Origin of the sequence: Micromonospora gifhornensis (assembly GCF_016863515.1) — a bacterium.
GTDB lineage: Bacteria > Actinomycetota > Actinomycetes > Mycobacteriales > Micromonosporaceae > Micromonospora > Micromonospora gifhornensis.
This window is the reverse complement of sequence record NZ_BOPA01000003.1, coordinates 172,451-220,024: the sequence shown is the minus strand read 5'-3', so window position 1 is coordinate 220,024 and position 47,574 is coordinate 172,451. Positions and strand designations below refer to the sequence as shown.

41 protein-coding genes, 1 tRNA gene and 2 pseudogenes (1 of these 44 running past the window's edge) are annotated in these 47,574 nt (G+C 69.5%); 13 read left to right on the top strand and 31 right to left on the bottom strand.

The window, feature by feature from the left end:
• Nucleotides 1–135 precede the first annotated feature (135 nt).
• From polA to Vgi01_RS02360, 11 genes are all read right to left on the bottom strand, one after another.
• Nucleotides 136–2,835: a DNA polymerase I gene (polA, locus tag Vgi01_RS02410; RefSeq protein ID WP_204290007.1), complete on the bottom strand. Its 2,700-nt coding sequence runs from the start codon at nucleotides 2,833–2,835 to the stop codon at nucleotides 136–138.
• Nucleotides 2,836–2,956: 121 nt separating this feature from the next.
• Nucleotides 2,957–3,769, bottom strand: coding sequence for an amino acid ABC transporter ATP-binding protein (locus Vgi01_RS02405; RefSeq protein ID WP_275409851.1), 813 nt, complete (start codon nucleotides 3,767–3,769; stop codon nucleotides 2,957–2,959).
• Nucleotides 3,766–4,746, bottom strand: a complete 981-nt coding sequence (locus Vgi01_RS02400) for an amino acid ABC transporter permease (protein WP_204290006.1) — start codon at nucleotides 4,744–4,746, stop codon at nucleotides 3,766–3,768. Before Vgi01_RS02400 ends, Vgi01_RS02405 begins: the two co-directional genes overlap by 4 nt.
• A gap of 1 nt (nucleotide 4,747) precedes the next feature.
• On the bottom strand, nucleotides 4,748–5,659 hold the full coding sequence (locus tag Vgi01_RS02395) for an ABC transporter substrate-binding protein (RefSeq protein ID WP_204290005.1): 912 nt from the start codon (nucleotides 5,657–5,659) through the stop codon (nucleotides 4,748–4,750).
• Nucleotides 5,660–5,692: 33 nt separating this feature from the next.
• Entirely contained in the window at nucleotides 5,693–6,409 is a 717-nt protein-coding gene (locus Vgi01_RS02390; protein WP_204290004.1) for an ABC transporter ATP-binding protein, read from the bottom strand.
• Nucleotides 6,393–7,241, bottom strand: coding sequence for an ABC transporter ATP-binding protein (locus tag Vgi01_RS02385; RefSeq protein ID WP_373306833.1), 849 nt, complete (start codon nucleotides 7,239–7,241; stop codon nucleotides 6,393–6,395). Before Vgi01_RS02385 ends, Vgi01_RS02390 begins: the two co-directional genes overlap by 17 nt.
• Nucleotides 7,234–8,343 carry a branched-chain amino acid ABC transporter permease gene (locus Vgi01_RS02380; RefSeq protein ID WP_102660257.1) on the bottom strand — a complete coding sequence of 370 codons (1,110 nt, stop codon included), beginning with the start codon at nucleotides 8,341–8,343 and terminating at the stop codon, nucleotides 7,234–7,236. Before Vgi01_RS02380 ends, Vgi01_RS02385 begins: the two co-directional genes overlap by 8 nt.
• Entirely contained in the window at nucleotides 8,340–9,293 is a 954-nt protein-coding gene (locus Vgi01_RS02375) for a branched-chain amino acid ABC transporter permease (RefSeq protein ID WP_204290003.1), read from the bottom strand. Before Vgi01_RS02375 ends, Vgi01_RS02380 begins: the two co-directional genes overlap by 4 nt.
• Nucleotides 9,294–9,395: 102 nt before the next feature.
• Nucleotides 9,396–10,562, bottom strand: coding sequence for a branched-chain amino acid ABC transporter substrate-binding protein (locus tag Vgi01_RS02370; RefSeq protein ID WP_204290002.1), 1,167 nt, complete (start codon nucleotides 10,560–10,562; stop codon nucleotides 9,396–9,398).
• 273 nt (nucleotides 10,563–10,835) lie between these two features.
• Entirely contained in the window at nucleotides 10,836–11,987 is a 1,152-nt protein-coding gene (locus tag Vgi01_RS02365) for a hypothetical protein (protein WP_204290001.1), read from the bottom strand.
• A 51-nt stretch (nucleotides 11,988–12,038) separates the two neighbouring features.
• The gene (locus Vgi01_RS02360; RefSeq protein ID WP_013735005.1) at nucleotides 12,039–12,659 is read right to left on the bottom strand and encodes an ANTAR domain-containing response regulator; all 621 of its coding nucleotides are present in this window, start codon (nucleotides 12,657–12,659) and stop codon (nucleotides 12,039–12,041) included.
• 82 nt (nucleotides 12,660–12,741) lie between these two features.
• Between Vgi01_RS02360 and Vgi01_RS02355 the strand changes: the two genes are divergently transcribed.
• Together Vgi01_RS02355 and Vgi01_RS02350 are read left to right on the top strand one after the other, a co-directional pair.
• Nucleotides 12,742–12,824: transfer RNA gene (locus tag Vgi01_RS02355), tRNA-Leu, on the top strand.
• A 31-nt stretch (nucleotides 12,825–12,855) separates the two neighbouring features.
• Nucleotides 12,856–13,605 carry a transcriptional regulator gene (locus Vgi01_RS02350; RefSeq protein ID WP_204290000.1) on the top strand — a complete coding sequence of 250 codons (750 nt, stop codon included), beginning with the start codon at nucleotides 12,856–12,858 and terminating at the stop codon, nucleotides 13,603–13,605.
• A 34-nt stretch (nucleotides 13,606–13,639) separates the two neighbouring features.
• Here Vgi01_RS02350 and Vgi01_RS02345 read toward each other — a convergent pair whose 3' ends face one another.
• On the bottom strand, nucleotides 13,640–14,797 hold the full coding sequence (locus Vgi01_RS02345; protein WP_204289999.1) for a trans-sulfuration enzyme family protein: 1,158 nt from the start codon (nucleotides 14,795–14,797) through the stop codon (nucleotides 13,640–13,642).
• 101 nt (nucleotides 14,798–14,898) lie between these two features.
• Here Vgi01_RS02345 and Vgi01_RS02340 point away from each other — a divergent pair, with 101 nt between their 5' ends.
• Together Vgi01_RS02340 and Vgi01_RS02335 are read left to right on the top strand one after the other, a co-directional pair.
• Nucleotides 14,899–15,378 (top strand): Lrp/AsnC family transcriptional regulator, encoded by a 480-nt coding sequence (locus tag Vgi01_RS02340; RefSeq protein WP_102660251.1) that lies wholly within the window; start codon nucleotides 14,899–14,901, stop codon nucleotides 15,376–15,378.
• Between the two features lie 56 nt (nucleotides 15,379–15,434).
• On the top strand, nucleotides 15,435–16,439 hold the full coding sequence (locus tag Vgi01_RS02335; protein WP_199180326.1) for an LLM class flavin-dependent oxidoreductase: 1,005 nt from the start codon (nucleotides 15,435–15,437) through the stop codon (nucleotides 16,437–16,439).
• Between the two features lie 276 nt (nucleotides 16,440–16,715).
• Here the strand turns inward: Vgi01_RS02335 and Vgi01_RS02330 are convergent, their stop codons facing one another.
• Complete coding sequence (locus Vgi01_RS02330; protein WP_204289998.1) at nucleotides 16,716–19,025, bottom strand: rhamnogalacturonan lyase family protein; 2,310 nt, start codon at nucleotides 19,023–19,025, stop codon at nucleotides 16,716–16,718.
• A gap of 212 nt (nucleotides 19,026–19,237) precedes the next feature.
• Between Vgi01_RS02330 and Vgi01_RS02325 the strand changes: the two genes are divergently transcribed.
• A complete protein-coding gene (locus Vgi01_RS02325) occupies nucleotides 19,238–20,665 on the top strand; it encodes a pyridoxal-dependent decarboxylase (protein ID WP_239088764.1) in 1,428 nt (475 codons plus the stop codon).
• A 10-nt stretch (nucleotides 20,666–20,675) separates the two neighbouring features.
• On the opposite strand, the gene Vgi01_RS02320 is transcribed toward Vgi01_RS02325, so the two are convergent.
• From Vgi01_RS02320 to Vgi01_RS02300, 5 genes are all read right to left on the bottom strand, one after another.
• The gene (locus Vgi01_RS02320) at nucleotides 20,676–21,719 is read right to left on the bottom strand and encodes a sulfite exporter TauE/SafE family protein (RefSeq protein WP_204289997.1); all 1,044 of its coding nucleotides are present in this window, start codon (nucleotides 21,717–21,719) and stop codon (nucleotides 20,676–20,678) included.
• Nucleotides 21,720–22,145: 426 nt separating this feature from the next.
• Complete coding sequence (locus Vgi01_RS02315) at nucleotides 22,146–22,607, bottom strand: RrF2 family transcriptional regulator (protein ID WP_102660246.1); 462 nt, start codon at nucleotides 22,605–22,607, stop codon at nucleotides 22,146–22,148.
• 84 nt (nucleotides 22,608–22,691) lie between these two features.
• Nucleotides 22,692–23,576, bottom strand: a complete 885-nt coding sequence (locus Vgi01_RS02310) for an acyl-CoA thioesterase (protein WP_102660245.1) — start codon at nucleotides 23,574–23,576, stop codon at nucleotides 22,692–22,694.
• Entirely contained in the window at nucleotides 23,573–25,021 is a 1,449-nt protein-coding gene (gene pyk, locus Vgi01_RS02305) for a pyruvate kinase (protein ID WP_102660244.1), read from the bottom strand. The genes Vgi01_RS02310 and pyk overlap by 4 nt, the downstream gene beginning before the upstream one ends.
• 242 nt (nucleotides 25,022–25,263) lie before the next feature.
• Complete coding sequence (locus tag Vgi01_RS02300; RefSeq protein WP_102660243.1) at nucleotides 25,264–25,632, bottom strand: YciI family protein; 369 nt, start codon at nucleotides 25,630–25,632, stop codon at nucleotides 25,264–25,266.
• Nucleotides 25,633–25,841: 209 nt separating this feature from the next.
• Here Vgi01_RS02300 and Vgi01_RS02295 point away from each other — a divergent pair, with 209 nt between their 5' ends.
• Nucleotides 25,842–26,714, top strand: coding sequence for an aldo/keto reductase (locus Vgi01_RS02295; protein WP_204289996.1), 873 nt, complete (start codon nucleotides 25,842–25,844; stop codon nucleotides 26,712–26,714).
• Between the two features lie 237 nt (nucleotides 26,715–26,951).
• On the opposite strand, the gene Vgi01_RS02290 is transcribed toward Vgi01_RS02295, so the two are convergent.
• Both Vgi01_RS02290 and Vgi01_RS02285 read right to left on the bottom strand, forming a co-directional pair.
• Nucleotides 26,952–27,890 (bottom strand): esterase/lipase family protein, encoded by a 939-nt coding sequence (locus tag Vgi01_RS02290; protein ID WP_204289995.1) that lies wholly within the window; start codon nucleotides 27,888–27,890, stop codon nucleotides 26,952–26,954.
• Between the two features lie 225 nt (nucleotides 27,891–28,115).
• Nucleotides 28,116–28,922, bottom strand: a complete 807-nt coding sequence (locus Vgi01_RS02285) for a TerC family protein (RefSeq protein ID WP_204289994.1) — start codon at nucleotides 28,920–28,922, stop codon at nucleotides 28,116–28,118.
• A 603-nt stretch (nucleotides 28,923–29,525) separates the two neighbouring features.
• Between Vgi01_RS02285 and Vgi01_RS02280 the strand changes: the two genes are divergently transcribed.
• Entirely contained in the window at nucleotides 29,526–30,635 is a 1,110-nt protein-coding gene (locus tag Vgi01_RS02280) for a M14 family zinc carboxypeptidase (RefSeq protein WP_204289993.1), read from the top strand.
• Nucleotides 30,636–30,787: 152 nt separating this feature from the next.
• Here Vgi01_RS02280 and Vgi01_RS02275 read toward each other — a convergent pair whose 3' ends face one another.
• Nucleotides 30,788–30,982, bottom strand: a complete 195-nt coding sequence (locus Vgi01_RS02275; protein WP_204289992.1) for a DUF397 domain-containing protein — start codon at nucleotides 30,980–30,982, stop codon at nucleotides 30,788–30,790.
• A 300-nt stretch (nucleotides 30,983–31,282) separates the two neighbouring features.
• On the opposite strand from Vgi01_RS02275, the gene Vgi01_RS02270 reads away from it, so the two are divergent.
• Nucleotides 31,283–32,065 carry a transposase family protein gene (locus Vgi01_RS02270; RefSeq protein ID WP_204289991.1) on the top strand — a complete coding sequence of 261 codons (783 nt, stop codon included), beginning with the start codon at nucleotides 31,283–31,285 and terminating at the stop codon, nucleotides 32,063–32,065.
• Nucleotides 32,066–32,074: 9 nt separating this feature from the next.
• Here Vgi01_RS02270 and Vgi01_RS31345 read toward each other — a convergent pair.
• Together Vgi01_RS31345 and Vgi01_RS02265 are read right to left on the bottom strand one after the other, a co-directional pair.
• A pseudogene (locus tag Vgi01_RS31345) lies at nucleotides 32,075–32,245 on the bottom strand (Scr1 family TA system antitoxin-like transcriptional regulator); the annotation flags it as partial.
• Nucleotides 32,240–32,532 (bottom strand): annotated as a pseudogene (locus Vgi01_RS02265) (transposase family protein); the annotation flags it as partial. The pseudogenes Vgi01_RS31345 and Vgi01_RS02265, both read right to left, overlap by 6 nt.
• Nucleotides 32,533–33,022: 490 nt before the next feature.
• On the opposite strand from Vgi01_RS02265, the gene Vgi01_RS02260 reads away from it, so the two are divergent.
• Together Vgi01_RS02260 and Vgi01_RS02255 are read left to right on the top strand one after the other, a co-directional pair.
• Nucleotides 33,023–33,403, top strand: coding sequence for a hypothetical protein (locus Vgi01_RS02260; protein ID WP_204289990.1), 381 nt, complete (start codon nucleotides 33,023–33,025; stop codon nucleotides 33,401–33,403).
• Nucleotides 33,404–34,200: 797 nt separating this feature from the next.
• On the top strand, nucleotides 34,201–34,860 hold the full coding sequence (locus Vgi01_RS02255) for a transposase (RefSeq protein WP_239088763.1): 660 nt from the start codon (nucleotides 34,201–34,203) through the stop codon (nucleotides 34,858–34,860).
• Here Vgi01_RS02255 and Vgi01_RS02250 read toward each other — a convergent pair.
• Nucleotides 34,838–35,260 carry a GNAT family N-acetyltransferase gene (locus Vgi01_RS02250; RefSeq protein ID WP_239088762.1) on the bottom strand — a complete coding sequence of 141 codons (423 nt, stop codon included), beginning with the start codon at nucleotides 35,258–35,260 and terminating at the stop codon, nucleotides 34,838–34,840. The two genes, Vgi01_RS02255 and Vgi01_RS02250, sit on opposite strands and share 23 nt — an antisense overlap.
• Before the next feature lie 280 nt (nucleotides 35,261–35,540).
• Between Vgi01_RS02250 and Vgi01_RS02245 the strand changes: the two genes are divergently transcribed.
• Complete coding sequence (locus tag Vgi01_RS02245; RefSeq protein ID WP_239088761.1) at nucleotides 35,541–35,849, top strand: flavin reductase; 309 nt, start codon at nucleotides 35,541–35,543, stop codon at nucleotides 35,847–35,849.
• Here Vgi01_RS02245 and Vgi01_RS02240 read toward each other — a convergent pair.
• Nucleotides 35,846–39,601, bottom strand: coding sequence for an NACHT domain-containing protein (locus Vgi01_RS02240; protein WP_239088760.1), 3,756 nt, complete (start codon nucleotides 39,599–39,601; stop codon nucleotides 35,846–35,848). The two genes, Vgi01_RS02245 and Vgi01_RS02240, sit on opposite strands and share 4 nt — an antisense overlap.
• Before the next feature lie 159 nt (nucleotides 39,602–39,760).
• Between Vgi01_RS02240 and Vgi01_RS02235 the strand changes: the two genes are divergently transcribed.
• A complete protein-coding gene (locus Vgi01_RS02235; protein ID WP_204289989.1) occupies nucleotides 39,761–40,246 on the top strand; it encodes a hypothetical protein in 486 nt (161 codons plus the stop codon).
• A 252-nt stretch (nucleotides 40,247–40,498) separates the two neighbouring features.
• Nucleotides 40,499–41,758, top strand: coding sequence for a S8 family peptidase (locus tag Vgi01_RS02230; RefSeq protein WP_239088759.1), 1,260 nt, complete (start codon nucleotides 40,499–40,501; stop codon nucleotides 41,756–41,758).
• 47 nt (nucleotides 41,759–41,805) lie between these two features.
• On the opposite strand, the gene Vgi01_RS02225 is transcribed toward Vgi01_RS02230, so the two are convergent.
• From Vgi01_RS02225 to Vgi01_RS02200, 6 genes are all read right to left on the bottom strand, one after another.
• Nucleotides 41,806–42,231 carry a hypothetical protein gene (locus tag Vgi01_RS02225; RefSeq protein WP_204289988.1) on the bottom strand — a complete coding sequence of 142 codons (426 nt, stop codon included), beginning with the start codon at nucleotides 42,229–42,231 and terminating at the stop codon, nucleotides 41,806–41,808.
• Nucleotides 42,232–42,265: 34 nt separating this feature from the next.
• Nucleotides 42,266–42,529, bottom strand: a complete 264-nt coding sequence (locus Vgi01_RS02220; protein WP_204289987.1) for a DUF6244 family protein — start codon at nucleotides 42,527–42,529, stop codon at nucleotides 42,266–42,268.
• Nucleotides 42,530–42,684: 155 nt separating this feature from the next.
• Nucleotides 42,685–43,749, bottom strand: a complete 1,065-nt coding sequence (locus Vgi01_RS30400) for a hypothetical protein (protein WP_239088758.1) — start codon at nucleotides 43,747–43,749, stop codon at nucleotides 42,685–42,687.
• Between the two features lie 2 nt (nucleotides 43,750–43,751).
• Entirely contained in the window at nucleotides 43,752–46,286 is a 2,535-nt protein-coding gene (locus Vgi01_RS02210) for an FtsK/SpoIIIE domain-containing protein (RefSeq protein ID WP_204289986.1), read from the bottom strand.
• A 156-nt stretch (nucleotides 46,287–46,442) separates the two neighbouring features.
• Nucleotides 46,443–47,246 carry an SGNH/GDSL hydrolase family protein gene (locus tag Vgi01_RS02205; protein ID WP_102660591.1) on the bottom strand — a complete coding sequence of 268 codons (804 nt, stop codon included), beginning with the start codon at nucleotides 47,244–47,246 and terminating at the stop codon, nucleotides 46,443–46,445.
• 202 nt (nucleotides 47,247–47,448) lie between these two features.
• A protein-coding gene (locus Vgi01_RS02200; RefSeq protein ID WP_204289985.1) for a glutamate synthase subunit beta crosses the window boundary here: on the bottom strand, nucleotides 47,449–47,574 show its 3' portion. 1,383 nt of this gene lie beyond the right edge of the window; only the last 126 of its 1,509 coding nucleotides appear in the window; its start codon lies off the right edge, out of view — the gene reads right to left on this strand; its stop codon occupies nucleotides 47,449–47,451.

Below are 47,574 nucleotides of genomic sequence, written 5' to 3'. Positions count from 1 at the left end.
GGGAGCCCGGCCCGCGCAGGGATCAAGCCTGACCGCCCGGAGCGGGCCGGGCTCCCCCGAACCCCCACCCCGCTAAAGCCAGCAACCGAGCCGAGGGCCAGGGGAGAGGCCGCAAGGGCCACGGGCCCCGGCGGGTCAGTGGTCGGCGCTGTTCCAGTCGCGGCCCTCGCCGACCGACACCTCCAGCGGCACCGACAGCGGGTACGCCCCACCCATCTCGCGCCGCACCAACTCCTCCAGCGTGGTCCGCTCCCCCGGGGCGACCTCGAAGACGAGTTCGTCGTGCACCTGAAGCAGCATCCGGGAGCGCAGCCCGGCGTCGCGTAGCGCGGTGTCGACGTGCAGCATGGCGACCTTGATGATGTCGGCGGCGGAACCCTGGATGGGGGCGTTGAGGGCCATCCGCTCGGCCATCTCGCGGCGCTGCCGGTTGTCGCTGACCAGGTCGGGCAGGTAGCGGCGGCGGCCGAGGATGGTGGAGGTGTAGCCGTCCTGGCGGGCTCGCGCCACCACCTCGTGCAGGTAGTCACGGACCCCACCGAAGCCGGCGAAGTAGTTCTCCATCAGCCCGCGCGCCTCTTCGGCGGTGATGCCGAGCTGCTGGGACAGGCCGAAGGCGCTCAGCCCGTACGCCAGGCCGTAGTTCATTGCTTTGATCTTGCGCCGCTGGTCCGGACTGACCTCGGTCACCGGCACGGCGAAGACGGAGGAGGCGGTGGCGGCGTGGAAGTCGGCACCGGAGTTGAACGCCTCGATGAGCGCCTCGTCGCCGGACAGGTGCGCCATGATCCGCATCTCGATCTGGCTGTAGTCGGCGGTGAGCAGACATTCGTAGCCCTCCCCCACCACGAACGCCCGGCGGATGCGCCGCCCCTCCTCGGTGCGGATGGGGATGTTCTGCAGGTTCGGTTCGGTGGAGGAGAGCCGGCCGGTGGCGGCGACCGTCTGGTTGAACGTGGTGTGGATGCGCCCGTCGTCGGAGACCGACTTGAGCAGCCCGTCCACTGTCGACTTGAGCTTGGCGACGTCCCGGTGGCGCAGCAGGTGGTGCAGCAGCGGGTGCTCGGTCTGCGCGTAGAGCCACTGCAGGGCGTCGGCGTCGGTGGTGTACCCGGTCTTGATCTTCTTCGTCTTCGGCAGGGCGAGCTCTCCGAAGAGGATCTCCTGGAGCTGCTTCGGGGAGCCGAGGTTGAACTCCCGGCCGATCACCGCGTACGCCCCCTGCGCGGCGGCCTTCACCTCGGCGGCGAAGTGCGCCTCCAGCTCGGAGAGGTAGTCGGTGTCGGCGGCGATGCCGGTGCGCTCCATGTTCGCCAGGACCCGCATCAGCGGCAGCTCCACTCCGGCCATCAGCCGGGCGGACTGCTCCCCGTCGCGGGACAGTTCGGCGTCGATCGCCTCGGCCAGGTCGAGGGTGGCCCGGGCGTGCAGCATGAGGTTCTGCTCGGCCTCGCCGTCGCCGCCGAGCCCGTCGAGGGTGAGTTGGCCGTTGTCGGGAGCGTCGACCCGCAGCTCGCGGTGCAGGTAACGCAGGGCCAGGTCGGTCAGATCGTAGGAGCGCTGGTCGGGGCGGGCCAGGTAGGCCGCGATCTGGGTGTCCCGGGTGATGCCGGCCAGCGTCCAGCCGTGTGCGGCGAAGGCGAGCACGGCAGGCTTGCTGTCGTGCAGCACCTTGGGGCGGGTCTCGTCGGCCAGCCAGCCGGCCAGCGCCGCCTCGTCGCGCTCGTCGAGCGTGCTCGGGTCGAACCAGGCCGCCGCGCCGTCGGCGGTGGCCAGGGCCAGGCCGGTGACGGTGGCGGTGTGCCGCCGGTTGGGGCCGGTGTCCAGCTTGACCGCCACCCCGACCGGGGTGCCCGGCGACGCGTGCGTCTCCAGCCAGCCGGTCAGCGCACCGGGCGCGGCGAGCACCTCGCCGCTCAGGTCGAAGCCCGCCTCGGCCTCCGGCTCGACCGCGTCGAGGTACTGGTAGAGGCGGTCGCGCAGGATGCGGAACTGGAGGGTGTCGAAGACCTGGTGCACCGCTTCCCGGTCCCACCCCTGCCAGCGGGCGTCCTCGGGGCGGATCGGCAGGTCCAGGTCGGCGATCAGGCGGTTGATCTCGTAGTTGCGGATCACGTCGGCGAGTCGTTCCCGCAGACTGTCGCCGGCCTTGCCCTTGATCTCGTCGGCGCGGGCGATGATGCCGTCCACCCCGCCGTACGTGTTGATCCACTTGGCGGCGGTCTTCGGGCCGACGCCGGGCACTCCGGGCAGGTTGTCGCTGGTCTCGCCGACCAGCGCGGCCAGATCCCGGTAGCGGTCGGGGCCGACGCCGTACTTCGCCTCGACCGCGGCCGGATCCATCCGGGCCAGGTCGGAGACGCCCTTACGCGGATAGAGCACGGTGATCTGCTCGTCGACGAGCTGGAAGGCGTCCCGGTCACCGGTGGAGATCAGCACCGGCATCCCCTGGTCGCGGGCCTGGCAGGCCAGGGTGGCGATGATGTCGTCGGCCTCGTAGCCCTCCTTCTCGACCACCGGCACCCGCAACGCCGCGAGGACCTCCTTGACCAGGCTGACCTGGCCCTTGAAGTCCGCCGGGGTCTCGCTGCGGCCGGCCTTGTACTCCGCGTACTTCTCGGTGCGGAAGGAGCGGCGGGACACGTCGAAGGCGACGACGATGTGGGTCGGCCGCTCGTCGCGCAACACGTTGATCAGCATCGAGGTGAAGCCGTAGACCGCGTTTGTCGGCTGCCCCGTCGTGGTGGAGAAGTTCTCCACAGGCAGGGCGAAGAATGCCCGGTATGCCAGGGAGTGTCCGTCGACGAGGAGCAGGCGCGGCGTCGTAGCTGTCACGGTGGCGACTCTAGCCCGTCCCGCCGACAACTCCCGCCGCCGCCTCGCGGCACCCTCATCCGCTGATCCTGGGGTCGGCGGCAATGAACTGCCGCCAACCCCACGATCGACGCAGGGCAGGTCAGAGCACCTTGGCCAGGAATGCCTTGGTGCGGTCGTGTTGCGGGTTGGCGATCACCTCGCGGGGGTTGCCGTGCTCGACCACCACGCCGCCGTCGATGAAGACCAGGGAGTCGCCGACCTCGCGGGCGAAGCCGATCTCGTGGGTGACCACGATCATCGTCATGCCGTCGCGGGCCAGGTCCTTCATCACGTCGAGGACCTCACCGACCAGCTCCGGGTCCAGCGCGCTGGTCGGCTCGTCGAAGAGCATCAGCTTGGGCTGCATGGCCAGGGCTCGGGCGATGGCCACCCGCTGCTGCTGACCACCGGAGAGCTGGCTCGGGTAGTTGCTCATCTTGTCACCCAGACCGACCCGTTCCAGCAGCGCCACCGCCCGGTCGCGGACCTCGGCCCGCTTCTCCCTGCGCACCAGCAGGGGTGCCTCGGTGACGTTCTCCAGGGCGGTCTTGTGCGGGAAGAGGTTGAACCGCTGGAACACCATGCCGATGGCCTGGCGCTGGGCGGCGACCTCCTTCTCCCGCATCTCGTGCAGCTTGCCGCCGCGCTCCCGGTAGCCGATCAGGTCGCCGTCCACCCAGATCCGCCCGGCGTTGATCTTCTCCAGGTGGTTGATGCAGCGCAGGAAGGTCGACTTGCCCGAGCCGGAGGGCCCGAGCAGGCAGCACACCTCCCCGGCGCGTACCTCGAGGTCGATGCCCTTGAGCACCTCGATCGAGCCGAACGACTTGTGCACCTGTTCGGCTCGTACCATCGGCCCGGCCCCGGCCTGAGCCGGGACACCGGCCTGGGCCGGCACGCTCGCCTGCGTCATACGCCCCCTGCCCCTCCGGCGGCGCCGCCGCCACCGACCGCCATGCCGCGCAGCCGGGCCCTGGCCTGACCGGCACGACCGCTGCCTCTGGCGAAGTGCCGCTCCAGGTAGTACTGCCCGACGAGCAGCACACTGCTCAACAGCAGATACCAGATGGTCGCCGCGACAAGCATCGGGAAGACCTGGAAGGTCCGGCTACCGACGGCTCTGATCTGGAAGAACAGTTCGGTGGAGACCGGCACGAAGGCCACCAGCGAGGTGTCCTTGAGCATCGCGATGGTCTCGTTGCCGGTCGGCGGGACGATCACCCGCATGGCCTGCGGCAGCACGATCCGGCGCAGGATCTGCCCCTGGGTCATGCCCAGCGCCTGGGCCGCTTCGGTCTGTCCCTCGTCGACCGACTGGATGCCGGCCCGGACGATCTCCGCCATGTACGCGGCCTCGGACAGGCCGAGCGCCAGCATGCCGGCGACGAAGCCGGTGAGCAGGTCCGTCGCCGAGAAGCCGAACAGCCGCGCCTCGAAGTCCTGCACCCCGAACAGCGCGCCGATCTGCCGATCGAAGGGCAATCCGAACTCGATCCGGGACCACAGCATGCCCAGGTTGCCGAAGAGGATCGCCAGCACCAGCCGGGGCACCGCGCGGAAGAACCAGGTGTACGCCCACGCGACGCCGCGCAGGATCGGGTTTCCCGACAGTCGCATGATCGCGAGGAGGATGCCCAGCACGATGCCGATCAGCATGGACGTCACCAGCAGCGCGATGCTGCCGCGGACACCAGCCATGATCGGCGGCCGGAACATGTTGTCGACCATGAACGACCAGTTGAACGCCTCGTTCGTCACCAGCAGGTGCACGAACATGGCCACCAGCACCCCGATCACGGCGACGGCTACCCACCGCCCGGGATGCCGCACGGGCACGGCCTGGATGGGTTCCGGCCGTGCCCGTTCGGGTGAATCGGTGTCGAGTGACATGTCAGCTGGCGGGGTTCAGTTCCGACGTGGTGATGGCCCCACCCTCGACGCCCCACTTCTCCAGCGCCGCCTTGTAGCTGCCGTCGGCGATGACCGCCTGCACGGCCTCCTTCAGCACCTCGGCGAACGCGGTCTGGTCCTTGGGGACCGCGTAGCCGTACGGCGCCGACTCGTAGATGTCGCCGAGCACCTCCAGCTGGCCGTTGCTCTGCTTCACCGCGTACGCGCCGACCGGGGAGTCGGCCAGCATGGCGTCGTTCTTGCCGCTGACCACGGCGGCCGTCGCGTCGCTCTGCGCCTGGTACTGATCGATGGTGATCTCCGGCTTGCCGGCGTCGGTGCACGCCTTCGACCGGGCGGTGATGTCGTCGAGCTGCACGGTGCCGACCTGCACGGCGATCTTCTTGCCGCAGGCGTTGTCCGGGTCCACCTGGGCCGGGTTACCGGTCTTGGTGGCCCACTGGGTGCCGGCGGAGAAGTAGCTCACCATGTTCACCGACTGCAACCGCTCGGCGTTGATGGTGAACGAGGAGACACCGATCTCGTACTTGCCGGACTGCACAGCCGGCAGGATCGCGTCGAACGGCGCCGACTCGTACTCCGCCTTCAGGCCGAGCTTCTGCGCCACCGCGTTGAACAGCTCCACGTCGAAGCCGATCACGGTGCTGCCGTCGGTGTCCAGGAACTCCGCCGGGGCGTACGTCGCGTCGGTGCCGACCTTGATCACGCCGTCGGCCTTGATCGCGTCGGGCACCTTGGCGGCGAGATCGTTGTCCGGCGCCGCGCTCACCGACGGACCGGCACCGGGCTCGTCAGCGCTCTCCTGCTCGCCGCAGGCCGCCATCGAGAGGGTGAGCAGCGCCGCACCGGCGACACCGATGACGGCCCGGCGACGACCCTTGAGGTTGAACATGTCGTACTCCTTGCGAAGAGGGGTGACGCCCGTTCAGGCCACGCCGAGGTAGGCCTCTTTGACGGCCGGGTCGTGCAGCAGGTCGGCGCCACTGCCTTCCTTGACGATCCGGCCGGTCTCCAGCACGTACGCGCGGTGCGCCCGGGCCAGAGCCTGCTGTGCGTTCTGCTCCACCAGCAGGATCGTGGTGCCCTGCTGGTTGATCTCCGTGATGATGCTGAAGATCTGCTGGATCAGCATCGGCGCCAGACCCATCGACGGCTCGTCGAGCAGCAGCAGCTTGGGCCGGCTCATCAACGCCCGACCCACCGCCAGCATCTGCTGCTCACCGCCGGAGAGCGTGCCACCGACCTGCTTGCGCCGCTCGGCCAGCCGGGGGAACAGCTCCAGCACCTTCGCCAGGTCCTTGGCCACCTCGGCGCGGTCCCGCCGGGTGTAGGCACCCATGTCCAGGTTCTCCATCACCGTCATGCCGGGGAAGATGCCCCGACCCTCGGGCGCCTGGCACAGCCCACGCCGTACCCGCAGGTCGGCCCGGAGCTTGCTGATGTCCTCACCGTTGAACACGATCCGCCCGGAGGCGATCGGCCGGATGCCGGAGATGGCCCGCATCGTGGTGGACTTGCCGGCGCCGTTGGCGCCGATCAGGGCCACGATCTCACCCTCGTTGACGGTCAGGCTGATGCCGTGCAGCGCCTTGATCCGCCCGTAGAGCAGACTGACGTCCTCGATCTCAAGCAGCGTCGTCATCCGGCACCCCCAGGTAAGCCGCGATCACCCGGTGATCCTCACGCACCTCGGCGGGGAGCCCATCTGCGATCTTCTTTCCGAACTCCAGCACCACGATCCGGTCGGTCACACCCATGACCAGACGCATGTCGTGCTCGATGAGCAGCACGGTGATGCCCTGGTCCCGGATCTTGCGGATGAGCTGGAGCAGCTCCTCCTTCTCGGCCGGGTTGAAGCCGGCAGCCGGCTCGTCCAGGCAGAGCAGTACCGGGTCGGTGGCCAGCGCCCGGGCGATCTCCAGCCGGCGCTGCTCGCCGTACGACAGGTTGCGGGCGGCGTCGTGCATCCGGTGCGGGATGCCGACGAACTCCAGCAGCCGCTCGGCCTTCTCCAGCCCGTCGCGCTCCTCCCGGCGGTGCCGGGGCAGCCGGAACAGCGCGGACAGCACGCTGGTCTTGTGGTGCGCGTCCGCGCCGACCTGGATGTTCTCCAGCGCGGTCATCTCCGGGAACAGGCGGATGTTCTGGAACGTCCGCGCCATGCCCATCTTGGTGATGTGGTGCTTCTTCTTGCCGGTGATCCGCTCACCACGGAACCGGATCTCACCCTCGGAGGGCTGATAGATACCGGTCATCGCGTTGAAGCAGGTGGTCTTGCCGGCACCGTTGGGGCCGATCAGACCGAGAATCTCACCCTTGTAGAGGGTGAAGTTCACGTCGTTGAGGGCCACCACGCCACCGAAGCGCAGCGTGACGTGGTCAACCTCCAGCAGCGGCTCCCGTTTGGCGGTGGACTCCACCGCCGGGGCGCCGGCCTGCTCAGGAACGGTCGGCTTCTGCACGGTCTCACCCACCGACGATCACCTCCTTGCGACGGTCCTTGAACTCCGCCGCCCTTCGTCGGTTCGGAATCAAGCCCTGCGGCCGGAAGATCATCATGACCACCAGCACCAGGCCGAAGAACATGAATCGGTACTCGTACAGCTCGACGCCGAAGAACTCGATGCCACGGAACCGCTCGATCATGTACGCCACCAGGCCGCCACCGACGATCGCGCCGACGATGTTGCCCGAGCCGCCGAGGATGACCGCGGCCAGGATGATGATCGAGTTGAGCAGTTCCAGGTTCTGCGAGCTGACGAAGTTCTGCTTGCCGGCGAAGAGCGCCCCCGCCAGACCACCGATGAACGCACCCGAGGCGAACGCCCAGAGCTTGAACTTGAACGTCGGCACGCCCATCAGCTGCGCCGCGTCCTCGTCCTCACGGATCGAGATCCAGGCCCGGCCGACCCGGCTGCGGTTGAGGTTCCGCACCCCGATGACCACCAGGATGATCAGCGTGAGCACCAGCCAGTAGTACGGCCGCGGGTCCAGCACGCCGAAGATCGGCTTGCCGTCGGAGTAGCTGCCCGGCGGGTGCGGGATCTGGTTGAAGCCCCGCTGTCCCTTGAGGAACTCGGAGCTGGTCGCCGCCACCCGGATCATCTCGGCGAAGCCGAGGGTCACGATGGCCAGGTAGTCGCCCCGCAGCCGCAGCGTCGGGGTACCCAGCATCACGCCGGAGATCATGGTGAGCACGAGCGCCACCGGCAGGGCCAACAGCCACGGCCAGAGCGTCTTGAGATCACTGCTCGGCGACGTCAACACCGCCACCGTGTACGCGCCGACGGCGAAGAAGCCGAAGTAGCCGAGGTCGAGCAGGCCGGCGAAACCGACCACGATGTTCAGACCGACGGCCAGCAGCACGTAGATGGAGATGGTGAACAGCACCTGCCCGAAGTTCGACCCGGTGGTCGGGATCGGCCCGAGCCACTGGTAGAACTCCCGGTTCGGCAGTGCGTAGAAGAACACGATCACTGCCGCGATGACGGCCCAGCGCATCCACCGGGGTGCGTTGTGCCAGCGCTCACCCACCGCGTGGCGACCTGAGTAGATCCATTCCCTCACGCTTGTCATGCGCGGGCCCTCCCCAACGACTCGCCCAGCAGACCGGTCGGCCGGAACATCAGCAGCACGACCAGGACGACGAAGGCGACCAGGTCCTTCCAGTTCGCGCCGAACAGGGCCGACGCGTAGTTCTCGACCAGGCCGAGCAGCAGTCCGCCGACCAGCGCACCGCGCAGGTTGCCGATGCCGCCCAGAACCGCCGCGGTGAACGCCTTCAACCCGAGCAGGAAGCCCACGCTGTAGGTCAGAGTGCCGATCCGGATGTCGTAGAGCATCCCGGCGACACCGGCCATCACACCACCGATGATGAAGACCACCAGGATGATCCGGTCCTTGTTGATGCCCATCAGCGCCGCGGTGTTCTGGTCCTGCGCGACCGCGCGGATGCCCCGACCGATACGACTGCGGTTGATGAACAGGTCCAGCGCCACCATCATCGCCAACGCTGAGACGATGACCAGCACCTGCACCATGGTCACTTCGGTACCGGCGACCTCGAACAGCACGAGGTCCGGCTTGACGATCGTGGGCGCACCGACCGGGAGCCGCCGGGTGTAGATACCGAACGCCTCGGCGATCGCGATCGAGGCGCCGATCGCGGTGATCAGGAAGGCCAGCGGTGGGGCGTTGCGCTTACGCAACGGCCGGTACGCCACCCGTTCGACCACTGTCGCGGTGCCCGCGGACGCCACCGCGGCTATCAGCGCACCGACCAGAAGATAAAGCATGATCGAGCCGAAGCCGCTGGCTACCGAGTCACGATCCAGACCGAGTGCGGCCCAACCCCAGATCGCGGCGAAAGCGCCGGCGATGAAGACCTCGGAGTGGGCGAAGTTGATGAGTCTCAGCACGCCGTAGACCAGCGTGTAACCCAGCGCGACGAGGGCATAGATGGCGCCCACCGTCAGCCCGGTTATCGTATATCCCCCGAAATCGGAGAATAGGGCGTTGAAGTTCAAGGAAGGGCACTCCGTACAGGAAGGGGAGACAGTGAAGGTGCGGCCGGGAAAGGTGCTCCCCGGCCGCACCCCACGATCACAGCGGAACCGTTACGGGACCGGTCAGGACCTCGGGACCTCCTGGTCCGGAACAACCTTGCCGCCCTCGACCTTGTACGCCCAGACCTTGACCTGAGCCGGGTCGAGCTCACCGGTCTCGGTGAACTTGTAGCTCGCCGCGACACCCTCGCCGCTGTAGCCCTTCACGAACTCCAGCATCTTGGTGCGGGTGGTGTTGCCAGCCTTGATACCGGCGAGCAGGATGTTCGCCGCGTCGAAGGCGGTGTCGCTGTAGGTGCCCGGCTCCGAGCCGTTGAGGGCCTTGAAGTCGTCGACGAAGCTGCCGCGCGCCTCGGTGGCCGGCTGGCAGGGGCAGGTGAGGATGGTGCCCTCAGCCGCCGCCGCACCGGCGCCCTCGATGTAGGCGGCGTCGTTGACGCCGTCACCGGCGACCAGGGTGGCGGTGACGCCAGCAGCGGTGAGCTGCTTGCGGATCAGGCCAGCCTCCTGGTAGTAGCCACCGTAGAAGATCGCGGTCGCGCCCGAGGACTTGACCTTGGTGACGGTCGCCGAGAAGTCGTTCTGCTTGCCGTCGCCCTGGACCTTGTCGCTGCTGACAACGGCCGCGCCGAGGACCTTCTTGACCTCGTCGGCCAGACCGGCGCCGTACGCCGACTGGTCGTCGATGACGAAGACCTTCTCGGCCTTCAGCACGTCCTTGATGTACCGACCGGCGGCCGGGCCCTGGCTGAAGTCGCTACCGACCGCCCGGAAGAAGGTCTTCCAGCCCTGGTCGGCCAGGCTCGGCCGGGTCGCCGACGGGGTGATGTGCACCAGCTCGGCCTCGGAGAACAGCGGGTTGGCCGCCTCCGACTCACCCGAGAACGCCGGACCGACGATGCCGAGGATCTTGGTGTCGTCGATCGCCTGCTGGGCCAGACCCGGCGCCTGCTCCGGGTTACCCTGGGAGTCCAGCGGCACCAGGGTCACCTGGCAGTCCGCGTTCTCCTTGTTGTACTTGTCGACGGCGAGCTTGACGCCGCCGTTCATGTTGATGCCCAGGGCCGCGTTCGGGCCGGTCAGCGCGCCGAAGAAGGCGATCTTGCTGCCGCAGCCGTCACCGCCGCTGGCCTCGTCGGTTCCACTGTCAGACTTGCAGGCGGCCGTACCGCCAAGGGCGAGCGCGGCGATCGCCACCCCACCGACCAAACGTGCGAGCTTCTGCCTCAAGGCCCGAACCCTCCTCAGTCCCATGGCCCGAACCACCCGCTACCAATTGGCCATTGCGGGGGCGGACGAACCAGACCGTCGTCGCCGGTCTGGGGCCGGACGTTATCCCACGGTGCAGGCACGACGTAAGCCCCGGAAGGGGCCGTTGACCGAACCGTTACACGCCGTGGTGGATAGGGTGCGATCGCTGTAAGAGGGAACCGTTGATTGATCGGCTACGAGGCCGATTCACCTTCGTTTTATCGGCGCCGGCCACTACTGAGTGATCTTCCTTCAGCCGCCCACCTGTAGGTGCGCCCACCAGGCACGAGACCCATCTCCCGCGTCTGCAAACACCATAAGCCGACCTTCTTCGAGCGCCACCACCAGCCCCGTATCCCCCGACGGCACCACCACCGGCAGGGCCACCGGACGCCACGACTCACCACGACTGTCCGAGCACCACAGACGGTAACCATCACCGTCGATGATCACCGCCACGACCAGGTTTGCCGAAGCCACCAGAGCACGCACCGACACCGCACCCCGACCACCACCGAACCCGCCGACCCACCGCCAACCCGGCTCCACCAACCGCCACACCCCGAAGCCCGTACGCACCGGACCGACCGCCAACACCGCGCCGTCGGCGGCCACCACCCGCTGCGCCTGACCCGGACCGTCCACTCCCGGCAGCAACGCCCGCCGCCACACCCGCGCATCCGACGACGTCCACGCCACCGGCACGGCACCCGGCGTCAACACCGCACCCACCAACACCCAGCCCGAGGGCACCGCCACCGCGTCGTACGCCACCGTCCGGCCCCGATCATCGCTGGCCAGCTCCGGCAACGCCTCGTGCACCGCGAAGCGCTCGCCATCCGGGGAACTCCACACCGCCGCCCCGGCCACCCGAGCACCCACCAGCAGCCACTCCCGCGGTCCGGCCGCCACCCGGGAGACACTCACCGCCCGCGGCCCGCCGAACAGCTCGAACCCGGCTGCCACCTCACGTAACGCACCGTCGGGGTGCAGCATCCAGGTGGCGGTACGCGGATTGCCGTGCGCGCCCCCACTCGCCGCGCCCAACGCCACCAACCGGGCATCCCGGCAGGCCACCGCGTAGAGCACGTGCCGGGCACCGTACACACTCGACGGGACCAGCCGGATCGGCGACCAGACCAGACCATCCACCGTGGACCAGGCAGCCGGGGCGTTCCGCCCCGCCGAATCGGCGACCGCACCGACGGCGTACCAGCGCCCGCCGCAGACGGTCGCGTCCCGTACCAGGAGCCGGGCGGCGGCCCCGGACGTCGCCGGCAGCACCATCGACTGCCAGGCCGGGCGCACCGGCGTCGGCGCCGCGGACTCGACGGCCGGCCGGGAACAGCCGGCCGACGTCACCGCCACCGCGACGACGACCGCGACCCACCGCCGGATCACCACGGATCGATGCTATCGACCCCGGCCTGACACCGCGGCCGTCGCAAAGCCGACTCAGGGAGCCGGCTGCGTCACCTCACCGCCGGCGGTCTCGGCGAGAATCCGCTCGGAGACCTCCTTCATGGTCATCCGGTGATCCATCGCCGTACGCTGGATCCACTTGAAGGCCTGCGGCTCGGTCATGTTGTAGGTGGTCATCAGCGCGCCCTTGGCCCGCTCGACGGTCTTACGGACCTCCAACCGGTCGGTCAGCCCGGCGACCTCGGCCTCCAACGCGGCGATCTCGGAGTACCGGGACAGCGCGATCTCCACCGCCGGCACCAGATCGCTCTTCTGGAACGGCTTGACCAGGTACGCCATCGCACCAGCCGCCCGCGCCCGCTCGACCAGGTCACGCTGGCTGAAGGCGGTCAGAATGATCACCGGAGCGATCCGGGACCCGGCAATCCGCTCAGCGGCGGCCAGCCCGTCCATGATCGGCATCTTGATGTCGAGGATCACCAGATCGGGCTTGAGCTCCTCGGCCAGCCGGACGGCGGTCTCGCCGTCGCCGGCCTCCCCGACCACCTCGTAGCCCTCCTCGGCCAGCATCTCGGCCAGGTCCAGCCGGATCAGCGCCTCGTCCTCGGCGATCAGTACCCGCCTGCGCGCGGCATCCGTCTGCGTCTCGGCCACGAGCCACTCCCACCATCGTTTCCTGCACGGCTACCCACCCATGCTCTCGCACGAGAGTAGTCGGGTACAGTAAGCCTCACTCGCCGGGATGGTGGAACGGCATACACGGAAGTCTCAAACACTTCTGCCCGAAAGGGCTTGCGGGTTCGAATCCCGCTCCCGGCACTTTGTCATACAGGCGTTCGAGGATGTCGATGTGCATCCACCGGAAATCCGGGCACGGGTTCGTGCACTCCGCGCCCGAGGCCACAACATCCGCTCGGTAGCCCGCAGCCTGGCCCTGCCCTACACCACGGTGTGGCACTGGTGCGTCGACAGGCCCGAGCCGACCCAGGTCAACAGCGCCGTCCGCTGTTTCCGCTGCCGGCCGGAGTTGACGGGCCCCGCCGATCCCACCGCGTACGCCTACCTGCTCGGCCTCTACCTCGGCGACGGGCATCTCGTCACGAGTGACCGGGTGCCGGTGCTGCGCATCTATTGCACCGACACCTGGCCGAACCTGATCGAGGCATGCGATGCCGCGATGAGAGCCGTACTCGCGAACCGGGTCCAACGGATTCAGAAGCAGGGCTGTGTGGCGGTGCAGAGCACCGGCAAGCACTGGCCGTGCCTCATCCCGCAACACGGGCCGGGCAAGAAGCACCAGCGACCCATCGTCCTTACCGCCTGGCAGCGCGACATCCTGACCAGCCACGCAGGCCACTTCGTACGTGGGCTCTTCCACTCCGACGGTTGTCGGGTGTCGAACCGGGTCACCGTCAGGGGCCGGAAGTACGCCTATCCCCGCTACATGTTCGTCAACGAGTCCTCCGACATCATGGGCCTGTGCCAGTGGGCGCTGGACCTGCTCGGCATCGCGTGGGCGATGAACCGCCGCAACAGTCTCTCGGTCGCGCGTCGTGAGGCGGTCGCCGCGCTGGACCGCCACGTCGGTCCGAAGTCGTGAAGCTTCGGACCGGCCGTGGCGGAGCGGCAGGGTGTCAGTGTGCGGCGAGTGCCCGGGCCAGGTCTTCGCGCAGGTCCTCGGGGTCCTCCAGGCCGACGGAAAGGCGCAGCAGGGCGGCGGCGGGTTTGGCGTCGCCCTCGACGGGTCGGTGGGTCAGCGACGCCGGGTGCTGGATGAGGGTGTCGACTCCGCCGAGTGAGACCGCGTGGGTGATGAGCTGGCAGGCGCCGGCGACGGCTGCGGCGGCGGGGGCGCCGCCGCGTACCTCGAAGGCGAGCAGGCTGCCGGGGCCGGACATCTGCCGGCCGACGAGCCCGGCGGGGTCGTCGAGGCCGGGGTGGTGCACCCGGGTGACGGCGGGGTGTTCGCTGAGCCAGGCGGCGAGTTTCTCGGCACCGGCCTGCTGGGTGCGGACCCGCAGCGGCAGGGTCTGCAGGCCACGGTGCAGCAGGTAGCCGCCGAGGGGGTGCAGGATGGCGCCGGTGACGGCGCGGACCTGGCGCAGTCGGGCGGCCCATTCGGTGTCGCAGGCGACCACTCCGGCGAGGACGTCGCCGTGGCCGCCGATGCTCTTGGTGGCGCTGTGCAGCACGAGCCGGGCGCCGTGCCGGGCGGGTTGTTGCAGGATCGGGGTGGCGACGGTGTTGTCGATCAGCAGCGGCACGTCTCCGGCGGCCTCGGCCAGGGCGGCGATGTCGAGCAGGTCGAGGGTGGGGTTGGCCGGGGTTTCGGCGATGACCAGTGCGGTGTCCGGGCGGATGGCGGCGGCGACCTGGTCGGGTCGGGCCCAGGTGACCTCGGTGCCGAGCAGGCCGGTGGCGAGGATGTGGTCGGTGCCGCCGTAGAGGGGGCGTACGGCGACCAGGTGGCGTTTGCCGTCGCGGGTGGCGGCGAGTACGGCGGCGGTGAGGGCGGCCATGCCGCTGGCGTAGGCGACGGCTTCGGCGGTGCCTTCGAGTTCGGCGAGGGCGGTTTCGAAGCGGGCCACTGTGGGGTTCCACAGCCGTTGGTAGACGGCGCTGGCGCCGGCGGGTAGCGGGTTGCCGGTGGCGAGTGCCTCGTACGCGTCGCCGCCGCCGTCGACCGAGGGCAGGGGGTTGGTGGTCGACAGGTCGATGGGCGGCACGTGGACGCCGAGGCCGGTGAGGTCTTCACGGCCGGCGTGCACGGCTCGGGTGTCCACGGTCGTCATGCCGACAGGATCGAATGACCGGTTCATCTTTGGCAACAGATCTGAAACTAATTCGTAACACCCCCCTTCCGGTGCGCACTTGTTCGCTGGAAGATCACTTCATGCCCCTCGTATCGAATGTTCTACGGCCGTTCGCGGCCCTCGACGACACCGACCGCGCGATCCTGGCGGAGTTGTCCGCCAACGGGCGGCTGGCGAACAACGCCCTGGCCGAACGGGTGCGGGTGGCCCCGTCGACCTGTCTGGCGCGTACCCGTGCGTTGCGGGAGAGCGGGGCGATCCGCGGGTTCTACGCGGACGTCGATCCGGCGGCGCTGGGTCTGCCGTTGCAGGCGCTGGTGTCGGTACGGCTGACCGAGCACGCGCGGGCGGCGGTGGACGCCTTCCGGGCCCGTTCGGTGCGGCTGCCGGGGGTGGTGTCGGTGTTCCATGTGGCGGGGGCGGAGGATTACGTGCTGCATGTGCGGGCCGCCTCGGCCGAGGCGCTGCGGGACTTCGTGCTTGATCATCTGGCGGTGGATCCGGCGGTGCAGCACACCCAGACCAGCCTGATCTTCGAGCAGGCGCGCGGGTTGGGCTGATCACGCCGGGGGTCGCGGCGGGAACAAAACCGGCATCTCGCGGGTTGGCAGCCGCTGTGATCGACGTACCGCTTTCTGTTCTTGACCTTGCCCCCGTCGCAGTCGGCGCGTCTGCCGGTGAGGCGTTGCGGCACACCACCGAGTTGGCGCGACGCACCGACGAGCTGGGTTATCACCGGTTCTGGGTGGCCGAGCACCACAACATGCCGGCGATCGCGTCGTCGGCGCCGGCGGTGCTGATCGCGCATCTGGCCGCGCACACCAGCCGGATCCGGTTGGGTTCGGGTGGGGTGATGCTGCCCAACCACGCGCCGCTTGTGGTGGCCGAGCAGTTCGGCACTCTGGAGGCGCTGCATCCGGGCCGCATCGACCTGGGCATCGGGCGGGCGCCGGGCACGGACCAGGTGACCGCGCTGGCGTTGCGCCGGACGATGGAGGGGCTGTCGGCGGAGAAGTTCCCCCAGGAGTTGGCCGCGTTGATGGACTTCTTCGACGAGGAGCGCTCGGGGCGGATCATGGCCTCGCCGGGGCGGGGTCAGCGGCCGGCGGTGTGGCTGCTGGGTTCCAGCGGGTTCAGCGCCCAGTTGGCCGGCGCGTTGGGGTTGCCGTTCTCGTTCGCGCATCACTTCAGCGGGCAGCACACGGTGCCGGCGTTGGCGTTGTACCGGCAGAGTTTCCGCCCGTCGCGGTGGCTGGAGCAGCCGTACGCGATGGTGGCGGTGAACGCCGTCTGTGCGGAGACCGACGAGCGGGCCGAGTGGTTGGCGGGGCCGGCCGGGTTGTCGTTCCTGCGGTTGCGTGCCGGGCGGCCGGAGCCGCTGGCCTCGCCCGAGGAGGCGGCGGCGTACCCGTACACCGATCTGGAGCGGGAGTTCGTGGCGCAGCGGCGCGAGGGGCAGGCGACCGGCTCGCCGGAGACGGTGGCCCGGCAGTTGGGCGACCTGCTGGCGCGGACCGGGGCGGACGAGTTGATGCTCACCACGATGGTGTACGACATCGACGACCGGGTGCGGTCGTTCGAGTTGATCGCCGAGCGGGTCGCCGGGGGCCTGCGACGCTGAGTGAAGGCACAGGCGTGGGGCGCGGGCCGGGCAGGTCTGGCGCGCCGGCGATGGTGGCCCAGGTCACAGCGGTTCTGTGCCGTGAAACACGATCTTCATGGGAGCGTCACCCCCGCGACGCGGAGTGCGCTTAACTTTATAACCGGTGGTGGTACGGCACTCTCCGGTCGGGACGGGTCGGGGGTGCCGCGGTGTGGGGCACCGGGCCGCAGTTGAGCGGATTCCGCGATTGCGGCCCGGTGCCTGTCCGTTTCTCCAGGCTTCAGCTTCCCGGCGTCAGCGCAGGTAGATGCGCGGGGCGGGCGGGACGGCCATCCCGTCGCCGAGGAAGAAGCTCGGGTGCGGCGGCTGGTTGTAGGCGGTGTTCTGCCAAGCCACGGCGACCCGGTACTGCATGTCGTGCATCAGTGTGTGGATGCGGGTGCTGGTCGGGGTGGGTGTGCTGTAGATCCGCAGGGCCCGGCTGTCGCTGGTACGCCAGACCACCTCTTCCCGCCAGTCACCGAGGATGTCGGCGGACAGTGCCGGGGTGGCCTTGGTGCCGTTGTTGGCGGCCACGTCGGCGCCGGTGAGCAGGCGGGTGTCGCCGTTGGGGCCGTACTTGTCGATGCGGGTGGCGTCGAGCAGTTCCCGTACCGGGTCGCCGTCCCACCAGATCAGGAAGTTGGTCGAGGACGGTTTGCGGCCGACGTTCTGGCCTCGGGTGTTGTTCAGGCCGCTGACCGCCGAGGACCAGGATTCCGCGCCGGGGCTGCCGACCCAGATGTCGCCGGAGACGCCCCGGCCGTTGTCCCCGCCGGGCGGGGTGGACCAGATGAGCTGGCCGGTGCGGGCGTCGGCGAGGTAGGAGCTGGGCTTGCTGCCGTCCTCGTTGACCTTGAAGACTTCCAGGCCGGGTCGGGTCGGGTCGAGGTCGCCGACGTGCATGGCGTCGCCGTGGCCGGTGGCGGTGGAGTGCAGTAGTCGACCGTTGTCGTCGATGGTGGCGGCACCGTAGACGATCTCCTGTCGGCCGTCTGCGTCGACGTCGGCGATGGACAGGTTGTGGTTGCCCTGCCCGGCGGCGGCGCCGTTGCCGCTGGCGTTGGAGTCGAAGGTCCACCGCCTGGTGAGGCTGCCGTTGCGGAAGTCCCAGGCGGCGATGACCGCGCGGGTGTAGTAGCCCCGAGCCATGATCAGTGAGGGGCGTTGGCCGTCGAGGTAGGCGGTGGCGGCGAGGAACCGGTCGACCCGGTTGCCGTACGAGTCGCCCCAGGAGGAAACGGTGCCGCGGGGCGGGTCGTAGTTGACGGTGGAGAGGGCGGCACCGGTACGACCGTCGAACATGGTCAGGTACTCCGGGCCGGCGAGCACGTAGCCGCTGGAGTTGCGGTGGTCGGCGCTCGCGTTGCCGATCACCTGCCCGGTGCCGGAACGGGTGCCGTCGGCGGTCTTCATTGCCACTTCGGCGCGGCCGTCACCGTCGTAGTCGTACACCTGGAACTGGGTGTAGTGGGCGCCGGCGCGGATGTTGCGCCCCAGGTCGATGCGCCACAGCCGGGCGCCGGTGAGGGTGTACGCGTCGACGTAGACGTTGCCGGTGTAGCCGGACTGCGAGTTGTCCTTGGCGTTGGACGGCTCCCACTTGAGCACGAACTCGTACCTGCCGTCGCCGTCGAGGTCGCCGACGCTGGCGTCGTTGGCCGAGTAGCTGTACGCCTCACCGCTGGGTGTGGTGCCGCCCGGCGGGACCTGCAACGGTACGTCGAGGTAGCCGCCCGGGAACTGCAACGCCGGGGCGGAGTCGGCCTGTTCGACGCCGTTCACCACGGCCCGCACGGTGTACGTGGCACCGGCGGCGGCCCCGCTGTCCAGGTAGTTGGTGGCCCCGGTGATCGGGCTGGCGTTCACCCGGGTGCCGCCCCGGTAGAGGTTGAACGCCACCCCGGTGGTCTCGGTGCCCAGCAGCCGCCAGGAGACCAGGTTGGCCGACCCGGACCGGACGCTGACCAACCCTCGGTCCAGGTTCTCCGCCTGCATCGACCCGGGTGGTGGAGTCGTCGGCGGCGGGGTCGTCGGTGGCGGGGTGGTCGGAGGCGGAGTCGTCGGAGGCGGAGTCGTCGGAGGTGGTGTGGTGGGCGGCGGTGTGGTGGGCGGCGGGGTCGTCGGCGGCGGGGTGGTCGGAGTGGTGTCGCCGGTGCAGGTCGTGCCGTTGAGGGCAAAGCTGGTGGGCACCGGGTTGGTGCCGGTCCACGAGCCGTTGAACCCGAAGCCGGTGCTGGCGTTGCTGCCGATGGTGGCGTTGTAGTCGACGTTGCGGGCGCTGACCTGCGCGCCGGACTGGCTGACCGTGGCGTTCCAGGCGTGGGTGACCTGCTGGCCGGCGGCGGGCCAGGCCCAGGTCAGCGTCCAGCCGTTGAGCGGGTCACCGAGGTTGGTGACGGTGACGTCGGTGCCGAAGCCGCCGCCCCACTGGTTGGTGATGCGGTAGTCGACGCGGCAGCCGGTGGCGGCGGCCGAGGCGGTCAGGTTGGTAAGTACGCCGGCGGCGAGGGTGGTTGCCGTGGCGGTGGCGAGCACGATGACCCGACGGACGGTGCGGGGCATGGAGGTCCTCCGGTGGAGGTCGGGCGCGCGGCAGTGGTGGCTTCGCCGGCGTGCCCGTCGCCGACGGGTGCCGCGCTGGCGGCAGAGATCCCGACGCATCGACGTCGGTAATTGGTTTCCCGCGCAGCTGCGATGCTAGGGCACGCGTTTTCGGCACACAATCGGTTGGCCACAGCTTGCTTCCGGGCCAGCCCTTTTGGTCAACTCCTCCGGTGGCAGCGCACATGACACCGGAGGAGTTCCGTCAGGCCGGGTACGCGGTCGTCGACTGGATCGCCGACTACTGGGCCACAGTTGCCGAGCGCCCGGTGACCTCGCAGGGCCGGCCCGACGCGGTGGCGGCCGGGTTGCCGACCGATCCGCCGGCTGAGGGCGAACCAGTCGAGTCCGTCCTCGCCGACCTGGACAAGCTGGTCGCACCCGGATTGACCCACTGGCAGCATCCGGGCTTCTTCGGGTACTTCCCGGCCAACACCAGCGGTCCCAGCGTGCTGGGTGACATGGTCAGTGCCGGTCTCGGCGTGCAGGGCATGCTCTGGGCCACCGGACCGGCCTGCACCGAGCTGGAGACGGTGATGCTCGACTGGCTGGCCCAGGCGTTGGATCTGCCGGCCCGGTTCCGCTCCACCGGTCCCGGCGGCGGGGTCATCCAGGACTCGGCCTCGTCGGCCACGCTGGTGGCCACCCTGGTCGCCCTGCACCGGGCCGGCGGCGGGCGCTGGCGCGAGGCGGGCGTCGACCGCCGCTACCGGGTGTACGCGTCGACCGAGGCGCACTCGTCGGTCGAGAAGGCGGCCCGGATCGCCGGGCTGGGCGCCGACGGGGTACGGCTGATCGAGGTGGATCCGGTGACCCGGGCCATGTCACCGGCGGCGCTGCGGGCGGCGATCGAGGCGGACCGGGCCGCCGGGGTGGTGCCGGCCCTGGTGGTGGCGACCGTGGGCACCACCTCCACCACGGCGATCGACCCGCTGCCGCAGATCGGCCCGATCTGCGCCGAGCACCGGGTGTTCCTGCACGTCGACGCCGCGTACGCCGGGGCGGCGGCGATCTGCCCGGAGTTGCGGTTCGGCCACGCCGGTCTGGAGTACGCCGACTCCTACTGCTTCGACCCGCACAAGTGGCTGCTCACCGGTTTCGACTGCGACGCGTTCTGGGTGGCCGACGCCGGTGAGCTGGTGCAGGCGCTGACCGTCCTGCCGGAGTACCTGCGTAACGCCGCCACCGAATCCGGTGCGGTGATCGACTACCGGGACTGGCAGGTGCCGCTGGGTCGGCGGTTCCGTGCCCTGAAACTGTGGTTCGTGCTGCGCTGGTACGGCGTCGACGGCCTGCGCGAGCACATCCGGCGCGGGGTGGCACTGGCCGCCCGGTTCGCCGACCGGGTACGCGCCGACGACCGGTTCGAACTGATGGCCCCGCATCCGTACAGCCTTGTGTGTTTCCGGTTGCGCGGCCCGGACGGGCCGAACGAACGCCTGCTGGCGGCGGTCAACGGCACCGGCCGGGTCTATCTGACGCACACCCGGGTGGCCGGCCGGCACACGTTGCGTCTGGCGGTCGGCGCGCCGCAGACCACCGAGGCCCACGTCGACGAGGCGTGGGAGCTGATCTCGCAGGCGGCAGCCCTGGCCGACTGACCCGGTCCGGTCAGCGGTCGGCGCCGGAGAGGGCGGTGACCTCCGGCGCTGCCGCCGCACCCGAGTCGGCGTCGTCGGTGCTGGCCTTGTCGGTGTTGGCTTTGTCGGCGTTGACCGCCTCGGCGTTGGCTTTGTCGGTGTTGACCGCCTCGGTGTTGGCCGCCTGGAGGCTGGCTGCTTCGGCGGTCGCCCGCTGACGACGGGCCCGCAGCACCAGCCGCACCGCCAGCACCAGGGCGGTGACCCAACCGGCTGCCAGCAGCACGTAGACCAGTACCGGCAGGGAGCCCTCCAGCTCGGCGGTGCGCATCAGGATGCGGGCGTTGGTCAACACGATCACACCGCCGACGGCCGCGCCGAGCATCTGGGCGGGCACGATGCGCACCAGCCAGGCGGCGATCGGTGCGGCGATCAGACCACCGATGAGCAGGGCGAGCACGATCGGCAGCAGGAAACCCTCGGTGCCCAGACCGATGAGGAAGCCGAGGCTGGCCGAGACTGCGACAAGGAACTCGGAGGTGTCCACCGAGCCGATCACCTTGCGGGGCTCCATCCGCCCGCTGACCAGCAAGGCCGGCGTGGCGACCGGCCCCCATCCGCCGCCGCCGGTGGCGTCGACGAATCCGGCGACCAGCCCGAGAGGCCCGAGGAACCGCCCGCGCAGCTGCCCGGCCGCCGGGTTGCGACGCAACGGCCGGGAGAAGCGCACCAGCAGGTACGCCCCGAGCGTGAACAGGATCGCGGCCATCCACGGGGCGGCTGCCTCGGTGGAGAGCGAACTGAGGAAGGTGGCACCCGCGAACGCACCGACCGCGCCGGGGATGGCGATGCGGGTCACCACTCGCCAGTCGACGTTGCCGAACCGCCAGTGAGCGGTGCCGGCGGCGAGGGTCGTGCCGATCTCGGCCAGGTGCACCGAGGCGGACGCGGCAGCCGGCGCGACCCCGACCAGGAGCAGCAGCGTGGAGGAGGTCAACCCGTACGCCATGCCGAGTGCCCCGTCGACCAGTTGGGCGGCGAGCCCGACGAGCGCGATGACCAGCAGCTTGCGCACGGCCGTCCCCCAACTTTTCGGCAACTCCTATCAACTTGGTCGACAATGCGGCATTGGAGGGCCTGCGGTCAACCCCCCGATCAGTCAATGAGACGACACCCTCGTCGCTCCCCCACCCCAGGCCCCCACCCGGACAACCGCTCCCCCACCCGAGCCACCGCCGGCCCGCCCCGAACCATCCCTTGCCCACCTGGGCACCGTTCCCCACCTCGGCCCCTTTGCTCTGCTTCACTCCACGCACCGATCCCGTGCGGAAATCGGTGCGTCGGTTGAAGCAGAGCAAAGGGGCCGAGGCATACCTCTGCCGGCGCGGCCGAGCAGGGCGCGCGCCAGGTCCAGGAGTGGCTGTCAAGTCCAGCAGCGGGCGTGACAGGTCCAGGCGCGGGGGCCAGGTCCAGGCGCGGGGGCCAGGTCCAGGCGCGGGGGTCAGGTCCAGGCGCGGGGGTCGGAGACCAGCTTGGTGACCTGCTCGGGCAGCGTGCCCTGCGCCACGTCGGCGACGGTGACCAGTTCGAGGATCTGACGTTCGTTGGCGCGCAACGCGATCCAGACGTCCTGCAACGCTCGGGCGGCGCCCTGGTAGCCGAGTTGCTCGGGCCGCTGCCCGCGGATGTGGGCCAGTGGGCCGTCGATCACCCGGATCACGTCGGCCAGGGAGATCTCCTCGGCGGGCCGGGCCAGCCAGTAGCCGCCTTCGGGTCCCCGCTGGGCTTGCATGATGCCGCCGCGGCGCAGTTGCAGCAGGATGCTCTCCAGGAACTTCGGCGGGATGTCCTGGGCGCGGGCGATCTGGTCGGCGGTCACCGGACGGCCACGCCCGGCCCCGGCCACCGAGGCCAGCTCGGTGACCGCTCGAAGGGCGTAGTCCACCCGGGCGGAGAGTCGCATGCCCGACAGGTTAGTCGGCCCGCGGCTCCACCTGGACGATCACCCCTGCACCGATCGGCTGATCCGGATGGTACGGCCGCCGGGTCAGGCGCCGACGCGGCGCAGCAGTCCCTCTTGGACGACGCTGGCGATGTGCCGTCCGTCGACGGTGAACAACCTGCCGGTGGCCAGGCCCCGCGCGCCGGAGGCCGACGGGCTCCAGCAGTCGTAGAGGAACCACTCGTCGGCGCGGAACGGCCGGTGGAACCACACCGCGTGGTCGAGGCTCGCGCCCACCACACCGCCGGGGCCCCACACCTCGCCGTGCACCGAGAGCACCGAGTCGAGCAGGGTGAGGTCGGAGGCGTAGGTGAGGGCACAGGCGTGCAGCAGCGGATCGTCGGGGAGCTTGCCGTCGATGCGCATCCACACCCGCTGGTGCGGGTCCGCGGGACGGTCGCCGGGGCGTACCCAGCCGGGCTCGCCGACGTAGCGTACGTCGATGGGCCGGGGAATCTGCCCCCAGACGCCCAGGCGTTCCGGGTAGCGGGCCAGCCGGTCGGACATGGTGGGCACCTGGTCGGGCGCGGGCACGTCCGGCGGGACGGGGGCGTGGTGGTCCAGCCCTTCCTCGGGGCGCTGGAACGACGCCGACATGAAGAAGATCGGCTCGCCGTGTTGCAGCGCCACCGAGCGGCGCACCGAGAAGGACCGGCCGTCCCGGATGCTCTCCACCTCGTACTCGATCGGCTCGACCGGGTCACCGGGGCGCACGAAGTAGCCGTGCAGCGAGTGGACCACCCGCTCCGGGTCGACGGTGCGGCCGGCAGCGACCAGGGCCTGGCCGGCGACCTGTCCGCCGTACACCCGCTGGGGTCCGACCGGGGGGCTCATCCCCCGGAACGACCTGGTGCCGGTCGGCACCAGGTCGAGAACCTCCAGCAGCTGGTCGACGGCGGCCTGACCGACGAGCACCTGGTCGTCGGTCACTGCAGGGCCCGCGCCGAGGCGGCGTCGACGAGCGAACCGAGCTGGTGCACCCGCAGGGTGTTGGTGGAGCCGGGGGTGCCGGGCGGGCTGCCCGCCACGATCACCACGTAGTCGCCCGGCGTGGCCCGGTTGAGCCCGAGCAGCGCCTGGTCGACCTGCCGGAACATGTCGTCGGTGTGCTGCACGAACGGCATCAGGAAGGTCTCCACGCCCCAGCAGAGGGCGAGCTGGCTGCGCACCTCCGGGACCGGGGTGAAGGCCAGCAGCGGCAGGTCGCAGTGCAGCCGGCTGAGCCGGCGCACGGTGTCGCCGGTCTGCGAGAAGGCGACAAGCGCCTTGGCGCCGATGGCCCGGGCGATCGAGGACGCGGCGACGGTGAGGGCGCCACCGTGCGTACGCGGGTCGTGCTGGAGGCGGGGGACGGCGATCGAGCCCGACTCGGTGGTGCTGACGATCTTGGCCATGGTGCTGACGGTGAGCACCGGGTACTTGCCCACGCTGGTCTCACCGGAGAGCATCACCGCGTCGGCACCGTCGAGCACCGCGTTGGCAACGTCGGAGGCCTCGGCGCGGGTGGGCCGCGAATTCTCGATCATCGAGTCGAGCATCTGGGTGGCCACGATGACCGGCTTGGCGTTCTCCCGGCACAGCTGCACGGCGCGCTTCTGCACCAGCGGCACCTCGTCCAGCGGCAGCTCCACGCCGAGGTCACCGCGGGCGACCATCACGCCGTCGAAGGCCAGCACGATGGCCTCCAGGTGGTCGACCGCCTCCGGCTTCTCGACCTTGGCCAGCACCGGCCGGTGTACGCCGACCTCGTTCATGATGCCGTGACACAGCTTGATGTCGTCGGCGGAGCGGACGAAGGAGAGCGCGACCAGGTCGACCCCGAGCCCGAGGGCGAAGCGCAGGTCCTCGGCGTCCTTGTCGGACATGGCCGGCACGCTGACCGCCACGTTGGGCAGCGAAACGCCCTTGTTGTTGCTGACCGGCCCACCCTCGGTGACAAGCACCCGGATGTCGTTGCCGGTGACGTCGGTGACCTCGACGGCCACCCGACCGTCGTCGATCAGCAGCCGGTCACCGGGCTTGACCTCCTGCGGCAGCTTGCGGTAGGTGCAGGAGACCCGCTCCTTGCTACCCAACACGTCGTCTCCGGTGATCACCACGGAGTCACCGGTGCGCCACTCGTGCGGGCCGTCGGCGAAGCGGCCCAACCGGATCTTCGGCCCCTGCAGGTCGGCCAGGATCGCCACCGGCTTGCCGGTCGCCTCCGATGCCTCGCGGACCAGGTGGTAGACCGCCTCGTGATCGGCGTGGCTGCCGTGGCTGAAGTTCAGCCTCGCCACGTTCATGCCGGCCTCGACGAGCCCACGGATGCGCTCGGGCGACGAGGTGGCAGGACCAAGAGTACAAACGATCTTCGCGCGGCGTGTCACGCCCATCAGGCTAGTCTCTCCTCCGGGTCGGACCACGGGCCGACCCCTTGCGCAAAGCGGAACAATTGTCCAACGGCGCGCGACGTACGCGCGCTGCCGGCGGGCGTAGCCACGCCGGAACGTCGATGGCGGGCATCAGCGACCGCGCGCCGGAATGGTACGCCTCCCATGCCAGGGTGCGCCGAGCCGCTCCGTTCCGACAACCGCTCGTGACCGCACGATTGCCGAACGTCAACCCGCTCTGCCGTTCAGCTTTCCGTCTTGACCAGCGGAAACTCGAGCGAACCGGCCGGACAGAGGAAGGTCATCACGTCCACCCGGTAGAGCCCGGCCTGCACCGCCGGGTCGGCCTCCATCACGCTGCGCACGTCGTCGACCGAGCCGGTGCGGGCCAGACCGAAGCCCAGCGGCGGGTCCGGCTCCCGGGCTTCGTTGCCGTCGACCGCTCCGACCACCAGGATGATGCCCCGCCGCTGGAGCGCCTGCATGTGTTCGGCGTGCTCGGCCTGCAACCGCTGGATGGTCTCGGGGGGCAGCGCCCGTCCGGCCGTGCCGGGATAAAGCACGATGCACTCGTACGTGTCAAGCGCGAAGTCGAGGTTCGGCTCTGCGGTCATGACGCTCCCTTTCGCGGCCCGCCCTTTCGCGGCCCGTCTGCGCCCGACGGCGGCACACGCGGCGGTACCGTCCAGCCTTGCATGAACCGGCAGGTCGCACCGGGCGCTCAGCAGATCCGGGGCGTACCGCGATGGTGTCGCGATCGGAGCGGGGAGCCGTGATGACGGCTAGATTGGCCGACGAGGACGATCGACGCGATGGGAATGACATGGTGAGCAATGCTGACACTCGACCCGCCAAGGCCTCCGGCACCTACCGGATCGGCGGTGACCTGACCGTCGACCGGCTCGGGTACGGGGCAATGCAGATCACCGGCCCGGGCGTCTGGGGCGACCCGAAGGACCCGGCCGAGGCGGTACGGGTGCTGCGCCGGGCGTACGAGCTGGGCGTGACGTTCATCGACACCGCCGACTCGTACGGGCCGTTCGTCTCGGAGCTGCTGATCAGGGAGGCGCTGCACCCGTACGCCGATGATCTGGTCATTGCGACGAAGGCCGGCCTGTCGCGCAGCGGCCCGGGTGACTGGCGTCCCCTCGGTCGGCCGGAGTATCTGCGTCAGCAGTGCGAGCTGAGCCTGCGCCACCTGGGCCTGGAGAGCATCGGGCTCTACCAGCTGCACCGCATCGATGCGAAGGTGCCGCTGGCCGACCAGATCGGTGAGCTGCTGCTGCTCAAGGAGGAGGGCAAGATCCGGCACATCGGCCTGTCCGAGGTGACCGTCGAGCAGATCGAGGCGGCCCGCCAGATCGCGCCGATCGCCTCCGTGCAGAACCTCTACAACCTGGTCAACCGCAAGGCCGAGGACGTCGTGACCTACTGCGAGGGCAACGACATCGCCTTCATCCCGTGGTACCCGATCGCCACCGGCGAACTGGCCCGCCCCGGCGGCCCGCTGGACGCGATCTCCACCGAGCACGGCGCCACCCCCGCCCAGCTCGCCCTGGCCTGGCTGCTGCGCCGCTCCCCCGTCATGCTCCCCATCCCCGGCACCTCCTCGGTGGCCCACCTGGAGGAGAACGTCGCCGCCGCCCAGGTAACCCTGACCGACACCGAATACAAAACCCTCTCCACCGCCACCTGACCCCCTCCCCACCCCCACCCCCACCCCACCCCCAGCCCCCACCCCCACCCCCACCCCTCCGCGATCTTGCACTCTTGGTCGCCTTAATGCGCCCCTATGCCCCGTTATGTCCCGTCGGAAAGTGCAAGATCGGCGCGGCGACGGGGGGTGCGAGCGGCGCGATGCGGCGCGTGGGGTGGGGAGGGTGGGGTGGGTGGGGTGGGGTGGGGTGGGGAGGGTGGGGTGGGGGAGGGAGGGTTAGAGGGCTAGGCAGGAGGGGTTGATGGGGTGGTCGCGGAGGGCTTGGCGGATGATCGAGTACGTGGTGCCGTCCACGACCAGGGCCAGGTGACCTACCACGCGTAGTGGGCACTTGGCCTGGATCAGGACGTTCGTCGCGCCGTCGGCCAGCGTGGCGTTGTCGACCGGGCGGACGAGTTCGTCCTGCCAGGTGCGTACGGTGGTCCAGCGGACCGGGCCGGGAGTGTCGTCACCCGCGTTGAGCGCGGCGAGGAACGACGAACCGATGGTCATCTGCTGGCAGGCGACGATTCCGGCGCAACTGCCCAGGCCGAGGAACGCCAGCATGTTGGCGACGTAGGTGCCGTACTGGGGGGTGCCGAGGCTGACGTAACGACCGACGATGTCGCCGCCGCCCAGGTTCTTGATGTAGTACCGGCTGACCAGGCCACCCTCGGAGTGGGCGACCAGGTCGATCTTGGCCGCGCCGGTGCTGGTTCGGACCTTTCCGACGAAGGTGCGCAGGCTGCCGGCGGAGGCGGCGATGTCGCCGAGCCCGAGATTGGGCAGCTCGTAGACCCAGACCCGGTAGCCGTCGGCGCGCAGCCGGGCAGCCAGCGGCTGGTAGACCGCGGCGATGCCGCTGAGCCCACCAACCACGATCACCGGGTTGGCATTGGCGAGGGCACCGAGCCCGTCACCGGCCGCGCCGGCGACCGACGCATCGGCGGCCGTGGTGACGGCCGGTCCGTCAGTGGTGGTGGCTGGCGCTTCAGCGGCGACGGTCCTGGCCGGCGTTTTGGCGGCCGCCGATGGGCCGGAGGTGACGGCAGCGGTGGTGGCCGGCGCTTCGGCAGCGACCGCAGCGTCCGAGGTTGCGGCGGCCGAGGCGGGGGGCGCCGACAGGACGGCGGCGAGGGTCAGCGCGAGGACGGGGACAGCCTTTCGGAGCAGCATCGCTGCACCTCCCATGGGGAGAACCCCGGGGTTGCCGGGGCAAGGGTGGGGGGTGTGTCCGATCGACCGTGCAATGATGATCCCGTCACAATCCAGAAACGTCAATGAAAAGTTACGCCCGGGTAGCCCAGCCCTCACCAGGCATCCGGGAGGCTGAAGGTCCACACACGACAGACGCCGCCCGTACCCATCGGGGTACGGGCGGCGCAGGGTCGCGGGGCAGGCTCAGCTGGCGGTGGTGGTCACCTCCGGCTCGGGGTCGGGCCGCGCCGGGCTGTTCTTGACGTACGTCGGGTGCAACTGCACCGGCTTCGCCTCCTGCTCGCGGCGCTGCCGCGCCCGTACCCGCAGGTTGAGGAACTCCACGAAGATGGAGAAGGCGATCGGCCCGTACACGTAGCCCTTCGGGATGTGCTGGTCGAAGCTCTCCGCGATCAGGCTCGCACCGATGATCAGCAGGAACGACAGGGCCAGCATCTTCACCGTCGGGTGCTGGTTGACGAAGTTGCTGACCGCCGCGGCGGAAACCAGCATGATGATCATCGCGATCACCACGGCGGCGACCATGATCGCCAACTCGTCGACCATGCCGACCGCAGTGATCACCGAGTCCAGCGAGAAGACCACGTCCAGCACCAGGATCTGCGCGATCACCGCGCCGAAGGACACGACCTTCTTCTTCGACCGGCCGTGGTCGGAGCCCTCCAGGTGCTCATGGATCTCGTACGTCGCCTTGCCCACCAGGAACAAGCCACCGAGCAGCAATATCAGATCCCGCCCGGAGATCTCCTGCCCGAACACGGTGAACAGCGGCGCGGTCAACCCGATGATCCAGGACAGCGAGGCGAGCAGCAGCAGCCGGGTGATCAGGGCCAGGGAGATGCCGATCGTACGGGCTCGGGCCTGTTGATGTTCGGGTAGCCGACCGGACAGGATCGAGATGAACACGACGTTGTCGATGCCCAGCACGATCTCCAGCAGGAGCAGGGTCGCGAACGCGATCCACAGCTCGGGACTGGTCAAGAATTCCATTCCATCCTCGACTCTCAGGACGCCGCCGGGCGGGGCACCCGGAACCATCGGCGATCTGCGCAAGCATGGCGTACCGCGTCACCCCCCGCTCCGCAACCCCGCCCGACCAGCGACCGCCCGACGGCGCCAGGCCCTTGACCCGCCCGCCGGCGTGACCGGCAGCGCCGAGGTTGCCGCCCCTCCGAGCCCGGCCTGCCGCAGACAAGCCAAGGAATGGATGCCGGCCGGTCCACCGATACGAATGTCGAACAATTGCGTGGATCCGCGCCTGACATCTTCTACAATCGTCGAACCTGACTGTGTTGAACACCATTGAAATCGAGGTCCGGACGGATATCGAAGGTGGCACCGTAGACAGATCAGCGATGGCTGTCAGCAGTTCTCGGCGACAATTGAGGAAAGCTTGAGATTGGCCCTCCGGGACCGGTCACCGATCCACGTTTACCCATTGCTAGCTGCCCTTACCTGTGCTTAAGTGGCGAGCTAGATCGACCCGATCACTGTGGAGGACTATCCATGCGTAAAGCTGTTCCGTCAGCGTCACCAAGTCGGGTAAAGCGTCACGTCGCAGTCGCCGCCGCGCTGCTCATCGGCCTTCCCGGAATGGCGGTTTCGATTACCGCTCCGGCCGCCGCCCAACCGCTCGAATCGCACTGCGGAAACGAGACCGGCGGCAAGTCGGTCCAGGGCTTCATCAGCCACGAGGAACTGCGCCGCAGCCTCCAGCAGATCGAGCACACCAGCAAGGGCAAGGTCCAGGTCGACGTCGCCGGCTACTCGAACCAGGGCCGCGAGATCTGGACGGCCCGGGTCGGCGAGGGCGACACCGTGGTGCTGGTGCAGAGCCAGATCCACGGCAACGAGATGCACGGCACCGCCGCCGTCCTCGACGCCCTGCGCACCCTGGGCAACAACTCGAAGCGGTCCGAGGAGATCCGCAAGGCCGTCACCATCGTCGCCATCCCGAAGCTCAACCCCGATGGCAGCGAGGCGGACATTCGGCAGAACCAGCGCACCTGGAGCGACGTCGTCGCCGACTTCCCGCAGCTCGCCGACGCCCGGACGGCGTGGAACTACAACACCCGGGTCGGCGGGTTCGACGTGAACCGCGACTTCAACCCCAACCTCGACTACGTTCCGCAGGCCGCCCACTTCCCGGGCAACAGCGCCTCCACCGGCTGGTACATCACCCCCGAGGCGCAGACCGCGCGGGACGTGTACCGCGCACTGGAGCAGGAGTTCGGCACCGTCGACATCTTCGCCGACCTGCACAACCAGGCCGCCTGCTACACCGGTGAGGGAATGGACGACTACACCACCCTCTCCATCTCCGGGCGCTTCATCGACAACCCCGCCCAGCACGGCAACTGGCCCAAGTTCAACTACGACGCCTCGCGCCGAGTGAACGTCGCCGTGTACGACGCCCTGCAGTCCGGCAACTCGCCGCAGAGCAAGGTGACCCTCTACCCGCAGAACACCAACCTGCCGGGCACCGCGCTTGGGTCGTTCGCCCTGCGGGGTAGCGCCACCATCCTGTTCGAGACCCGTGGGCAGACCCAGTCCTGGGGCCAGAAGCAGCACGGAATGCTGACCAAGCAGGTCGAGGACGGCCTCTTCGGGATCTTCAACGCGATCACCGACGGGACCCTGGACACCATCGACCCCGAGCGGTACGAGCTCATCCCCGAGCGGATCAACGTCCCGCGTAACTGAACCGAGTAGCAACACTGTCGCCCCGGCCGTCAAGGCCGGGGCGACACCTGTTTCGGTCGGTATCAGCGCCGCCGATGGGCCGAGGGCGCGCGGGTCAGGGCCGCGCGATCAGCGACGCGCGGCCAACCGAGGCGCGGTCAGGGACGCGCGGGTCAGGGCCGCGTGGGGAACTGGGTGAGGAAGGCCCGCCAGGCGGTCGGGGTGAAGCTCAGCGCCGGGCCGGTCGGATCCTTCGAATCGCGTACGCCGACCACACCGGGCAGGTTGTCGGCCACCTCGACGCAGACTCCGCCGTTGGTGGAGGAGCGCGACGAGGTACGCCACCGCGCGCCGATCAGGTTGTCCATGTCTTCGCCGCCTCCTTGAGCATGTCGAGCGTCTGACCCAACGGGAGCGCTTCGCCCCGGACCGCGTCCCATTCCAGGCCGACGCGCGCTATCGGATCCGGCTGCCCAGTGGTCTGCGATTCAAGCTGATGGTCCACGCAGGCCGCACGGGCTCCGTCAGGCAGATCGGCCAGAATGAGCCTTTTCCAAGCTGATCTTGCAGGTCAGGACGGGTGTGGCAGGCCCGGTGATCGATGGGTGCGAGGCTCCAGGTAGGACAGCTGTCGACCAAGACTCGAAGCCCCGACCGGGAGCCTCGCCATGCTGTCCTACCCCGCCACGATTCCGTTGTCCAGCCGCACCTTGAACCACCTCGCCGAACGCATCCGCGGCCACCGCAAGCAGCGCCGATCCCGATGGCGACGCCTCGAACCCGGCCGGCAGGCGCTGCTCGCCCTCGCCCACCTGCGCAACGGCGACACCTACACCCGCCTCGCGGCCGGCTTCCAGATCGGCGTCGCCACCGCCTGGCGCTACGTACAAGAAGCGATCACCCTGCTCGCGACGGCCGCCGATGACCTGGCCGCCGCCATGCAACGGATCCGCCGACTGGCGTACGCGATCCTGGACGGCACCCTGATACCGATCGACCGGGTCGCCGACCAGAAGCCGTACTACTCCGGGAAACACAAGCACCACGGCGTTAACGTGCAGGTCATTGCGGATGCCACTGGCCGCCTCGTCTGGGCTTCACCAGCGCTGCCCGATTCGGTCCATGACCTGACCGCAGCCCGAACCCACGGTATCATCGACGCGTTGACCAGCGCAGAGGTGATGACCTTCGCCGATAAGGGCTACCAAGGAGCCCGCGGCAGCGTGCAGACCCCGTTCAAGCGGCGCCGCTTCCGCCCGAAGCTGTCACGCCGGCAGAAGGCCGTGAACCGCGCCCACGCAAAAATCCGCGCCCGGGGCGAACGCGCGATCGCCACCCTCAAGACCTGCAAGATCGTGACCAAGCTGCGCTGCTACCCACGCCGAGCGACCCCGATCGTGCAGGCCATCCTCGTCCTGCACCACGTCGAAGCCAACCGCTACCCAGCATGAAAAGGGCTCAATGAAAGCCCCGGCCAGTCCCGAGTAGATGCCAGCCGACAGCGGGACGACCTGCAACTGAATATGCGGATGCTCGGCGCAACTGATCAGGTGCGCGACCTGCTCGGCCATCACCTCCGGGCCACCGCAGGCCCGCCGCAGCACCATCTCGTCCAACACCACAACTGCGGGCTCGTGGTGCAGGACAAGCATGGCCTGCACGATCGCGGTTGCTCGGCGCGGGCAGCAGCGCAGCTTGACCAGAATTTCCAGGTCTTGAGTGTGGCGATCGCGCGTTCGCCTCGGGTGCGGATCTTCGCGTGGGCCCGGTTCACGGCCTTCTGCCGGCGTGACAGCTTCGGCCGGAAGCGGTGCCGCTTGAACGGGGTGCGCACGCTGCTCGGGGCACCTTGATGGCCCTTGTCCGCGAAGGTCATCACGTCGGCTCTGGTCAGGACGTCGATAATGCCGTGGGTGCGGTCTTGAGCAGGGAGTTTCCGCGTTCGCCGATGGCTCGCAGGCTGTTGTGGGCCTTGTTAAACTGCTGCTGGATAGTTGATCTGCGGAAGGACCACTTCGTATCGAGGTTCTGCGTCTTCTCTTCGTACCGGACCTGATCTGGCGCGTCTCACGCCTTCCCGGCATTCCAGACAGCTACCGACTGCTACCACCCGCTTGCGCGGAATGGCTCAATGGTTAACTGGACCGTTCGGCCCTCTCGATTGCACTGCGGAAATCGGACATAGAGAGGGCAGCAGGCACGGACGGGTTGCGTTTAGACGACGAGGCAGATGTGCTTCACTTGCTTATTGCATGGGTTGCGACAATTTGGAGTTGGGCCGCGAGACTTGCGGCCAAGTTGCAGCATCCGCGACCCGTGATGGAGGGGCGTTAGTGGCACCGTCGCCGAAGATTAAGAATGCAGATGAGGCGATCCGTTGGATCAAGGAGGGCCGCACCTACGCCTGGATGACTGCGGAGCACGAGCGCAAGTACGGCATCCGCATCAGCGGGTCCGGCTGGAGCTACTTCCGCAAGGTGAACGGCCTCCCCAGCCGGCTGGTCCGGGACGAGGAGCTGATCCCATGGGGCGTGAAGCCGGAGCACCGGTACAACTACCTCCTGCTCCTGCTCCGCGAGGAGGCCCGGCGTCGCGCCGGCAAGGTGCTCAGCCGCGACGACACCTACCGGGTCAACGCACTGCTCCGTGACCTGGAGGAGCGGAATGCGGTGATCCACTACGACCCGGACACCGCCGAGGGCTTCCACCTGGTTTCCCGCGAGCCGGGCGACGAGGACATCATCCGTAAGCCCCAGCGAGTGACGAGGGTGCGCCGTGCCACCGAGTGAGTTACCCCTTCAGGCTGACGGCTTTCAGTGACCGTGTCGGGGATGCTGCCGCGTGTCTACGTGCGGATCGATTTTCGAGTTGGGCTGCGGGCGGCGGACCACTTGCCGGCCGCGCCCTTTGTCCCCGAAGACCATGATCTCGTTGTAGTGCCGGTCGTAGACGAGGACGTAGGTGATGCTGTCCGGCCCCAGGCACGCCTCCCTATGTATGACAACTCCGCTTCCCGTGACGCAGGTCTCTTTCAGGTCGGTGTCGCGCAGGCCGGTGCAGCGCCAGCCTGAGCCGTTCTGGATCTGGCCAAAGGTTGGGCGGAACCAGGCTTCTGGGCCTGCACGACCGCGCCCGATCCGCCGCTGAGCAGTGGAGCGGCCATGCCTCCGAGTGTTGCGGCGGCGAGGATCGCCCCGTTACCTAATGAATCTCGAACGGCCCGCCGTGGTTCACGGATGCCTGCCCGTTACCTGGCCTCTGAAGGTCTCCAAAAAGATCGGCAGCGTGGGCTCGGCGAGCCGTTCGGGTGGTGGTCCGGCTCGCCGAGGACATGCCTGCACACCTCTGGACCGTGTCAGGTCTCGTGCAAGACCGGCGGATCTCGGCGGTGCCGGACCACCTCGTGATCTTGGGGAAGATGTTGATCGTGGTTGCAGCCCGCCCGCACGGCGAACACCTCGTGTACCCGGGAGCCGACGAGCTCTGACTGCGAAGACCGGGGCCGTGCGGGTCGCTGGGATCGCGAACGGCTCATCGGAGGGTAGGCCACAGAGCCTCGTCATTAGTAGGGCGCCGCGCGTTTCCGTTGTCCACGACCCGCATCGCGGCTGCGCTGCGCCGCGGCGGCCGCCAACGCGGCATCGAGGACCTGGCCGCTGAGCTGCAGCAGGCGCTGCGGCGTCCGCAGCTGCGTCAGCCGGCCGTCGTGGAGGAGGCGATGGGCATCCAGGCGCTGGCCCTGCTGGCGACGCTGAACGTCGAGTGCGCCAATGTCGACCAGCTCGCCGAGGCCGCCAGTGAGGCGTTCCGCCAGCACCCGGACCATGCGATCATGACCAGCTTTCCCGGCCTGGCCGACGTGACCGGCGCCCGCATCCTGGCTGAGATAGGCGATGACCGCGCCCGGTTCGCCGACGCCCGCGCGTTGAAGGCCTACGCCGGCGCGGCACCGGTGACCCGCGCGTCCGGGCGCAGCATCTCCATCACCCACCGCAAGGTGAAGAACAACCGCCTCGCCGCGGCCGGCTACTTGTGGGCGTTCGTCGCAGCCACCCATGCCGAACCTGCCAGGCACCACTATCAACGTCGACGCGACCACGGCGACCGGCACCCCGCGGCGCTGCGCAACCTGTTCAACCGGCTTCTCGGCTGCCTGCACCACTGCCTGGCCACAGGGCAGTCCTACGACCCCGAAAAGGCGTTTCCCGGCTCCTACTGCCTCGTCACTGCACCGGCAGCGGCTTGACCCACCGTGACCACTGAGCCTGCGGCTGGTAGCCCAAAGCCCGCCACGCTGGATGAGCCGTGCTGTTGTCGTCGAGAACCATCGCGTCGACACGGATGCCGCCGAGCCGACGGAGCCGATCCTCCGCAGCTTCCACCAGCGAGCGGGCGATCCCCTGCCCACGGTAAGCAGGGGCTACCGCCAACCGGTACAGGTGACACCGCCATCCGTCCCACCCGGCGATGACCGTGCCCACCAGTACCCCCTCATCCACAGCAAGGATGAGCGCCTCAGGATCGCGGGCGATGAGCGCCGCGACCGCCTGCGCACTGTCCGCCGGACGGTGCCCGTCCTCGGCTGCCGCTCGCCAGAAGTCCAGCACCGCCGGAATGTCCGCGGCGTGCGCACTACGCAAGATCATGTGCATCACAGGGCCGAAGCGTACTGAACCACCTCGCCTACGAGCGCGGCCCTCCAAACGCATGAAGACTTGACCCCTACGGATATCGGAGGTCTTTTGACCGTCCTCAGCCGGGGACTCCTTGGTCGCCCGGCCCGGTACGACTTCCTGCCCCTGTCGTTTCGACGATCCGGGGGTGTTGTCGCCGGACTGGAAGCCGCCCAGCGACTCGACGGCCCTCCTTCCCGCCGAGCAGAAGCTGGGCTCGGAGCCAGCGGCACGGCACGACAGGGAGCAACCGGTGAGACGACCGCACCTCCGCGATCACGTCCCCTCCCGACCGACCTGGCGCTGCCAAGCATGCTGCAGCTCCTGGCCCTGCTCACCGGCGAAACTGCGCCTGCTCGCCGAGTACCGGGGCAACATGCCGGGGCTGCTCGTCCACCTGGTGACCCTGCGCGAACAGGCCGCCGAACAACTCGCCGACCTGCACCCGGAGGCCTACCCGAGGAACCTGCACCAACGCTTCACCGACTGGGTCCCGGTCGGGTTGGTCCTCACCACACAGGGCAACAACCGACCAGAGGAATCGACCGATCGGCGCCGTTAGCCGATGGCCTCGACCTGACGGTGCAGTGCCTGGTACACGAAGTCGCGCGGCATCAGCGGGTAAGTGCAGGCAACGGCCAGTCTCGACCGGATATCGGCGGCGACCTCCGGGTGTCGGCGGGAGATCTCGACGAGGGTGTTTCCCACCTCGGTCCAGACCTGTTCGCTACGGTCACGGAACCGGGCCATCAAGGTCCCGATGAGGCCCTTGGTCGGCGGGGCATGTCGCAGGTACCGCACCAGGTCGCGTCGAATCCACCATTCCTCCGGCTCGGCGATGATTTCCTGGGCGGTGGCGGCGACCGCCCCAGTCAGCAGCCCGGCAGCGGCGAGGGCACCCATGGCCCGCGCCCGCAGGTCCGGTGGATGTTCGCCGGTCGCGACTCCCACTGCGGCCGCGACCACCTCGCCGCCCAACGCCCGAAACTCGCCCAGCACCTCCATCGCCTGCACTCGCTCGGAGAGATCCTCGCCCTCTGCAGTAGCCAACCGCACCAGCGCAGCGATCACCTCGACGGTCAAGGTCTGGTAAGCGGCCAACAGCGTATTTGCCCGGGCCTTGGCAGCCGGATCACCCGGCCCGGTCGCCAACTCCACCGCCGCCACCACCACCGCGTCGGTCAATCGGCCATCCTCCGCCAACACCTTTATCGCCCGCGCCCGCGTTTCGGGGTCACCGGGGCTTGTAGCCACCTCCAGTGCCGACACCACCACCTCACCGGTCAATCGGCCCTGCCGCGCCAGCCCTTCCACGGCAACCACCCGAACCTCAGAGGCGGCAACACCGGTCGCCAACCCCGCCAACGCAGCGGTCACCTCCGGGGTCGGCTGACCACCCGTCGCCAGCGCGTACGCCGCTGTCACCCTGGAACCCAGGCTTCCAGCGCCGGTCGCCAACCCCACCAGCGACGTGATCACCTCGCCGGTCCACACACCTGCCCATGCCAGCTCCGCCACCGCCCGAGCCCCATCGTCCGGCTGCTCCGCCGCCATTCCCACGACAGCCGAGGTCACCTCCTCGGTGAGAAGACCACGACGCACCAACACCTCCACCGCTCGCACCCGGATCCACGAGTCGTCGGCACTCGTCGCCAACTCCGTCACCGCCTCGACCACCTTCGGGGTGAAGGCATGACCAAGGTGCAGGGCCCCCAGCGCGCCATCCTGGACTATCGGATCCCAGTCGCTTCTCAGCATCAGGGCTGCCGCGATCACGTTCTCGGTAAGCGCACCCTGTTGGGCCAACACCTCCATCGCCCGAACCGCCCGGTAAGCGTCAGAGAGATCTGCCGCTAGCCATACGAGCCGGTCGCGGGTGACCGGAAGGAGAGGGCCGTGCGCGGCGACTATCTCAACCAGTTCGCACCAACGTTCGGATCCGGGGCCATCCGATATTTCCGGGTGCCTGGTGAGGATCTCCACCCAGGCATCGAGGGCCACCCGGAGACGTTCACCGGCCCTGGTGCCTCCGAGGCCGCGCAGTCGCTGAATCAGGGCTTTCCGGTAGGCGGTGAAGCGGCATCGACTGAAATCACGGTGTAGGTACTCCTCTATTGCCTGGTGCAGGATCTCGTCGATGGTCGCGGTCCGCGTCAGCGGCACGTCGTCGGCCAGGACCCGGAGCATGAACAGGAAGTCACGTCCGAGCAGGTCCTCGTACTCGCTGGGTTCCGCTCCGGGATAGATCGCCTGCGCGACCACCTCGTCGATCTGCTCGGCGTAGTCGGTACCGATCAGGCCCAGGGCGAGCAGGATCGGTTCGTCGTAGCGGGGATCGTGCAGCCGGCGGCGGATCTCGCTCGCCCGGTTCTCGATCGAACCGAGCAGAGCCAGCGCTCGGCCGGTGTAGTACTCCTCGAAGGTCAGGTGGGCGAAGCCGTACCGGCCGGGGGCCCGCTCGACCAGCAGCCCGGTGTGCGCGTCGACCTTCCTGACGAAGTCGAGCACCCCCCGACCCGGATCGGTGTCCAACGGGTCGGCGTCGCGCAACACCTGCGGATCCCAGGGGCTGCCGTGGTGCGCCGCCCAGAGCGGGCCGAGCACCTCAAGCAGTTCCAGCTTGCTGGCCGCGCCCTCGGGGCGGTGCTCGTGCAGCCAGGCCCCGAGCCGCGCCAGCCACCGGTTGAGGATCCGCTCGTCCGGCAGGTCAGCCTCCGCAACACCTTGCGCGCTGCGCCAGGTCCGCCCCAGAGCGTGACATACCTCGATGTACGCCTCGACCCGCCGGTGTGGCAGGCGCCCACTGGAGCGGTGCACCAGGACCAGGGCGGTGAGCAGCAGAGGGTTGGCGGCCAGTCGGCGTACGCCCGGGGTGGTTTTCAGGGCCGCACCGATCGCCGCGGCTTCCCGGGCGGCGGCCTCGCGGGTCGCCGAGGGGCTCCGCTCCGGCGTTTCGGCCTGTTCCACCTCCCGGCAGTAGACCTCCAGGAAAGCCTCAATCGTCGCGTCGTCCATCTCCGTCAACCGCACCGCGTGGAACGAGTCGGGTAGCGGCGCGGCCTGGTAGCCGGAGATCCGGCTGGTCACCACGAAACGGTTGCCCTGCCGGGCATGCGCGGTGACGAAGTTGACCACCGCCGCGACCACCCCCCGCCGCAGCTCTGCGGAGGCGATCTCGTCGAGACCGTCCAACAGCACCAGGCACCGACCGGTGTCGAGGTGCCTCTGGAGGAGATCGGCCAAGCCCGGCGTACGGCATTCATGGCGGCGCAGGTGCTCGATGAGGAACTCGCCGATGCCCACCCGGGGGTAGCCGTGCTGGGCGTACTCGCCGATCCGCAGATAGATCGGGAGCCGGGTGGCCGGATCCGTGGGATCGGCGATCCGGGCCTTGGCGTGGGTCAGGGCCAGGTAACGCAACAGGGTCGTCTTACCCGAGCCCGGGTCGCCGAGCACCAGCAACTGGGCGTTCCTGCCCACCGTGTCCAGCACCGGCAGCACCGGTGTCTCGTCCCGCTCACCGTCGGCGGGGAACTTCCGGCCGTAGGTCAGCTGCAACCGGTCCAGGGCGGCCTCGAAGCCGGTCTGGTCGAGCTGACCGGTCTCCATCAGCGCGGTCAGCTTGTCGCGTTCCCGCGTGAACCATTCCCGCGCCCGGTCACCGGGGCGCCGGTCGACCTGGGCCTGTAACCCGACGAACACCTCGGTCAGCGGCAGCCGGACGGTGGTGTTGCGGACCACCCCCACGGTCGGCAGGTACCGGTGCTGGTCGATCAGCCAGGTCAGGTAGTGCAGCAGATCGTCTTCGCCGGCCCCGGCAGCACCCGACTGCTCGGCCAGCCTGCCGGTCGCCTGGGCGCTGTGGGCCTCGTCGGAACGGTGCAGCAGGGCTTGCAGCGCAGGTTCGCGGCGTACCTCGGTGCTCAGGGCGTCGAGGAACGCCTTGAACACCGGGCGGAGCAGGTTGATCCGGTCGAGTTGTTCGTCGTCGGACTGGAAGGTCCCCAGCGACCCGACAGCCCGCCGGGCCAGTGCCGCCGGCGAGGGTCGCGCACCGGGCAGGAGGACCTTCGCCAGCTCCGTGGCGCCCTCATGCTGCCAGAAGTCGGGATTGACGTCGAAGTCTGCGAGCTGGTGCCCGTACGCCTGCCGGATCTGGCCGAACGCGCGGTCCAACGCCTGCTCCAGCGCCTTGCGCTCCGGGTCGCCAAGCACGCGCGTCTTCACGCTCGTCAGTGCCGGGCCCGCCAACTGTCTGACCAACTGCGACATGATCGCTTTGGCCAGGGCGGAGGTGAGTGAGGCAGGTTCCACGGCCGCGCAGTGTAGTCACCGGCATCCATCCATCACCACGCACCGTGTTCGGGGCAGTGTCCACAGTGTTTCCATCAGACGTCGGGACCACGCGTGACCGAGCCGCAATCATGGACCGCGCGTACGATGCTGCTCCGTAACTCGATGACGAGGAGGACCATGTCCACGACACCGCAGACCTCATCGCTCCGACTGGTCGCCGTCGACACGGGCATGCTCGTGGCCACTCTGGTCACCCTCATCGGATACCTGATGCCCTGGTTCAAGAAGAATCGGGCCCTGTGGTCGTTCTCCGGCTGGGAGTATGCGTCGCTCAGCGGCGGAGGCGGCTGGACCCTGATCACCTTCGCGTGGCTGCTGCTGGCTGCCGGCGCGGCACTGTGGGCACAGCGCAGCGTGGTGGCGGCGATGACCGGCATGGTGGCCGCCGTGGGCACCCTGGTCAACGCGCTGGCGGTGGTGGCGGCGAGCTTCGGCATGTTGGGCGAACGGAGCAGTCTGGATGCGGTGGCCGAGCAGTCCTTCGGTGTCGGGCTGCCGATCATGGCGGCTGGCATCGGGCTGCTGCTGGCCACCTCCTGCCGGGCGATCGTCCGGTGTCACCTGGCGCAGGCCGCCGAGGACCGGTACGAGCCGTCGGCGTAGCGCTTGTGCATTACGCAAGTCGCACAACCGCAATTCCTCAACCCGCTTTGAAGATGCGGCCAACCATGCATTATCGCGACTAAAACAGGTTTGCGAGCTAATGGGCTATTCCTCCAGACACCTGAGCCACGCAGGATATCGCGATTCGACTAATTGACGGTTACGGATCTATTTCGCTATTCTTGCGCGGCAGATGGCGCTCTGCATGTTCGACGGGGTCCCACACTCAGCGTCAGCATGGGAGGAATCACCATGAACGATGCCGGCAGAACCTGGCGACAGCGTTTCGCCAGCTCAGCAGCGGTTGCCACGACGGCTGCCCTACTGGTCTCGGTGGCCCCGTCACCGGCGGCTGCGGCCGAGGGCAACATTCTCGGCGCCGGCAGTCCACATGCCATTCCGGACAGTTACCTCGTGGTGCTCAAGGACGACACGGCCATGAAAACCCAGGCGCTGACCCGCGAGTTGACCACCACATACAACGTCAAGGTCACGCACACCTACTCGCATACCGTGCAAGGGTTCGCCGGCACGATGAGCGGGGCGGACGCACGTCGACTCGCTGCCCAACCGGGAGTGGCGTACGTCGAACAGGACGTCGAGGTCCGGCTCACGGGTACCCAGACGAACCCGCCGTCGTGGGGGCTGGACCGGATCGATCAGCGACATCTGCCGCTCGACAACACGTACATGTACCCGGACGCGACGAACAGGGTGCGGGCGTATGTGCTCGACACCGGGATCCGGACGACGCATGCCGATTTCGGTGGTCGGGCGGTCTGGGGTGTCAACACCACCGGGGACGGGATCAACACCGACTGCAACGGCCACGGTACGCATGTCGCGGGCACCCTCGGTGGCAGGGCATTCGGGGTTGCCAAGAGCGTGTCACTGGTCGCGGTCAAGGTCCTCGGCTGCGGGAACACGGGTAGCGCGGCGGCAGTCATCGCCGGCGTCGAATGGGTGACCACTCAACACGTGACCAGGACGTCCGCGGTGGCGAACATGAGTCTCGGCGCCAAAGGCAGCCACCTCACCCTGGAGAACGCGGTCCGGGCTTCCATCCTGAAAGGTGTGCTCTACACGATCTCCTCGGGTAACAACAACTCCGACGCCTGCGAATACACCCCGGCCCGGGTCCTCGAAGCGCTCACGGTGAACGCCAGCACCATCGGCGACACCCGGGCATTGTTCTCCAACTGGGGCCGCTGCACCGACATCTTCGCCCCCGGCCAGGAAATCCGTTCCGCCTGGTACACCAGCGACAACAGCTCCTACATTGCCAGCGGCACCTCGATGGCCGCCCCGCACGTCGCCGGCGCCGCCGCCCTGATCCTCGGCAACAACCCCGGCCTGACCCCACAGCAGGTAGGCAACCTGATCTTGGCCAACGCCACCATGAACAAGATCCCCAACCCGGAGGGCTCGCCGAACCGGCTGCTCTACGTCGGACCGACCGGGGTCATCCCCGTCGTTCCGGACGGCGCTCCGCTGAGCCCGACCGGTTCCTGATCCCCGACTCGCACCCGGCGGGGCCGCAGCAGAACCGCGGCCCCGCCTCAGCCCGCCTGCTCGCGTTCCCGGACGATGCCCCGCGCAACGGTGAACAGGTCGTCCTGACCGAACTGCTCCGGGTCGACGAGCACGGTCACCGCGACGCCCGGCTCGGTCAGCCAGAACACCTGGGTGTCGGTCGCCCGACCGGGCCCGTCGGGGTGCGGGAAGTCCATCAGCTGTGAATCGTCGAGTTCCCGCTCGTGATAGTCGACGAGGAAGTCGCGCAGCCCGTCGAGGTCACTCAACCGCGGCCCGCGCAGCACATGCAACCGCAGGTCCACCCGGTGCCCGTCGGCAGTTTGCCGCTCCCAGACCCGACTGGTGATCTGCACGTCTCCCCACTCGCTGGCGAAGTCGGAGACCAGATCGCCCAGCCCACCCGGCAAAAATCCGATGTGGAACCCGTCAAGCACGCCGCCGTCACCCACTGCGCCACCTCCACCCTTGTCCCACCGCCGACGGTCAGTTGCCCAGCGCGCGTACCTTCGCGATGGTCTCCTGGACGTGCTGCTTGGCGGGCTCACCGCCCTGGACGGCCTGCGCGAGCGCCTGCCGGTACGAATCGATCATGTTGATCAGCGGCCCGGCGGCGACGCCCTGCAACGCGCCCGCGACGAGTTGCCGTGCCTCGGCCGCGTCCTGCGCGGCGGCGGCCGTCTTCGCCTTCGCCTCGTCCAGCTTCTGTGCCGCTGCCGCCAGCCTGGCGATCATCTCCGCTGCACTCACAAGCCCTCCCCCCACCTGACCCTCAACCACCACACGAGCAACCACAGAGGAGCCTACGAGACTCCCGCACCCGCCGCGACACCCTGAACCTCCGCCGAGACCTTGGTACGAAAGTGCCCCCAGAGGGGCGCTGGCGTTCCAAGATCTCGACGGACTCAGCGCAGGGTCCGGATCAGGACGAGGTAGCCGCAGTAGGCGAGCGGGACGGCGAGGAAGCAGAGCAGGAAGCCGATCACCGGGTAGCGGGGTGCGGTCATCGCGCCGACGGCAGGCCGACCCCAGCGGCCGAGCACCAGCCAGCCACCGATCAGCGAGGCGGCGGGCAGGCCGGCACACATCCAGGAGAACAACGTCCATCCGCCGACCACGCCGACTCCGGAGGCGAGCACCATGACCAGCATGATCAGCACCGACACGGCGGCGAACGCGAGGTAGACGGCGATCGCCCGAGCCATCGGCGACCAGCTCGGCAGCAGCGCCGGCCGCTGGGCGAGCACCTCCGTCTGCTGCGCGTACCGGTCGGCCTCGTCGGCCCACCGCCGGGCCAGCTCCAGCTCCGTCGCCGCATCGATCTCCGCGGCCCGCTGCCCGGGCACCCCGGCCGCCGTCGCGCTCACCGCCACCGGCAACGCCCGCTCCGCCTCCCCCACACCCACCTGGGGGTACGCCCCGACACCCGACCGCCCCGGCGCGGCGGCTGCGCCGCCGTCCCACCCCGTCCCCGGTAGCGAGCCACCCGCCCCCGCGCGACCGGGCGGCCCAGGCGGCCCGGAGGTGGGCACGCCGGGTGGCCTCGGCGGACCGGAGATGGGCGTGGCGACCGGCAGGCCGGAGGCTGGCGCGGTGGCTGGCGGACCGGAGGCGGGCGCGGTGCCCGACGGACCGGAGGCGGGCGCGGTGACCGGCGGGCCAGAGGCGGGCGCGGTGGCTGGCGGACCGGAGGCGGGCGCGGTGACCGGCGGGCCAGAGGCTGGCGCGGTGGCTGGTGGGCCGGAGGCGGGCGCCGTGAACGGTGGGCCGGGGGGCGGGGAGATGACGCCGATGGTGCGGCCGAGTTGGTCGAGGCGCTGCCCCTGGGCGAGCAGTCGACGATCCAGGTATTCCACGGTCGCGCCGAGATCCCGTCGCCGCTGCTCGTCGGCGGCGACACCCTGCTCGCTGGCGCGCTGCTGCGTCGACAGGTGACGGACCAGCGCGGCGTACTCGTCGAAGGTGGACACGTTCACTCCTGCCCTTCGGCGGTGTGCCCGTCGCGGGCGAACGGCACGATCAGCCGGATCCGTTGGTCGTGCCGGTCGACAAGCAGGGCTCGGTCGGCTCGGGGCGTGTACGCCAGGTCGTGCACCCCGAGGTGCAGGCCGAGGTCGGCGCCGGGCACGTTCAGCGCGACCAGGCAGGCGACGTCGTCGCGGTTCTGGGTACCGCCGAGGTCGTCGGCGAGCCGGCGCAGCCCACGCCACCAGCCGAGCAGGTGCACCCCGTGGCCGGGGCCCTGGCGCAGCAGGGTCCGCAGGTCGTCGTGGCCGGAACGGAAGGTCGCCGGATCGGTCTCGGCGAGCAGCCCGGCCGCGGCGTCCATCCCGAACACCACCAGATAGCTACGCCCCGGCGGGTCCACAGAGTCGGTCGAGCCGGCGGCGAGGTGCCGGCGCAGGGCGGTGGCGTCGAGGCGTACCACCGGGTGGCCGGCGGCGGTCAGCGTGGCGGCGGTGTCGTCGGCCGCCGGGTCGGCGGCGGCGACCAGTGGGGCGAGCAGGAAGGTCACCTCGCCGGGGGTGTGCTGCCGGGCCAGGCTCAGGGTGGCGGCGCGCAGCACCTCGGCACCGGCGGCGGAGGTGCCCACCACGGCCAGGTGGCGGCCGGGGGCGGTGTCCATGATGAACAGGGCGCTGGTGCCGTCCACGTCGACGGTACGGCCGACCAGGGCCAGGGGTCGCCGGCCGCCGGGGCGCAGGCCGGTGAAGGTGGCGTCGTCCTCGACGCGGGCGGTCTCGTAGCCCCGGAACACCGACGGTGGCCGGGCGTCCGACGGGCGGGCCTGCCACAGCTCGTGCCGCAGGCGGGTCAACTCGTCGGCGGCGGCGTAGGCGTCGGGGAAGCGGATCACCGTGTTCGCGCCGGCCACCCCGGCGGCGGTGTTGATCACGGCCGAGCCGACCGGCAGGGTGGCCGCGGCGTCGTTGAGCGGGTCGAGCACTCCCCCGCCGCCGGGCAGCGCCACCCGCAACGCGAACTGCCCGAAGACCGCCTCGGCACGGCCGTAGAGCGCCTCGATGCCCGTCGTGCTCTGGCTGGCCAGCACCAGGTGTACGCCGTACGAGCGGCCCTTGCGGGCCAACTCCTCCAGCAGGTCCACCGACTCGCGGGAGATCGGGTCGTTGCCGGCGAGCAGCACCTGGAACTCGTCGATCATGGCGATGATCCGTGGCACGGTGGTGTCGGCGGGCAGGTCGGCCAGTTTGGTGACGCCGTGACGTTTCAGCGCGGTGGCCCGCCGCTGCAGTTCGCGGCGCAGTTCCCGCAGCACGGCCACGCCGTACTCGCGGTCGCTCTCGATGCCGACGGCGCGGGCGTGCGGCAGCCAGGACGGGTCGCGGCCGGTGGGGACGAACTCGGTGAAGCTCACCCCCTCCTTGAAGTCGAGCAGGTAGAGCTGCAACTCGCTCGGGGCGTAGCGGGCGGCCAGCCCGTACAGCACGTCGAGGAGGAACACCGTCTTGCCGGCGCCGGTACGCCCGCCGACCAGCCAGTGCGGGGTGGCGTCGTCGAAGGCGATGGTGAACGGTTCGCGGCCGGCCCGACCGACCACGGTACGCAGTCCGGCGCGGGCCGAGTCAGCCCATCGTCGCGGCGGCAGCAGGTCGGCGAAGCCGATCGTCGCGCCCCGGCGGGCGGCCTCGCCGAGGTGGGCGGCCAGCGCCGCGACCGAGGCCGGTGGCGGGTCACCGTCGAGCCGTACCGGGACGGCCAGGCCGCTGCCGTCGGCGCTGAACGGGGCGTGCGGCGGGTCGCCGACGCGGGCGTACCCGTTGATCATCCGGAGCACGGTGGTGGCGCCCAGCGGCGGCGCCGGCTCGCCCGGACCGGCCGCCCGCCAGCCGGCGAGCAGGACGCAGACGGCAGCGGCCGGCCCGGCGTGGGTGAGCGCGGCGAGCCGGGCGGCGTCGCGTGGCGACGGCACCGACGCGGCGACCAGCACCAGCAGTTCCTGGTCCGGCCGGTCGGCCTGCCGGGCGGTACGCGCGTGCTGTTCGGCGGCGTCGAGCAGTGCGGCGACCTCCGGCTCGGTGGTGGCCGGTGGGTCGATGACGCCGGCGTCGAGCAGGGGTCGCAGTGGACCGAAGGTGGCGCCGAGGGCGGCGCTGTCGCACCCGGCGACCCGGACGCCGCCGGGTGCGGCGGTGGCGAGCAGGCGCAGCACGACCGCGCGCAGCAGTGCGGCCACGGCCGGGTCGCGGGCGTCGGTGTCGACGGCGAGATGATGTCCGGCGCCGAGGGGCACCAGGACGGGGAAGCCGCCACCATCGGTGACCGCCTCGCCGAGGCGTACCGGCACCGGTTGTCCGGCCAGTGGGGTGCCCGGCGTCGGGGTGGCCAGGGTGCCCCCGACCCGGGCCAGCAGGGCCAGCAGGTCGGGGTCGACCGTCGGGGCGGTCGGTGTGCTCTGGTTCAGCGCGTTCCGAGCGACATCGAGGTGGGCCCGGGCGGCCCGGTGTGCGGCGTTCGCCTGCCCGTACGCCGACGCGAGCCTGCCCAACGTCTGCCCCTCCGCCGACGGCCGTCTGGTCGGTGAAACCCTAACGGACCGCGGCGAGGCGGGCACGTGTCCGCACCCGGACGTGTCGGCTCCACCGTGGATCGACGTCGGCCGGCGGTACGCGGGTGCGTACCGCCGGCCGTCGTGGGTGGGCGGTCAGCCGGTGACGGCGTTGAGCGCCGGCAGGTAGCCGTGGCGGTAGCCGTCGGCGTTCGGGTGGTACGCCTCGATGACGCCGGTGACGTCGCGGATCCACGGCTGGGCGGCGCAGACGCCGTGACCGGCGAAGGTGGGCCGGGTGTCGGCGAAGGTGGCGCCGGCCGCGGCGGCCCGGTCGGCGGTCACCTGGGCGAGCACGTCGGCGGCCTCGTTGAGCAGAATGCGCTTCTGGCTGCTCATCGCCAGCAGGCCACAGGAGCCGGTCTCGAACAGACGCGGGTAGCCGAGCACGATCAGCCGGGCGTTGGGGGCCCGGTCGCGGATGGCGGCGTAGGTGCGGTCCAGCCGGGCCGGGAGCGTGCCGGTGGCGAAGGCCTTCGCCTCGTTGACCGCGTTTGTGCAGTTGGAGGTGCTGCCGAAGCGGCAACTGGTCATCACGTCGGCGAACCCGGCGTCGTTGCCGCCGATGGTGATGGTGACCATGGTGGTGGTGCTGCTCAGCGAGCTGAGCTGGTTGTTGAGCACGTCGGCGGTGACCGCGCCGCCGCAGGCGGGGAAGCGGAAGCTGGCCACGTTGTTGGCGGCGGCCCACAGCGGGGCGTACGACTTCTGGCTGCGCAGGCAGGTGGACAGGTCGTACGGGCCGGCGCCGACGCCGGAGGAGTACGAGTCACCGAGGGCGACGTAGTGGATGGGTGCGGCGGCTGCCTGGGCGGCGGCGGGGACGGCCAGCGCGCCGAGGGTGGCGGTGGCGAGGGCGACCAGCGCGGCCAGGGCGCGGGCCAGCGGACGGTGGGGCATGGCGGACCTCCACAGGGGGGTGGTGGTGGAGCCCGAGAACCGCGCGCGTGGCCAAGGGTTGTTACTGGGCGGTAATGCTATCGAAACATGCCGATGAAGGGAATAGTGCGGCACCCGCCTGATCGGTACCGGTCAGGCGGGTGCCGTGTGCTGTTAACAGGGGACCCCTGCTCTACACGAGACGTTAAAAGGGGGCCCTTCCTTACACCGCGAGTGGGCGGGAGGCGGCGTGCACGGGCGCAGGAAGCGCGCCCACCCCGCCGAGGTAGGTGTGGATCGCCGCAGCGGCGGCCCGGCCCTCGGCGATCGCCCACACGATCAGCGAGGC

What these genes read in the sequence shown, in the direction of transcription:
- Vgi01_RS02405 (WP_275409851.1), bottom strand. Translation starts at nt 3,769, where the DNA reads ATGACGCAGGCGAGCGTGCCGGCCCAGGCCGGTGTCCCGGCTCAGGCC.
- Vgi01_RS02400 (WP_204290006.1), bottom strand. Translation starts at nt 4,746, where the DNA reads ATGTCACTCGACACCGATTCACCCGAACGGGCACGGCCGGAACCCATC.
- Vgi01_RS02395 (WP_204290005.1), bottom strand. Translation starts at nt 5,659, where the DNA reads ATGTTCAACCTCAAGGGTCGTCGCCGGGCCGTCATCGGTGTCGCCGGT.
- Vgi01_RS02390 (WP_204290004.1), bottom strand. Translation starts at nt 6,409, where the DNA reads ATGACGACGCTGCTTGAGATCGAGGACGTCAGTCTGCTCTACGGGCGG.
- Vgi01_RS02380 (WP_102660257.1), bottom strand. Translation starts at nt 8,343, where the DNA reads ATGACAAGCGTGAGGGAATGGATCTACTCAGGTCGCCACGCGGTGGGT.
- Vgi01_RS02345 (WP_204289999.1), bottom strand. Translation starts at nt 14,797, where the DNA reads ATGACGACCGTGGACACCCGAGCCGTGCACGCCGGCCGTGAAGACCTC.
- Vgi01_RS02340 (WP_102660251.1), top strand. Translation starts at nt 14,899, where the DNA reads ATGCCCCTCGTATCGAATGTTCTACGGCCGTTCGCGGCCCTCGACGAC.
- Vgi01_RS02330 (WP_204289998.1), bottom strand. Translation starts at nt 19,025, where the DNA reads ATGCCCCGCACCGTCCGTCGGGTCATCGTGCTCGCCACCGCCACGGCA.
- Vgi01_RS02315 (WP_102660246.1), bottom strand. Translation starts at nt 22,607, where the DNA reads ATGCGACTCTCCGCCCGGGTGGACTACGCCCTTCGAGCGGTCACCGAG.
- pyk (WP_102660244.1), bottom strand. Translation starts at nt 25,021, where the DNA reads ATGGGCGTGACACGCCGCGCGAAGATCGTTTGTACTCTTGGTCCTGCC.
- Vgi01_RS02300 (WP_102660243.1), bottom strand. Translation starts at nt 25,632, where the DNA reads ATGACCGCAGAGCCGAACCTCGACTTCGCGCTTGACACGTACGAGTGC.
- Vgi01_RS02295 (WP_204289996.1), top strand. Translation starts at nt 25,842, where the DNA reads ATGGTGAGCAATGCTGACACTCGACCCGCCAAGGCCTCCGGCACCTAC.
- Vgi01_RS02290 (WP_204289995.1), bottom strand. Translation starts at nt 27,890, where the DNA reads ATGCTGCTCCGAAAGGCTGTCCCCGTCCTCGCGCTGACCCTCGCCGCC.
- Vgi01_RS02285 (WP_204289994.1), bottom strand. Translation starts at nt 28,922, where the DNA reads ATGGAATTCTTGACCAGTCCCGAGCTGTGGATCGCGTTCGCGACCCTG.
- Vgi01_RS02280 (WP_204289993.1), top strand. Translation starts at nt 29,526, where the DNA reads ATGGCGGTTTCGATTACCGCTCCGGCCGCCGCCCAACCGCTCGAATCG.
- Vgi01_RS02275 (WP_204289992.1), bottom strand. Translation starts at nt 30,982, where the DNA reads ATGGACAACCTGATCGGCGCGCGGTGGCGTACCTCGTCGCGCTCCTCC.
- Vgi01_RS02270 (WP_204289991.1), top strand. Translation starts at nt 31,283, where the DNA reads ATGCTGTCCTACCCCGCCACGATTCCGTTGTCCAGCCGCACCTTGAAC.
- Vgi01_RS02260 (WP_204289990.1), top strand. Translation starts at nt 33,023, where the DNA reads ATGACTGCGGAGCACGAGCGCAAGTACGGCATCCGCATCAGCGGGTCC.
- Vgi01_RS02250 (WP_239088762.1), bottom strand. Translation starts at nt 35,260, where the DNA reads ATGATCTTGCGTAGTGCGCACGCCGCGGACATTCCGGCGGTGCTGGAC.
- Vgi01_RS02235 (WP_204289989.1), top strand. Translation starts at nt 39,761, where the DNA reads ATGTCCACGACACCGCAGACCTCATCGCTCCGACTGGTCGCCGTCGAC.
- Vgi01_RS02230 (WP_239088759.1), top strand. Translation starts at nt 40,499, where the DNA reads ATGAACGATGCCGGCAGAACCTGGCGACAGCGTTTCGCCAGCTCAGCA.
- Vgi01_RS02205 (WP_102660591.1), bottom strand. Translation starts at nt 47,246, where the DNA reads ATGCCCCACCGTCCGCTGGCCCGCGCCCTGGCCGCGCTGGTCGCCCTC.